Source organism: Rhizobium sp. N621 (assembly GCF_001664325.1).
Classification (GTDB): domain Bacteria; phylum Pseudomonadota; class Alphaproteobacteria; order Rhizobiales; family Rhizobiaceae; genus Rhizobium; species Rhizobium esperanzae.
Genome location: NZ_CP013495.1, coordinates 2815132 through 2869360, shown reverse-complemented (window position 1 = coordinate 2869360; position 54229 = coordinate 2815132). Strand labels below are relative to the sequence as shown.

General features: G+C 62.1%; 56 protein-coding genes, 1 tRNA gene, 1 pseudogene and 1 riboswitch (1 of these 59 cut by a window edge). Of the genes and pseudogenes, 32 read left to right on the top strand and 26 right to left on the bottom strand.

Annotation, left to right across the window (positions count from 1 at the left end):
• Window positions 1–91: 91 nt before the first annotated feature.
• The 3 genes from AMK00_RS14030 to AMK00_RS14020 are packed head-to-tail and all read right to left on the bottom strand — an operon-like array spanning window position 92 to window position 1239.
• Entirely contained in the window at window positions 92–679 is a 588-nt protein-coding gene (locus tag AMK00_RS14030) for a class I SAM-dependent DNA methyltransferase (protein ID WP_064810750.1), read from the bottom strand.
• Window positions 669–1004 carry a type II toxin-antitoxin system RelE/ParE family toxin gene (locus AMK00_RS14025; RefSeq protein ID WP_064810749.1) on the bottom strand — a complete coding sequence of 112 codons (336 nt, stop codon included), beginning with the start codon at window positions 1002–1004 and terminating at the stop codon, window positions 669–671. Before AMK00_RS14025 ends, AMK00_RS14030 begins: the two co-directional genes overlap by 11 nt.
• The gene (locus AMK00_RS14020) at window positions 988–1239 is read right to left on the bottom strand and encodes a ribbon-helix-helix domain-containing protein (RefSeq protein WP_064810748.1); all 252 of its coding nucleotides are present in this window, start codon (window positions 1237–1239) and stop codon (window positions 988–990) included. Before AMK00_RS14020 ends, AMK00_RS14025 begins: the two co-directional genes overlap by 17 nt.
• 111 nt (window positions 1240–1350) lie before the next feature.
• On the opposite strand from AMK00_RS14020, the gene AMK00_RS32580 reads away from it, so the two are divergent.
• Complete coding sequence (locus AMK00_RS32580) at window positions 1351–1566, top strand: hypothetical protein (RefSeq protein ID WP_064816676.1); 216 nt, start codon at window positions 1351–1353, stop codon at window positions 1564–1566.
• A 3-nt stretch (window positions 1567–1569) separates the two neighbouring features.
• Here the strand turns inward: AMK00_RS32580 and AMK00_RS14010 are convergent, their stop codons facing one another.
• A complete protein-coding gene (locus AMK00_RS14010) occupies window positions 1570–2670 on the bottom strand; it encodes a branched-chain amino acid aminotransferase (RefSeq protein ID WP_064810747.1) in 1101 nt (366 codons plus the stop codon).
• A gap of 329 nt (window positions 2671–2999) precedes the next feature.
• Here AMK00_RS14010 and AMK00_RS14005 point away from each other — a divergent pair, with 329 nt between their 5' ends.
• Window positions 3000–4220, top strand: coding sequence for an aminotransferase-like domain-containing protein (locus AMK00_RS14005; RefSeq protein WP_064810746.1), 1221 nt, complete (start codon window positions 3000–3002; stop codon window positions 4218–4220).
• Window positions 4221–4552: 332 nt separating this feature from the next.
• Here AMK00_RS14005 and AMK00_RS14000 read toward each other — a convergent pair whose 3' ends face one another.
• The 3 genes from AMK00_RS14000 to AMK00_RS13990 all read right to left on the bottom strand — a co-directional run bounded on the left by AMK00_RS14000 (window position 4553) and on the right by AMK00_RS13990 (window position 7433).
• Window positions 4553–5596 (bottom strand): DUF2278 family protein, encoded by a 1044-nt coding sequence (locus AMK00_RS14000; protein WP_064810745.1) that lies wholly within the window; start codon window positions 5594–5596, stop codon window positions 4553–4555.
• Window positions 5597–5688: 92 nt separating this feature from the next.
• Window positions 5689–6747 (bottom strand): aldo/keto reductase, encoded by a 1059-nt coding sequence (locus AMK00_RS13995; RefSeq protein ID WP_064810744.1) that lies wholly within the window; start codon window positions 6745–6747, stop codon window positions 5689–5691.
• A gap of 215 nt (window positions 6748–6962) precedes the next feature.
• Entirely contained in the window at window positions 6963–7433 is a 471-nt protein-coding gene (locus AMK00_RS13990; RefSeq protein WP_064810743.1) for a MarR family winged helix-turn-helix transcriptional regulator, read from the bottom strand.
• A 188-nt stretch (window positions 7434–7621) separates the two neighbouring features.
• On the opposite strand from AMK00_RS13990, the gene AMK00_RS13985 reads away from it, so the two are divergent.
• From AMK00_RS13985 to AMK00_RS13970, 4 genes are all read left to right on the top strand, one after another.
• Window positions 7622–8389: an alpha/beta fold hydrolase gene (locus AMK00_RS13985; protein WP_064810742.1), complete on the top strand. Its 768-nt coding sequence runs from the start codon at window positions 7622–7624 to the stop codon at window positions 8387–8389.
• Window positions 8390–8512: 123 nt separating this feature from the next.
• Window positions 8513–9490: an ABC transporter substrate-binding protein gene (locus tag AMK00_RS13980; RefSeq protein WP_064810741.1), complete on the top strand. Its 978-nt coding sequence runs from the start codon at window positions 8513–8515 to the stop codon at window positions 9488–9490.
• Window positions 9491–9497: 7 nt separating this feature from the next.
• On the top strand, window positions 9498–11192 hold the full coding sequence (locus tag AMK00_RS13975) for an ABC transporter permease (protein ID WP_064810740.1): 1695 nt from the start codon (window positions 9498–9500) through the stop codon (window positions 11190–11192).
• Window positions 11180–12199, top strand: a complete 1020-nt coding sequence (locus AMK00_RS13970) for an ABC transporter ATP-binding protein (protein ID WP_064810739.1) — start codon at window positions 11180–11182, stop codon at window positions 12197–12199. Before AMK00_RS13975 ends, AMK00_RS13970 begins: the two co-directional genes overlap by 13 nt.
• Before the next feature lie 696 nt (window positions 12200–12895).
• Here AMK00_RS13970 and AMK00_RS13965 read toward each other — a convergent pair.
• A complete protein-coding gene (locus tag AMK00_RS13965; protein ID WP_237350403.1) occupies window positions 12896–13318 on the bottom strand; it encodes a DUF4189 domain-containing protein in 423 nt (140 codons plus the stop codon).
• A gap of 196 nt (window positions 13319–13514) precedes the next feature.
• Here AMK00_RS13965 and AMK00_RS13960 point away from each other — a divergent pair, with 196 nt between their 5' ends.
• The 6 genes and pseudogenes from AMK00_RS13960 (at window position 13515) to AMK00_RS13940 (ending at window position 17758) form a co-directional block, all read left to right on the top strand.
• Window positions 13515–14624 carry an endonuclease/exonuclease/phosphatase family protein gene (locus AMK00_RS13960; RefSeq protein WP_064803605.1) on the top strand — a complete coding sequence of 370 codons (1110 nt, stop codon included), beginning with the start codon at window positions 13515–13517 and terminating at the stop codon, window positions 14622–14624.
• An 8-nt stretch (window positions 14625–14632) separates the two neighbouring features.
• The gene (locus AMK00_RS13955; protein ID WP_064810738.1) at window positions 14633–15403 is read left to right on the top strand and encodes an NUDIX hydrolase; all 771 of its coding nucleotides are present in this window, start codon (window positions 14633–14635) and stop codon (window positions 15401–15403) included.
• A 280-nt stretch (window positions 15404–15683) separates the two neighbouring features.
• Window positions 15684–16595, top strand: coding sequence for a PhzF family phenazine biosynthesis protein (locus AMK00_RS13950; protein ID WP_064803601.1), 912 nt, complete (start codon window positions 15684–15686; stop codon window positions 16593–16595).
• A 217-nt stretch (window positions 16596–16812) separates the two neighbouring features.
• Window positions 16813–16888, top strand: a tRNA-Lys gene (locus AMK00_RS13945).
• 179 nt (window positions 16889–17067) lie between these two features.
• Window positions 17068–17361: pseudogene (locus AMK00_RS30840) on the top strand (hypothetical protein); the annotation flags it as partial.
• 94 nt (window positions 17362–17455) lie between these two features.
• Window positions 17456–17758: a hypothetical protein gene (locus AMK00_RS13940; RefSeq protein ID WP_064810737.1), complete on the top strand. Its 303-nt coding sequence runs from the start codon at window positions 17456–17458 to the stop codon at window positions 17756–17758.
• A gap of 344 nt (window positions 17759–18102) precedes the next feature.
• Here the strand turns inward: AMK00_RS13940 and AMK00_RS13935 are convergent, their stop codons facing one another.
• Complete coding sequence (locus AMK00_RS13935) at window positions 18103–18417, bottom strand: hypothetical protein (RefSeq protein ID WP_064810736.1); 315 nt, start codon at window positions 18415–18417, stop codon at window positions 18103–18105.
• A 335-nt stretch (window positions 18418–18752) separates the two neighbouring features.
• On the opposite strand from AMK00_RS13935, the gene AMK00_RS13930 reads away from it, so the two are divergent.
• Entirely contained in the window at window positions 18753–19568 is an 816-nt protein-coding gene (locus tag AMK00_RS13930; RefSeq protein WP_064810735.1) for a chromate resistance protein ChrB domain-containing protein, read from the top strand.
• 1 nt (window position 19569) lies between these two features.
• Window positions 19570–20991, top strand: a complete 1422-nt coding sequence (chrA, locus tag AMK00_RS13925) for a chromate efflux transporter (RefSeq protein WP_064810734.1) — start codon at window positions 19570–19572, stop codon at window positions 20989–20991.
• Here chrA and AMK00_RS13920 read toward each other — a convergent pair whose 3' ends face one another.
• Window positions 20992–22323 carry a hemolysin family protein gene (locus AMK00_RS13920; protein WP_064803590.1) on the bottom strand — a complete coding sequence of 444 codons (1332 nt, stop codon included), beginning with the start codon at window positions 22321–22323 and terminating at the stop codon, window positions 20992–20994.
• A gap of 93 nt (window positions 22324–22416) precedes the next feature.
• Entirely contained in the window at window positions 22417–22800 is a 384-nt protein-coding gene (locus tag AMK00_RS13915) for a VOC family protein (RefSeq protein WP_064803589.1), read from the bottom strand.
• A 323-nt stretch (window positions 22801–23123) separates the two neighbouring features.
• Here AMK00_RS13915 and AMK00_RS13910 point away from each other — a divergent pair, with 323 nt between their 5' ends.
• Window positions 23124–23450: an RcnB family protein gene (locus AMK00_RS13910; RefSeq protein WP_064810733.1), complete on the top strand. Its 327-nt coding sequence runs from the start codon at window positions 23124–23126 to the stop codon at window positions 23448–23450.
• A 187-nt stretch (window positions 23451–23637) separates the two neighbouring features.
• Here AMK00_RS13910 and AMK00_RS13905 read toward each other — a convergent pair whose 3' ends face one another.
• The gene (locus AMK00_RS13905; RefSeq protein ID WP_064810732.1) at window positions 23638–24843 is read right to left on the bottom strand and encodes a GTP-binding protein; all 1206 of its coding nucleotides are present in this window, start codon (window positions 24841–24843) and stop codon (window positions 23638–23640) included.
• A gap of 113 nt (window positions 24844–24956) precedes the next feature.
• Complete coding sequence (gene znuA, locus AMK00_RS13900) at window positions 24957–26021, bottom strand: zinc ABC transporter substrate-binding protein ZnuA (RefSeq protein ID WP_064810731.1); 1065 nt, start codon at window positions 26019–26021, stop codon at window positions 24957–24959.
• A gap of 101 nt (window positions 26022–26122) precedes the next feature.
• On the opposite strand from znuA, the gene AMK00_RS13895 reads away from it, so the two are divergent.
• From AMK00_RS13895 to AMK00_RS13885, 3 genes are read left to right on the top strand one after another with little or no spacing between them, the layout of a single operon-like run.
• Complete coding sequence (locus AMK00_RS13895; RefSeq protein WP_064810730.1) at window positions 26123–27073, top strand: ATP-binding cassette domain-containing protein; 951 nt, start codon at window positions 26123–26125, stop codon at window positions 27071–27073.
• Window positions 27066–27878: a zinc ABC transporter permease subunit ZnuB gene (gene znuB, locus AMK00_RS13890; protein ID WP_064810729.1), complete on the top strand. Its 813-nt coding sequence runs from the start codon at window positions 27066–27068 to the stop codon at window positions 27876–27878. The genes AMK00_RS13895 and znuB overlap by 8 nt, the downstream gene beginning before the upstream one ends.
• The gene (locus tag AMK00_RS13885) at window positions 27875–28273 is read left to right on the top strand and encodes a Fur family transcriptional regulator (protein WP_064803581.1); all 399 of its coding nucleotides are present in this window, start codon (window positions 27875–27877) and stop codon (window positions 28271–28273) included. The genes znuB and AMK00_RS13885 overlap by 4 nt, the downstream gene beginning before the upstream one ends.
• A 245-nt stretch (window positions 28274–28518) precedes the next feature.
• Here the strand turns inward: AMK00_RS13885 and AMK00_RS33035 are convergent, their stop codons facing one another.
• Window positions 28519–29763 (bottom strand): hypothetical protein, encoded by a 1245-nt coding sequence (locus AMK00_RS33035; protein WP_335720554.1) that lies wholly within the window; start codon window positions 29761–29763, stop codon window positions 28519–28521.
• A gap of 323 nt (window positions 29764–30086) precedes the next feature.
• On the opposite strand from AMK00_RS33035, the gene AMK00_RS13875 reads away from it, so the two are divergent.
• Both AMK00_RS13875 and AMK00_RS13870 read left to right on the top strand, forming a co-directional pair.
• Complete coding sequence (locus AMK00_RS13875) at window positions 30087–30662, top strand: transglutaminase-like cysteine peptidase (RefSeq protein ID WP_064810727.1); 576 nt, start codon at window positions 30087–30089, stop codon at window positions 30660–30662.
• A 68-nt stretch (window positions 30663–30730) separates the two neighbouring features.
• The gene (locus AMK00_RS13870; protein ID WP_064810726.1) at window positions 30731–31129 is read left to right on the top strand and encodes an ester cyclase; all 399 of its coding nucleotides are present in this window, start codon (window positions 30731–30733) and stop codon (window positions 31127–31129) included.
• Window positions 31130–31149: 20 nt separating this feature from the next.
• On the opposite strand, the gene AMK00_RS13865 is transcribed toward AMK00_RS13870, so the two are convergent.
• Window positions 31150–31518: a hypothetical protein gene (locus tag AMK00_RS13865; protein ID WP_064810725.1), complete on the bottom strand. Its 369-nt coding sequence runs from the start codon at window positions 31516–31518 to the stop codon at window positions 31150–31152.
• A gap of 311 nt (window positions 31519–31829) precedes the next feature.
• Between AMK00_RS13865 and AMK00_RS13860 the strand changes: the two genes are divergently transcribed.
• Together AMK00_RS13860 and AMK00_RS13855 are read left to right on the top strand one after the other, a co-directional pair.
• Complete coding sequence (locus AMK00_RS13860; protein WP_064810724.1) at window positions 31830–32231, top strand: hypothetical protein; 402 nt, start codon at window positions 31830–31832, stop codon at window positions 32229–32231.
• A 214-nt stretch (window positions 32232–32445) separates the two neighbouring features.
• Complete coding sequence (locus AMK00_RS13855; protein WP_064810723.1) at window positions 32446–33153, top strand: methyltransferase family protein; 708 nt, start codon at window positions 32446–32448, stop codon at window positions 33151–33153.
• Window positions 33154–33300: 147 nt separating this feature from the next.
• Here AMK00_RS13855 and AMK00_RS13850 read toward each other — a convergent pair whose 3' ends face one another.
• On the bottom strand, window positions 33301–33831 hold the full coding sequence (locus AMK00_RS13850; RefSeq protein WP_064810722.1) for a gamma carbonic anhydrase family protein: 531 nt from the start codon (window positions 33829–33831) through the stop codon (window positions 33301–33303).
• Between the two features lie 10 nt (window positions 33832–33841).
• A complete protein-coding gene (locus AMK00_RS13845; RefSeq protein WP_064810721.1) occupies window positions 33842–34537 on the bottom strand; it encodes a fumarylacetoacetate hydrolase family protein in 696 nt (231 codons plus the stop codon).
• Between the two features lie 273 nt (window positions 34538–34810).
• Here AMK00_RS13845 and AMK00_RS13840 point away from each other — a divergent pair, with 273 nt between their 5' ends.
• Window positions 34811–35563, top strand: coding sequence for a nucleotidyltransferase domain-containing protein (locus AMK00_RS13840; RefSeq protein WP_064810720.1), 753 nt, complete (start codon window positions 34811–34813; stop codon window positions 35561–35563).
• 274 nt (window positions 35564–35837) lie between these two features.
• Here AMK00_RS13840 and AMK00_RS13835 read toward each other — a convergent pair whose 3' ends face one another.
• On the bottom strand, window positions 35838–36818 hold the full coding sequence (locus AMK00_RS13835) for an SDR family oxidoreductase (protein WP_064810719.1): 981 nt from the start codon (window positions 36816–36818) through the stop codon (window positions 35838–35840).
• A gap of 161 nt (window positions 36819–36979) precedes the next feature.
• Window positions 36980–37537, bottom strand: a complete 558-nt coding sequence (locus tag AMK00_RS13830; RefSeq protein ID WP_064810718.1) for a DUF308 domain-containing protein — start codon at window positions 37535–37537, stop codon at window positions 36980–36982.
• 136 nt (window positions 37538–37673) lie between these two features.
• Between AMK00_RS13830 and AMK00_RS13825 the strand changes: the two genes are divergently transcribed.
• Together AMK00_RS13825 and AMK00_RS13820 are read left to right on the top strand one after the other, a co-directional pair.
• Entirely contained in the window at window positions 37674–38258 is a 585-nt protein-coding gene (locus AMK00_RS13825) for a TetR/AcrR family transcriptional regulator (RefSeq protein ID WP_064810717.1), read from the top strand.
• 68 nt (window positions 38259–38326) lie between these two features.
• Window positions 38327–38701 carry a SecDF P1 head subdomain-containing protein gene (locus AMK00_RS13820; RefSeq protein WP_237350401.1) on the top strand — a complete coding sequence of 125 codons (375 nt, stop codon included), beginning with the start codon at window positions 38327–38329 and terminating at the stop codon, window positions 38699–38701.
• A 135-nt stretch (window positions 38702–38836) separates the two neighbouring features.
• Here the strand turns inward: AMK00_RS13820 and AMK00_RS13815 are convergent, their stop codons facing one another.
• Together AMK00_RS13815 and AMK00_RS13810 are read right to left on the bottom strand one after the other, a co-directional pair.
• Window positions 38837–40807 (bottom strand): adenylate/guanylate cyclase domain-containing protein, encoded by a 1971-nt coding sequence (locus AMK00_RS13815; protein ID WP_064810715.1) that lies wholly within the window; start codon window positions 40805–40807, stop codon window positions 38837–38839.
• Window positions 40807–44526 (bottom strand): FecR domain-containing protein, encoded by a 3720-nt coding sequence (locus AMK00_RS13810; protein WP_064810714.1) that lies wholly within the window; start codon window positions 44524–44526, stop codon window positions 40807–40809. The genes AMK00_RS13815 and AMK00_RS13810 overlap by 1 nt, the downstream gene beginning before the upstream one ends.
• Before the next feature lie 130 nt (window positions 44527–44656).
• On the opposite strand from AMK00_RS13810, the gene AMK00_RS13805 reads away from it, so the two are divergent.
• Window positions 44657–45196 (top strand): Pycsar system effector family protein, encoded by a 540-nt coding sequence (locus AMK00_RS13805; RefSeq protein ID WP_064810713.1) that lies wholly within the window; start codon window positions 44657–44659, stop codon window positions 45194–45196.
• A 66-nt stretch (window positions 45197–45262) separates the two neighbouring features.
• On the opposite strand, the gene AMK00_RS13800 is transcribed toward AMK00_RS13805, so the two are convergent.
• Together AMK00_RS13800 and AMK00_RS13795 are read right to left on the bottom strand one after the other, a co-directional pair.
• Window positions 45263–45751, bottom strand: coding sequence for a RidA family protein (locus AMK00_RS13800; RefSeq protein ID WP_064810712.1), 489 nt, complete (start codon window positions 45749–45751; stop codon window positions 45263–45265).
• Complete coding sequence (locus AMK00_RS13795) at window positions 45745–46470, bottom strand: SDR family NAD(P)-dependent oxidoreductase (RefSeq protein WP_064811723.1); 726 nt, start codon at window positions 46468–46470, stop codon at window positions 45745–45747. The genes AMK00_RS13800 and AMK00_RS13795 overlap by 7 nt, the downstream gene beginning before the upstream one ends.
• Before the next feature lie 188 nt (window positions 46471–46658).
• Between AMK00_RS13795 and AMK00_RS13790 the strand changes: the two genes are divergently transcribed.
• Window positions 46659–47561, top strand: coding sequence for a LysR family transcriptional regulator (locus AMK00_RS13790; RefSeq protein WP_064810711.1), 903 nt, complete (start codon window positions 46659–46661; stop codon window positions 47559–47561).
• 136 nt (window positions 47562–47697) lie between these two features.
• Complete coding sequence (locus AMK00_RS13785; RefSeq protein ID WP_064810710.1) at window positions 47698–48474, top strand: DUF1194 domain-containing protein; 777 nt, start codon at window positions 47698–47700, stop codon at window positions 48472–48474.
• 303 nt (window positions 48475–48777) lie between these two features.
• On the opposite strand, the gene AMK00_RS13780 is transcribed toward AMK00_RS13785, so the two are convergent.
• Window positions 48778–49467, bottom strand: a complete 690-nt coding sequence (locus tag AMK00_RS13780) for a VOC family protein (protein WP_064803542.1) — start codon at window positions 49465–49467, stop codon at window positions 48778–48780.
• Between the two features lie 249 nt (window positions 49468–49716).
• Window positions 49717–50151 carry a 6,7-dimethyl-8-ribityllumazine synthase gene (locus AMK00_RS13775; RefSeq protein ID WP_011425937.1) on the bottom strand — a complete coding sequence of 145 codons (435 nt, stop codon included), beginning with the start codon at window positions 50149–50151 and terminating at the stop codon, window positions 49717–49719.
• 79 nt (window positions 50152–50230) lie between these two features.
• Window positions 50231–50373, bottom strand: a riboswitch (FMN riboswitch).
• A 384-nt stretch (window positions 50374–50757) separates the two neighbouring features.
• Between AMK00_RS13775 and AMK00_RS13770 the strand changes: the two genes are divergently transcribed.
• Window positions 50758–51204 (top strand): SRPBCC family protein, encoded by a 447-nt coding sequence (locus AMK00_RS13770; RefSeq protein ID WP_064803540.1) that lies wholly within the window; start codon window positions 50758–50760, stop codon window positions 51202–51204.
• Between the two features lie 173 nt (window positions 51205–51377).
• On the top strand, window positions 51378–51686 hold the full coding sequence (locus AMK00_RS13765) for a GCG_CRPN prefix-to-repeats domain-containing protein (RefSeq protein WP_064811722.1): 309 nt from the start codon (window positions 51378–51380) through the stop codon (window positions 51684–51686).
• A gap of 79 nt (window positions 51687–51765) precedes the next feature.
• Here AMK00_RS13765 and AMK00_RS13760 read toward each other — a convergent pair whose 3' ends face one another.
• The gene (locus AMK00_RS13760) at window positions 51766–51990 is read right to left on the bottom strand and encodes a hypothetical protein (RefSeq protein ID WP_064803538.1); all 225 of its coding nucleotides are present in this window, start codon (window positions 51988–51990) and stop codon (window positions 51766–51768) included.
• A gap of 454 nt (window positions 51991–52444) precedes the next feature.
• Here AMK00_RS13760 and AMK00_RS13755 point away from each other — a divergent pair, with 454 nt between their 5' ends.
• On the top strand, window positions 52445–53542 hold the full coding sequence (locus AMK00_RS13755; RefSeq protein WP_064810709.1) for an adenylate/guanylate cyclase domain-containing protein: 1098 nt from the start codon (window positions 52445–52447) through the stop codon (window positions 53540–53542).
• Window positions 53543–53732: 190 nt separating this feature from the next.
• Window positions 53733–54229, top strand: the 5' portion of a protein-coding gene (locus AMK00_RS13750; protein ID WP_064810708.1) for an ArsR/SmtB family transcription factor. Its footprint extends 154 nt past the window's final position; only the first 497 of its 651 coding nucleotides appear in the window; its start codon is at window positions 53733–53735; the stop codon falls past the right edge of the window.

Here is a 54229-nt window from a genome sequence, read left to right as displayed (position 1 = left end):
ACAGCCAGAGGAATGACGAAGGGGGTGGCGTTTCACCTGAAAGTGCGACGGTGCCAGATCGCCGGCGAACACGGGGGCGAAGCGCCGACCTTTATCGTTGCGCACTCACGATGAGCCAGCGGGTCGGCTTGCCGTCATATCCGCCACCATCGCTTTCCTCGACGGCGAGATTGAGCCAGCCGCCTGCGGTCAGAAGCGCCGACAGCCAATCGGCAGATGGATAGTTGTAATAGCGCCCGAAGCCATCATGCCCTTCGGCTTCTCCCGACTTGAAGCTTGCGTGAAGGATGCCGCCGGTTCTGAGCGCGCGGTGGATACGGGCGAAGATGTCGGGCAGGGTCGATCTCGGGACATGAAGGAGGCTCGCTTCGGCCCAGACGCCGTCGAACGCGGCCTCAGCGTTGAGATCCTCAAACAGCATGACACTGACCTTCCTGCCGATTCGCGCCTCGGCCTGTGCCGCGAGTTCGGGTGAGCCGTCGGTTGGCGTCACGTCGAAACCTTGAGCGAGCATGTAGGCGCTGTCCTGGCCGCCGCCGCAGCCAAGTTCGAGGATCGCGGCCCCCGGCGCAAGTCGGGCAAGGAAAGTGTCGAGCTTCTGTTTCGGCAGGCTGCGTGCGCGGTTGGCGTATATCTCTGCGTTATTGTCGTAGAAGGCGGAGGTGCTGTCATGGGGCATGGGGGGCTGCCGGTCCGGGTCGTCGGTTGGATTGGAGATGTCTTTCGGCAAGCCGGTCGGCGCCGATGATGTCGATGACCAGGATGCCGTCGGGTATTTCCCGATAGAAGGCGACATGGCGCATATGGAGGAGGCGGCGCAGGCCGGTGCCGAGCGCGTCGCACTCGTCGCCCATGGAGGGCACGCGCGAAAGAAGTATGAAAATCCGGTCCCAGTCGAGAAGGTAGGCATCCGCCTGCGCCTCGCCGAAATGCAGATTGGCATATTCGTCGATGTCTGACAGTACGGCGTCGGCCGTTCGGGTCAGCCTATAGGTTGATGTCACGCAGCTTCACCTTCGTTTCCAGCAGGATATCGGGAATGCGCCGGTCGCTGATACCGCTCTCCTCGGCCTGCCTCAGGATCTCGCGCAGTTCGTCGTCGTCGAGCTTACGATGGTCCTGGTCCTTCACGATCAGCTCCGCCATGAATGCGTCGGCGCTGTCGTATCTGCCGCTTGCGATACGGCGCGCGATGTAATCCGCCAGATTATCCGGAAGCGAGATCGTCATTTTCGCCATTGAATTCGCTGCCGTCCGCGCGTGCCGGTTCAGCTGTCCCTGATGCCCGTTACCATTCCCCACCCTGTGATAGAAGCGTTGCCCCCCGCAGTCGAGCGCTTGGGTCACACGATGGTCGGTCTTCTTATCGATGTGGACGGCACGTTCGAGATTCTTGAAACGTGTCGCAAGTCAGGATGTCGGCGTCGTGGCGCTCGCGATCGCGTAAATGATCGCATCGGCGGCGGCGAGTTTGAGAACTGCGGCCAGCCCGATGGCTTTGCGGGCGAGACCGAGAGCGGCGCCACCATGTCGGTGTTGGCGCCGCCGTTCGCGTGGAAGGTCTGAAGTTCAGGCCGGGATGAGGCGCGTCCAGCCGTGCTCATCGTTCGTTACGCCCTTCTGTAGACTGACGAGCTGCTGGCGCAGTTCGCTGGTCAGCTTGCCGGTCTGTCCGTCTCCGACCAGAAACTCGCCGCCGGCATGTCGAACCAGGCCGATCCCCGCCAGGACTGCGGCAGTGCCGCAAGCGAAGGCTTCGACGAGCCTGCCGCTGGCGGCATCCTCTTGCCATTCCGCGAAGGAGTAGGGACGCTGCTCCACGCGTAAGCCCTTTTCTTCTGCGAGCACGATGACGGAAGCCCGGGTGATGCCCGGCAGGATCGTACCGCCAAGGGGCGGGGTCACCATCGATCCATCGTTCATCACAAAGAAGACGTTCATGCCGCCGAGTTCTTCGACCCAGCGATGCTCCGCGGCGTCGAGGAAGACGACCTGATCGCAACCCCTCTTCGACGCCTCGGCTTGCGCCACGAGACTGGCTGCGTAGTTTCCGCCGCATTTTGCAGCGCCGGTGCCGCCGTTGGCTGCACGGGTGTATTCGGTTTCGACCCAAAGAGAGACGGCCTTCGCGCCGCCCTTGAAGTAGGCGCCGACCGGTGAGGCGATGATGCAGAAGACATATTCCTGAGCCGGACGAACGCCGAGAAACGCCTCGTTGGCGAACATGAAGGGGCGAAGGTAGAGGCTGGCGTCACCGGACGGAATCCAGGCCTTGTCGACGCGGACCAGTGCTTCGACCGCCTTCAGGAAGAGTTCTTCGGGCACAGGAGGCATGGCCATGCGGGCCGCCGACTGCGCGAAGCGGCGTGCGTTCTCTTCAGGCCGAAAGAGCAGAATCCGGCCATCGTCTGCCTTGTAGGCTTTCATGCCCTCGAAGATTTCCTGAGCGTAGTGCAGCACGGCGCTTGCAGGATCGAGCTCCAAGGGCCGCCTGGGCGTAACCTTCGCATCGTGCCAGCCCTTGTCGGCCGTCCATCGTGCCAGGATCATGTGATCCGTGAAAATCTTGCCGAAGCCGGGTGCCTCCAGTGCCTGGATGCGGTCGGCGTCAGAGACGGGGGACTTGTGGAATTCGATTTTGATTTCAGGAGAGGCCGACGTTACGGTCATTGCTGGCACCTTGATAGTACATTGAATAGTGGGGCGACACTACCGCCGCCGAGCCGGTCTTGGAAAGGTCTGAAGCAGCCGGTTTCGGCTTGATCAGAGGAATAATCGCTCGATGTGGCCGACGTCGAGCAGCAAATTCGGAATCGAGCGCCGTCGATCGTCTACAGCGTTACCATCAAGTGAATCCGCGACATCAGCGCGAATTTTGCACCAAGGCCTTGGAAATAAGATCTCCGACTTGTCACCATCACAAGAAAATAGGTCAGCATTGTTGACATAATTTCCGCCGCATGGTTTGTCGGCGATATAGAAAATACGAGGAAACCTCCATGCTGAACTGGGACACCATGTTTGCGTCGCGCTCGTCGCGCATGCGCGCATCCGAAATCCGCGAGCTCCTGAAGCTTCTCGACCAGCCCGACATCATTTCCTTTGCCGGCGGCATTCCGGATCCGGCGCTGTTTCCGGCCGAGGAATTCCAGCGGGCCTATGCCGATATTTTCTCGGGTGCGGCCGTCAACTCGGCGCTGCAATATTCGGTCAGCGAAGGCTATAAGCCGCTGCGCGAATGGCTGGTCGAGCAGATGGATGCGCTCGGTATTCCCTGCGGACTCGACAACGTCTTCATTGTCTCGGGCTCGCAGCAGGGGCTCGATTATCTCGGCAAGCTCTTCCTGTCGCCGAATGATACGGCGCTGGTGACATGGCCGACCTATCTCGGCGCGCTGCACGCCTTCAACGCCTATGAACCGGCCTATGACCAGCTGACGCCGAGCGGCAACCGGACGCCCGAGTCCTATCGCGTTGCCGCGGCCGCTGCCGGCGGCAAGGTGAAATTCGCCTATCTCTCCGCAGATTTCTCCAATCCGACCGGCGAAACCGTCGATCTCGATGGCCGCAAGAAAGTGCTGGCGCTTGCCGAAGAGCTCGATATCGCCGTCATCGAGGATGCGGCCTACCAGTCGCTGCGTTATGACGGCGAGCCGATCCCGCCGATCCTGGCGCTGGAGATCGCCGACAAGGGCCATATCAACGATACGCGCACGATCTATTGCGGCAGCTTCTCCAAGACGCTGGCGCCCGGCCTTCGCGTCGGCTTCATCGTTGCCAATGCGCCCGTCATCCGCAAGCTGGTGCTGATGAAGCAGGCGGCCGACCTGCATTCCTCGACGATCAACCAGATGGCGATATCGGATGTCGCCGTGCGCGGTTTCGACAAACAGGTCGCCAAGATCAAAGCGGTCTACAGCCATCGCCGCGACTGCATGCTGGCGGCGCTCGAGAAATACATGCCCAAGGGCACCAGCTGGACGAAGCCGGAAGGCGGCATGTTCATCTGGATCACGCTGCCGGAAGGCATGGACGGCGCCAAGCTGCTGGCGAAATCGCTCGAAACCGGCAAGGTCGCCTTCGTGCCCGGCAAAGCCTTCTTCGCCGACGGCTCCGGCGCCAACACATTCCGCGTCAGCTTCTCCTGCGCCAATGAGCGGATGATCGAGGATGGAATCGGCCGGTTGGGCAAGCTGATTTCGGATGAGATTGGCGGGTGACTGTTTGAGAGGCGCTCTGCCGTGCAGCCCCCTCATCCGACCCTTCGGGCCACCTTCTCCCCGCTGGGGAGAAGGGAGGGAGCAAGCCGCTCGCTCCTCTTTTCGATAGCGGGGATGAGCGCGAGACGGTGCCACAACACCTTCTCCCCGGCGGGGAGAAGGGGGCGGCAGCCGGATGAGGGGGCTGCACGGCACGTCCTCTCATCCTCATTCCTGTGACGAGCACAGGAATGAGGATGAGAGGAGTACTTCCGCCATCCTCTCTCAGAGAGAGGGTAAGCGTTATCCTTCCATCACCACCGTCTTGGGAAATCAACCAAGCAGAACGCCAATCAAAAAATCGTGGTCCACCCCTCGTTCGCGGTCTCGCTCTTGCCGTAGCCGACGCGGTCGGCGACTGCTCCGTCGGTGTTGCGCAGGATGATGTCACCGCCGCGGTTGGCGAGCTGCGGGCCGCCGGCGGCAGCGTTGAGTGCTATGGTGCGCAGTTCGCCTGCGGCAAGCGTTCCCGACAGGGTCTGCATCCGGCCGTTTTCGTCCTCCAGCTTCCAGCCATCGAGCGAGACGGATATGTCGGAGCGGTTGATGATCGTCACCGTCTCATTCTCGATGCCGCCTTCGCCGTTCACCGGGTTGATCAGCGCCGCGATGATGCGCAGCGACGAGGCGACGACCGGCTGCGGCCGGCGGGTGCCTTCGCCACGGCCCTGGCCGCCGCGATCCTCGGCCACCGGATAGCCGGTCGCCGCATCAGTGTTCCAGTTCTGTGACTGGAAGCAAAGGAAGATCGCCGCCCATTCGTCGGTGTCGGTGAAATGGACGAGCAGCGCGCCGTCCTGGTTCGGCCCGTTGGTGGCCTTGAAGCCGCCATTGTCGCCCTGGTTCATGTGGATGTCATGGATGCCGTTGCCCGGCTCGAAGTGGAAATATTCGTCAGGCTTGTTGTTCTCAGGCCCCCAGGCCTCGCCGAAGGCATAGAAGTGGATATCGGGATCGGCAATGCCTTCCTCGACGATCGGCTCGATGAACTCGCGCAGATCGTTCTTCGGGCCGGAGAGCTGGAAGGGCGCGACATCCATATCCTCTCGCTCGACCAGCCCGCCGCGGACGTAATCGATCGCAAGCTCCGGGCGGTCCTTGCGAATGTCGGTCAGGCCCATCGGCAGGGCTTCGAGCGCCTCCGTCAGCGCCTGGTGCTTGAAATCGACGATATTGGCGTAGAGCAGGTCGTGCGGCGACGTCTTCGAGCGGACATTGAGCGCGATGCGGTAGCTGACGCCTGCCGCCTCGATGCGGATTTCGATATGGGGATCGTTGTCGTCATCGAGGGCAAGCGCGCTCGCCGTACCCTTCAGGACCTTGTAATTCTTCAGCATGAGAACCTCCCTGGCGGTGGCGGGATCTCATGCTAGCACTGATAAAGTGCATCTTTTGTGACGCGTATCCTCCGCCGTGCAATGCCTCGGGGCTATGGCTGGAGATGCGGGCCGAAAAGCTCGAGGTCGGCTTCGCCGAGCCTGTCGCTCGCCGTGTTCAACTGGTGCCAATAAGGGTAGAGCATCGCCGGCAGGCTGACGGCGTCGAGGCGCTTGCGTTCCTCCTCCGTCAGCTTCAGCTCGGCGGCGGCGATGTTGTCGCGGAACTGGGCTTCGGTGCGCCCACCGATGATGACCGAGGTGACCGCCTTGCGGCCGATCAGCCAGGCGAGCGCAATTTGCGCGGCCGAGACGCCGCGCTCCTCACCGATCGCGACGAGCGTCTCGACGATGTTCCAGAGACGGTTTTCATCGCGGATCGGCGGCTCGGTCCAGCCGGCGAACTGGCGCGTGCCTTCGGGTGCAGCCTGGTTGCGGCGGTGCTTGCCGGAGAGCAGGCCGCCGGCCAGCGGGCTCCAGACCAGCACGCCGAGGCCCTGGTCGATCGAGATCGGCAGCAGCTCGTATTCGGCGTCGCGGGCTTCGAGCGTATAGTGGATCTGCTGGCTGATGAAGCGCTGGTATTTGTGTTCGTTGGCGATGCCGAGCGCCTTCATGATGTGCCAGCCAGAATAGTTCGAGCAGCCGACATAACGCACCTTGCCCTGCCGGATCAGCGTGTCGAGTGCTTCCATCGTCTCTTCGAGCGGTGTCTGGCCGTCCCATTCATGCACCTGGTAGAGATCGATGACATCGGTCTTCAGGCGCTTCAGGCTTGCCTCGCATTCGCGGATCAGGTGGTAGCGCGAGAGACCGCGGTCGTTCGGGCCTTCGCCCATGCCGAAGCGGGCCTTGGTGGCGAGCAGCACGCCCTGCGGCCGCTTGCCGGCGAGCGCCTCGCCGATGATGTTTTCGCATTCGCCTGATGAATAGACATTGGCGGTGTCGATCAGGTTGATGCCGGCGTCGATGCACATGTCGATCATCTTTTTCGCCTCGGAGACGCCGAGATCGCCGACCATCTTCGCCCAGCCGACGCCGCCGAAGGTCATCGAGCCCATGGTCAATGTCGAGATTTTTAGGCCGGAGCGGCCGAGCAGACGATATTCCATGAAATTCCTCCTTCATCGAAACAGGATTGACGTACCTCAGTGCGGCCGAATGGCAATGGCGGCGTGGTCACGCCTGCTTGAGGCTTAGGCAAGAGTGCGGGCGCCGGCAGTTCGGGCCGCGTTGCGGTGTTGACCAATGGCGCGTGCCGGCAGCAGACGGATCGTACAATATGCTATCGGCTTGTCGACGGAAATCGTCCTGGCGCAGCCTTGCGTCAGGCCTCGTCCTTGTCCTTGCCGTGAATGTTGTCGCGAATCGAAGCGATCGTGTCCCGGATCTTGCCGACGGTCTCGGCGTCGAGACCGACGGCTTTGCCGATGCAGTCGAACACGTGGGCGGCGCGGCTCTTCAGGGCCAGGCCCTTGCTTGTTAAGCGCAATAGCACCTGGCGTTCATCGGCGGGATTTCGGTTGCGGGTGACGAGGCCGACATTTTCCAGCCGTTTCAGCAGCGGGGTGAGGGTGCTGGAATCGAGGAAAAGCGCTTCGCCGAGATCCTTCACCGTGCGGTCGTCACGCGCCCACAAGGCCGTCATGACGAGGAACTGCGGATAGGTGAGTTCCATTTCGTCGAGCAGGGGGCGGTAAAGCTGGTTGAAGGCGTGGCCGGCCGAATAGATTGAAAAGCACAGCATTTCATCGATTTGGGGCACGCCGGCGAGATCATTCGATGGAGTATTTTTCATCACGCTCTCCTATGGCTCCAATATAATTTGTGCGCGATCTGTTTGCAAGCTATTGACGCCGCGGGCAAGGCGGACTAATTAGATCGTGTACAAAGAAATCTCCTACAAATTATATACCTACACGAGAGCTCTTGAACGCGAACCCGGTTCGGCTCCTGTGACACTCAACCGACGAAAGGAAATGACCAATGTTCAAACTTGCTGCTGCCGTCGCCCTGGCGGGCGCTCTGTTCTCCGGTGCTGCCTTTGCGCAGCCGGCCAAACCGACCGTCGTCCTCGTTCACGGCGCCTTTGCCGATTCCTCAAGCTGGAACGGCGTCGTCGAGATCCTGCGTAAGGACGGCTTCCCGGTCGTTGCTGCCGCCAATCCGCTGCGCAGCGTATCGGGCGACGCCGCCTATGTGTCCGATGTCGTCGGCAGCATTGCCGGCCCCGTCGTCTTGGTCGGCCATTCCTATGGAGGGCAGGTGATCTCGACCGCCGCGAACGGCCATGACAACGTCAAGTCCCTGGTCTATGTCGCCGCCTTCGCGCCGGATGCCGGGGAATCGGTTGCCGATCTCGCCGGCAAGTTTCCCGGCGGCACTCTGAGCGGAGCGCTTGCGGCTCCGGTAAAACTCAGCGCAGGCGGCGTCGATCTCTCTATCGATCAAGCCAAGTTCCATGACCAGTTCGCCAGCGACGTGCCGGCCGAACAGGCTGCCCTGATGGCGGCGGCCCAGCGACCGGTTACGGAAGCAGCCCTGACCGAAAAATCCGGTGAGCCCGCCTGGAAGAAGCTGCCGTCATGGTTTGTCTATGGCACCGGCGACAAGAACATTCCGGCCGCAGCCCTTGACTTCATGGCCGAGAGAGCAGGGTCGAAGCGGACCGTCGTGGTCGAGGGCGCGTCCCACGTCGTGATGGTTTCACAGCCCCAGAAGGTGGCGGAGCTCATCGAAGAGGCCGCGAAGTAACGTCTCTCGGAAAGGCGACGGCAATGCAGTGGTTTCAGGCGTAGCGCAGCCGCTGCGCCTTGTCACATCTCTGTCAACGACCCCTAATAAGGGAGGGTGACGCAATTCCCGAGGACTCCTCCCATGAAGACGATCGTTTCCGCCGCAGCTCTTCTCGCCGCGAGCTTCCTTGCCATTCCGGCTTCGGCCGCAAACCTCGTTCTCTACACCAGCCAGCCGAACGAAGACGCGCAGGCGACGGTCGATGGCTTCATGGCCGCAAATCCCGATATCAAGGTCGACTGGGTGCGCGACGGCACGCCGAAGATCATCGCCAAGCTGCAGGCCGAGATCCAGGCCGGCAATCCGGTCGCCGACATCCTCCTCATCGCCGACATGGTGACGCTGGAGCGCCTCAAGGAAGACGGCAAGCTCCTGGCCTATAAGTCGCCGGAAGCCGCAGGGTACGATGCCAGCCTCTATGACGCTGACGGCTACTATTATTCGACCAAGCTGATCACCACCGGCATCATGTACAACACCTCAGCCACGATGAAGCCGACGAGCTGGAAGGACCTGACCAAGCCGGAAGCCAAGGGCCTCGTCACCATGCCGAGCCCGCTCACTTCGGGTGCCGCGCTCATCCACACACAGACGCTGGCCGCCGTTCCCGGCCTCGGTTGGGACTTCTACAAGGCGCTTGCCGAAAACGGCGCAATCGCGGCCGGTGGCAACGGCGCCGTCCTGAAGTCGGTTGCTTCGGGCGAGAAGGCTTACGGCATGGTCGTCGATTACCTGCCGATCCGCGAGAAGACCAAGGGCGCGCCCGTCGAGTTCGTCTTCCCGAGCGAAGGCGTTTCGGCCGTAACCGAGCCGGTCGGCATTCTCGCCAGCACCAAGAATGCCGAGGCCGCCAAGAAGTTCGTCGATTACGTGCTCTCGGAAAAGGGCCAGGAAGGCTTCCTGAAGCTCGGCTACATCCCGGCCCGCAACGGCATGAAGCTGCCGGAAGGTTTCCCGGCGCGTGATGCCATCAAGGTCCTGCCGATCAAGGCTGCCGAAGCGCTCAAGAATACCGACCAGGATCTGAAGACCTTCTCGGGCATTTACGGCTCGAACTGATCCTTTCATGCAGGGATATGCAAGACCAGGAAACAGCCAGCCCACCTGGCTGTTTCCTTTTATCGTCAGCATCGTTCTTATCCTCAGCGTGCTGCCGCTCGCCCGTCTCGCCATGGTCGGGATAACCGCCTTCGCCAGCGGCGGTGTCGTCGATGTGCTGAGCGAGCCGTCGCTCTGGCAGGCCACCTGTTACACCCTCGTCGCCGCGGTTTTGGGCACGATCATCTCGCTTGCCATCGGCTGCCTCTTCGCCTTCCTGCTGACGCTGACCGATCTTCCCGGCAAGGGGCCGCTCAGCTTTTTCTTCGTGCTGCCGATGATGATCCCGCCGCAGGTGACCGCGCTCGCCTGGGTGCAGATGTCGGGACCGTCGAGCCCGCTGTTGAAGGCGCTCTCGCTTGCGCCGCCGCTGGGCTCGCCGCAGCCGCTTTATTCCGTGGGCGGCATCGTCCTGCTCTATGGCGTGCAGCATGCGCCGCTGGTCTATCTCGCGCTCAGGGCAGGGCTGATGACGCTGCCGCGTGACGGCGTGGAGGCCGCACGGCTTTCCGGCGCCTCAAGTCTCAGGGTATTCCGCGATATCATCCTGCCGCTTTCTCTGCCCGGCATTACCGCCGGGGCGGCGATCTCCTTCGTTTCCTGCACCGGCAATTTCGGCATCCCCGCCATTCTCGGCATCCCCGCCTCGATCTACACGCTGCCGACGCTCATCTTCACCAAATTCTCAGCTTTCACCAGCCGCACCTTCGGAGATGTCGCCGTGCTCTCGGGCGTCATTGCGATGATCTCGGTCGCAGGGCTGATGATCCAGGACCGCGCGCTCAGAGGCCGGGACTATCGTGTCATCGGCCTCTCAGGGGCAAGTGCCGCTTTCCAGCTCGGCGCCTGGCGCTTCCTTGCTACGCCGCTTCTCTGGGCCATCCTGTTCTTCATGCTCGCCGCACCCTTCTTCGCGCTCGTCGCCGGCGCGCTGGTGCCGGCCTATGGCGTGCCGCTCACCTTCAAGACCATGTCGCTGCATGCTTTTCAGGAGATCCTGTTCCGGCAGGCGGTGACGCGCACGGCCTTTATCAATTCACTGTCGCTTGCCGGCGCTACGGCGCTTGGTCTCCTTGTCGTGACGGTGCTTGCGGCCTATGCGCTGACGCGACGGAGAGATACCGTTTCCCGCGTCGTCGCTAGCCTGATCGAGATACCCTATTCGCTGCCAGGCATCGTCATGGCGGTGGCCTTCATCCTGGTTTTCGCCGCACCGATCCCGGTCCTCAACGTCTCGCTCTACGGCACGATCTGGATCATCCTGATCGCCTATTTCTCCTCCTTCTTCGCCGTTAGCCTGAAACCCCTCGTCAGCGCCTTCCACCAGCTCGATCCGACGCTGGAGGAGGCGGCACGGCTTTCCGGCGCCGGCTTCTTCCGCAGGCTTTGCGATATCGTCGTGCCGCTGATCTCGCCCGCCGCCGGCGCATCGGTCATCCTCGTCTTCCTCATCGCCTGTAACGAGCTGACGATCTCCGCACTGCTCTGGTCGGCCGGCACCCAGACGCTCGGGGTCGCCATCTACAATCTCGACGACAGCGGCAGTTCCGACCTTGCCTCGGCGCTCTCGGTGCTCGTCGTCCTCATGGTCGTCGTCCTGATGCTGCTCTTGGAATTCCTGGCGAAACGCCTGCCGAAAGGGGTGGTCCCATGGCGAAACTGATCCTCAATCGTGTCGCCAAGGATTTCGGCACCGGGCGCGCCGCTGTCAGCGGCTTTTCGCTCGATGTGCGCGAAGGCGGTTTCCTCGCCCTGCTCGGGCCTTCCGGCTGCGGCAAAACGACGGTGCTGCGGATGATCGCCGGTTTCGAGACGCCCTCGGACGGCTCGATCCACCTCGGGGAGCGGCTGCTGGCCGATGCCGCCCAGTCGCTGCCGCCCGAGAAGCGCAACATGGCGATGGTCTTCCAGTCCTATGCGCTCTGGCCGCATATGAGCGTTGCCGATAATGTCGGTTATCCCCTCAAGGTTCGCGGCATCTCGGGCGCGGCCTACCGGGCAAAGGTCAGCGAGGCGCTTTCCACCGTCCGGCTCGCCGACTATGCCGGGCGGCGGCCGGCCGATCTCTCCGGCGGCCAGCGCCAGCGCGTGGCGCTCGCCCGCTGCCTGGTGACTTCGCCCGACGTCGTGCTGCTCGACGAGCCGCTTGCCAATCTCGACCGGCACCTGAAGCAGGAGATGGAGGAAACCTTCCGCGAGTTCCATCAGCGCTCGGGTGCAACGATGATCTACGTCACCCACGACCAGAGCGAGGCGATGGCGCTCGCAACCGACGTCGCCGTCATGTCGGAAGGCCGCCTGCTGCAGGTGGCGCCGCCCGCCGAGATCTATGCCTGGCCGGAAGGGCGCATCGTCGGCGGGCTGATCGGGCGTGGGGCGATCCTGACGCTGCCTGTGATGGGCGGCGAACGCCATCTGGAGTGGGACGAGCTGCAGGATGCGCTGCAGGCGGCCAATACCGATGGCGCCGATATTCTGGTGCGGCCGGAGGATGTGATCATCGGCGGCGAGGGCGCTCGCGCGACCGTCGAAACCGTGCTTTTCGAGGGCGAGCGCTACGCCGTCAAACTCACGCTCGGCAACGGCCAGACGCTGCGCGCCTATAGCCGCGTCGCCGTCGAGACCGGCGAGACGGTGCGCATCGTCATCCGCGCCGGCTGGCGGCTGTGATGGAGGAAGGCTTTGCTTCTGCGGTGATACGGTCGAAGCTCGACAATATAGGGTTGAAAGTTCCTAGGATTTTCTTTCGAATCGCCAAGTGGTTGAATATTTCCCGGCTTCGAACTAGAGCAGATCCTGCGATCGATGAATCGATTGCGAAGTAACGGCGCAGGTCGAAGCTGATTCAAGATCCACCTTGGAGCTGCGGATGATGGCACGGTCTTGAGCGATGGCCTTCGATCGCGGGTGTTGAAACATAGGCTCCAGTGGCAGCGAGGCAACGCTGAGACTCAATTTCAATGTGAGCGGGGGATAGGATTGCGATATACGGGCATTATTCTGAGTGTTGTAACGGCTCTAGCGTCGTGTGCTACTTCACCCTATGACACCCCGGAGATACGTCGCGTCGGGTCAGCGGCGGGGGCATTGGGCAAGTGCTTGGAGCGGTCCACAAAATCGTATCTTGTTTCAAACAAAGATCCGGAAAAAGTCGCTTCAATGCTCGATAACTCATGCATGGCGGAACGAAAGGCCGAGGCGGATGCTAAGCTCGCGGCTGGTCTACCGGTGGATTATTTCGATTACGGAAAAGGGCGACACGAAGTCTCATTATGGTGGGTGCGATTTACAGTAGAGTCAGAACAAGCGGTTAAGACCCCCCCGAAGCACGGGCCATATTAAAGACTGCTGCACATGACATTGCTGCTACCCGCCACGGTGCGCGGACCGATGGCCGCGGTCGTTTTCAGGCCACGTCGGCTTATTCTCTGCCCGAGCACTGCCAGCGGATGATGCGGCAGCCGCCGGTCTGCCTGCTGCAGCTGCCGATCGCTTGGCGCTCGGCTTCGCGGCGGTCGTAACCCCAGCGGAGCCCCAGCCGCCGCGATAGCCGACGGCGGCCACGCCGCAACCGTAGCGGAACCAGATGACGATGCGGCAGTCATTTGCGCTGTCGTCGCAATTGCGCCTCGCGACGGTTTCGGCGGCGCCTCTGTTGCCATAGGCATGGGAGCAGCCGGTGGTGCCTGATGACGGCGAATAGGCGATGGCGCCATAGGTGTCGGCGAGCGCCGGGCCGGCGTCGGCAAGGAGCGCCAGAACTGCAAGTGATGCCAGAATTCGTTTCATGAAATGCCCCGCGTGCGAATTGGCAATAGCCGTCCGCGGCAAACGATCAGAGGCCAGTGGGAGAATGTCAGCCATCCAAGTCGCAGTTGGTCGCTTTCGGCTTCAAAAGCCTCGGCTGTCCGCACTTTTCTTGACCTCGCCATCTTTTCCTGCCGCTGCTGCTGGTTAAGGTAGCGCCTTCAACCGGACTCATTCCATGCCGCTTCGCCTCGCCACCTTCAACGTCGAAAACCTGCTGACCCGTTTCGATTTCACCGGCTTCCGCAACCAGCTGCGCCAGGACCGCGTCATCAAGCTTTTCGAGGTGAACAGCGAGGGCGTTTATCAGCAGCTCGAGCAGGCGCGGGTGATCGCCGCCACCGATGATACGAGGCAGATGACGGCGCTGGCGATCGCGGATGCCGACGCCGATATTCTCTGCCTGCAGGAAATCGACAACATGGCCGCTCTTCAGGCGTTCGAATACGGCTATCTCTTCCGCATGGTCGGAAACGGCTATCGGCAGAAATTCCTGGTTGAGGGCAATGACAGCCGCGGCATCGATGTCGCCGTCTTGATGCGCGAGGAAACGCGCGACGGCCAAAAAATCGAGCTCAAGGATATCAGAAGCCATGCGATGACGACCTATCGAGATTTCGATCTCTTCGACGAGGAACTGGCGCTTACCAACCGTATCGACGACAAGATCTTCAAGCGCGACTGCCTGGAGCTCGACCTCCTGATCGGCGGCAGGCCTTTCTCGCTCTATGTCGTGCATTTCAAGTCAATGGGCAATCCGCGCGATGGGCTGGACGGGCGGCAATCGACACTGCCGCTCCGTCGCGCCGAGGCGCGCGCCGTGCGTCGCATCATCGAGGACCGCTTCGGCGCCGGCCATACAGCTTCGAAGAGCTTTGCCATCAGCGGCGACATGAACGACTATCAGGAGCGCGTCGACGTCGTTGGGCGGCGTGGCGCCGGTTATCATTTCGAGCATCAGGTGGAGACCGAAAGCGCGCTCGACGTCTTCAGCCATGACAGCTTTGCTGAAAATGTCGTACGCCGTCGTCAGCCCCTCGACCGCTGGACGCTCTATCATGCGCGCGGGCCGCAGGAGCAGCACCTTTGCCAGCTCGATTATATCTGGCTTTCGCCCGCACTTGCCGCCCATAATGCCGGCCGCGTGCCTGAGATCATCCGCAGCGGCCAACCCTACCGCACCATCTTTCCGCCGGGGCAGGAGGTGGAGCGTTATCCCCGTACCGGCTGGGACCGGCCGAAGGCCTCCGACCATTGCCCCGTCGTCATGACACTGGATCTCCCCTGAAAGCGAACATGAAAACGAATTTGAGCAGAAGTTTTCCGAACACTGATTTTCCCGGTGATTTCGCCGGCTGGCCGCCCGAGAGCACGGTCTTCCCCATCGCCGGCGTTGATCTCCGCATCCTGCCCGGCACGCATCCTTTCGTCGCCGCCGAGGAAACGGCGATCCGCGAAAACTGGGTGAGGGAGATCGCCGCCAATCCGGCGCTCTTCGACGGGCGCCTGATCTTCCAGCAGCGGCTGTCGCTTGGCGAGGAGGGAATTTCAGGTGAGGGCTACGTCACGCCTTTTTCCGCCTTCATGTACTGGCGCCGTCAGCCGCAGCGCCAAGGCGGGCTGCACATCTTCGCCTATCCCGTGCTCGAAAGCTCCGACGGCGCGCTGGTGGCGATTCGCATGGGGGCGCACACCGCCAATCCCGGCCAGGTCTATTTCGCCGCCGGCTCGCTTGAACCGGAGGATATTTTCGACGGGCGCTGTGACATCGAGGCCAACATGCGCCGCGAGGTCTACGAGGAAACCGGCCTCGATCTTTCCGATTCGGTGGCGGGGCAGGGTCTCTTCGCCAGCCACGCCAGGCGTACGGTGACGTTGCTGAGGCTGTTCCGCTTCGACCTGACGGCCGACGAGATGGTCGAGCGGATCGAGGCCCACATGCTGGTCGCCGAAGACAAGGAGATCGCGGGTGCGGTGGCGATCCGTTCGGCTGACCGGAACGCGTATCCGTATAATATCGCCATGCTGCCGGTGATTGACTGGTATTTCGGGAAGGGGGGCGCATAGGGCGCGGCAATCGGAGGCCGACGTCGTCCTATTGTTTGAGGAAACCAGTGCGCCCAGCCAATCTCCCCACCTGTGGGGGAGATGCCCGGCAGGGCAGAGGGGGTACCACACTCGTCAAGCGCTTCCGAGAAAAATCGATTTTCATTAACGATCCCGTGCAAATTGCCGAGTGCCGACGTCTCGTGCCGGAGACGGGTTGTTCTTACCCGAGTTAGCGCCTTGCACTCGGTCGCATGGTCGGGCAGGTTGGCGGCGCGACGATCGATTCAAGGAGGCCGATGTGGCGCGAAGCTACAGCGTCTATGACGTGTTCACCGATCGAAAGCTTGCGGGCAACCCGCTGGCGGTGGTTTTCGATGGCGACAATCTCAGCGACGAAGCGATGCAGGCGATCACCCGGGAGATCAATCTCTCCGAAACGGTTTTCGTGCAGCCTTCGACCAATCCTGCCTACGCGGCGAAGCTCAGAATCTTTACGCCGGGCCGCGAGCTGCCCTTTGCCGGTCATCCCACTGTCGGCACGGCGGTGGCGCTGGCCGAGCGGGCTCACGGCGCAGCGGCGCTCGATCTCGTTACGGTGCTCGAGGAAAATGTCGGGCCGGTGCGGTGCGCGGTGCGGCTGCGAGAAGGTGAGGCGAGTTTTGCCGAATTTGACCTGCCGCGAAAATCGCAGCAGGCGGTCATGCCGCTCGACAAGCTCGGTATTGCCGATGCGCTGTCGTTGAAGGTCACCGAAATCGGCTTCGAAAATCACGTCCCCTCGGTCTGGAGCGCCGGTGTTCCGTTTCTGCTCATTCCGGTGCACGATGTCGGCACGGCGCAACGGGTGGAATTCGATCCGCAGCTTTGGGAAAAGATCGTGCCCTTCGCCGATGGCGCGCTGGCCTCGGCCTATGTCTATTGCCGCGGCGGCGTGAACCACGTGGCGAAGTTCCATGCGCGCATGTTTGCCAGCGGTATGGGCATCGTCGAGGATCCGGCCACCGGCGCGGCGGCGGCCGCGCTCTCCGGCGCAATCCGCCATTTTGACCGGCTGACGGACGGGCACCACCCGATCATGATCGAGCAGGGCGTCGAGATGGGCCGTCCATCCTTCATCCACCTGCATATCGATGTCGAAGGCGGAACGATTTCCAACGCACGGATCGGCGGCCAAGCGGTGCGGCTGGCGAGTGGCACACTCGATCTTTGAGTTATGCGAGCGCCGCGCTCCGGCAGGTGGGACGCTCTATCATCTTGAATTGGCGCGTCATCCCTCTCGAAGATCGCTTCCGATTTCCAGGATTTGCGCCGCATTTCGGCGCTGCGGAAAAATCTTTGAGATTAATCAAAGAATTTTCGTTGATGCGCTGGACAAGCCTGCCGATCCTGTTTATACGCCCCGTCACACCGCGCAGCCAAGCGCGAACGGGTGATTAGCTCAGTTGGTAGAGCAGCTGACTCTTAATCAGCGGGTCGTAGGTTCGAGCCCTACATCACCCACCAAATCTCTTGATAAGATTGATTGAATTGCGTCAGCGCATGGTCTCGTTTCGAGGCCAGCGGGCAAGTCTCGGCATGACTGGCTGCGTCGACCTGCGCATCCTATCTCTCTCTCTCTCTCTCTCTCTCTCTCTCTCTCTCTCTCTCTCTCTCTCTCTCTCTCTCTTTAACGGGAGGGGTCGATGAGAACCGTCATATTCGTCGTGGCTTTATCCTTGCCGCTGCCGGTCTTTGCCGCCAGCGCAATGGAGGTCAGAGCGGGGGACCACAGCTGCAGCGAGCTCGCGCAGATTATCCGGCAGAACAGGAAGGTCTTTGTGCGTGTCGGCCTCGGCGGCCGTAGCTTCCACTATCCGCCGGCGCAGTGCGGCATGGGCGACAAGCGCAGCACCACAAGCGTTCGCGATGCCAAAGGGAGGGATTGCGTTCTAGACTATGCCTGCGTGTTCGACCCGGCGTCGCCCTATAATTTTCCCCTGAAATCAGAATTCGTTTTCAGTTGCGTGGGATATCATCCGAAACCGCTCTCGTTTTTTTGCCGCCATCACGCTCTCGCATCCAGGAGTTCCCATGAAAAGCGTCCTTTTGGCCTTCGCCCTGTTGTTTCCGTCCGCAGCCCTTGCCGTCGAGGCGGTAGAGGTCAATGCCAGGGATCACAGCTGCAAGGAGCTTGCGCAAATCATCCGTAAGGACAAAGCCGTTTTCGTGCGTATGGGCATCGGCGGTCGCAGCTTCCGTTATCCGCCGGCCCGATGCAATCTGGGTGACAAGTACGACACTGCAACGGTGAGGGATGGGGACGGGAAGATGTGCGTTCTCGACTATGAGTGCGTGTACGATCCGCCGTCCTTCTACAACAGGATTCCCAATTAATATCGGGCTGCAGGTTACGCTTCACGCGGGGACCGTGAAATCGCTCGGTCTTCCCTAAGAAAAAAGGCCGGGCGAAACTCGCACCGACCTTCCTCGATCTGTCTCAATGACGGCTGCCAGTACATCCGTGGTCAGCCGTCAGAGACAAATTTCATAATCTCTAAATAAGTGCCGATTGCGGTTATTCAAGGGCTGGCCGTAGAAAAGAAGCTGGTGCCGGCCGCGTGACCCTGAGGTTGGGGTCGCCCCAGGATCATACGCTATTCGATGCATAGATCCTCCTTGGCGTGTCCAGCCGGATACGCCAAGGAGGCATCTAGCGCGGCTTCTTACGACCGGAGCGGTTACTGCTGGGCAGGAGCGGCCGGCGGGGTGGCCGGTGCAGGTGCGGGAGCAGGCGTTGCGCTGTTGTCGGTCGGAGCGATCGGTTTAGCCGGGGCCGGCTCGGACTGCGTCGTGGAGGCTGTCGTATCCGGCGAAGTGCCGGGAGATGTGCTGCTCCACTGCGAATAGGCGAATGCAGCAACAGCGATCACGGCCAATGCAGCAACCCAAACAACCCACGTATTGCTGCTGCGCGCCGTCGGCGTCGTGCGCAGGTCCAGGTTCGGGTTCAGCGGGCGGTTCGGATCGTTGGCATTATTGGGGTCGTACGTCATGGTACTTTCTCCTCTTTCGGTGAGGAAGAAATGGATGAGTGGGACTTTTGTTCCATTCTGGGGCCGAAGCGTTTGTATTGGCGGGGTTTTTGGGCTGGAGCGGCTTCTTGAGCGGCAGGCGAAAGGCAATTGCGGGGGGTGAAGCCTGAGGAGATCGCTGGCTGTCATACGCACGGCACAGCCGCCGTATAGACGGACATAACCGCAGCGTAAGTCTCGTCCTTGACAGGACGGGGTGTCTTTGCCAATGCTTTGGGTCTGGGGTTGCGATCACCCCACGAGGCGACATGCCGAAGAATCGCGTCCGGTAAAACCGATCAACGGAGGGACGCGTCATGCCGTCATTTCTCGAAATATCTCCCGATAAGCTCAGCCGCCTCATCGGAACTCCCGGGGCGCCCTGCATCATCGACGTCCGCACGGACGAGGATTTCGCGCTCGATCCACGCCTGGTGCCGGGCTCGATCCGGCGCGATCACGCCGAGGTTGCGTCCTGGGCCGATAGCTTCGATGCCGATGCCGTCGTCGTGGTCTGCCACAGGGGAGCCAAGCTCAGCCATGGTGTCGCCGCCTATCTCAGGCATGCGGGAATTGAGGCGGAAACCCTCGCAGGCGGCTTCCAAGCCTGGGCCGCGGCCGGACCAGCGGTGCCCGAGGCGAAGCTGCCGCGCCGTGACGCGCAGGGGCGCACCGTCTGGGTGACCAGGGCGCGGCCGAAAATCGACCGCATCGCCTGTCCCTGGCTGATCCGGCGCTTCATCGATCCGAATGCCGTCTTCCTGTTCGTGCCGGCCCCTGAGGTTGTTGCTGTCGGCGAGCGCTTCGGGGCTGCGCCCTTCGACATCGAGGACGTGTTCTGGAGCCATCGCGGCGAGCTCTGCACCTTCGACGTGATGGTCGAGGAGTTCGGGTTGGCATCCGAACCCCTCTTGCGCCTGGCGCAGATCGTCAGGGCGGCGGATACGGCCAGGCTCGATCTCGCGCCCGAGGCGTCCGGTCTGCTTGCCGCCTCGCTCGGCCTCTCCAGAATGTATTCCGACGATCTGGAGCAGCTCGAGGCCGGAATGCTTCTCTACGATGCCTTCTTCCGCTGGTGCCGCGATGCGACCGAAGAGACCCACAACTGGCCCGCACCGAAAAAGAGGGCATGAGATGGTCGACATGACGGAAAATGCGCCCGCCGGACAGGCGGGCAACAAGGACGCGGGCGAGGGGCATCACCACGGCGTTTCGTTTGGGGAGGCGTTCCGGGTGTGGCTGCGGGTCGCCGCCTTGAGCTTCGGCGGCCCGGCCGGCCAGATCGCGGTCATGCACCGGATCATCGTTGACGAGAAACGATGGATCGGCGAGCGCCGCTTTCTGCATGCCCTGAATTATTGCATGCTGCTACCCGGGCCCGAGGCGCAGCAGCTCGCCGTCTATATCGGCTGGCTGATGCATCGCACATTGGGCGGTCTCGTCGCCGGCGTGCTCTTCGTGCTGCCGGGCTTCCTGTCGATCCTCGGCCTCAGCTATATCTACGCGGCCTATGGTAGCATCGGCATCGTCGCCGGCCTGTTCTTCGGCCTGAAGGCGGCCGTCCTTGCCGTCGTCGTGCAGGCCGTCATCCGCATCGGCAGCCGGGCGCTGAGGAACCGCGTCATGCTTGCCATCGCGGCCGCCGCCTTCATCGCCATCTTCTTCTTCCACATGCCGTTCCCGCTGATCGTGCTGGCCGCGGGAATCATCGGTTTCTTCGGCGGCAGGCTCGGTCTCGACGCTTTCATGGCGGGCAGCGGCCACAAGGCCACAAGCGGCGCGGTGCTGTCGGATGCCGAATCGGCGCTGGGCGAGGGTATTCCGGCGCATGCGCGCGCCAACCTCGCCTGGTCGCTGCGCATATCGGCTATACTGCTTGCCCTCTGGCTGGTGCCGGTCGCCGTCCTTTACACGTTCTTCGGACCAGGTGACGTCTTCAGCCAGATCGGCCTCTTCTTCAGCAAGATGGCGGTCGTCACCTTCGGCGGCGCCTATGCCGCGCTCGCCTACGTCGCGCAGCAGGCCGTGCAGCATTTCGGCTGGCTGAAACCCGGCGAGATGCTGGACGGTCTCGGAATGGCCGAGACCACGCCGGGGCCGCTGATCATGGTGCTCCAGTTCGTCGGCTTCATGGCCGCCTTTCGAAATCCCGGCTCGCTCGATCCGATGCTTGCCGCCACCCTTGCCGCGATCCTGACGACATGGGTAACCTTCGTGCCCTGTTTCCTCTGGATATTCCTCGGTGCGCCCTTCATCGAAAAGCTGCGCGGCAATGTGGCGCTTGCCGGGGCAATGTCGGCGATCACGGCGGCGGTGGTCGGGGTCATTCTCAACCTCGCCATCTGGTTCGGGCTGCACACGCTGTTTGCCGAAGTCGCGCAGGTCAGTTTCGGAAACCTGCGGCTCGATATTCCCGAGCTGCAATCTGCCGTACCGGCGGCAATCGTGCTCTCCGCCACCGCCGCCATCGCACTTTTCCGCTTCAAGACCTCAGTTATTACGACGCTCTTCGGCTGTGCGATCGCAGGCATGCTCTGGACGCTGGCGATGAATTGATCAAGCCTCTGCTCCTCCGGCGGGAATGCGGGTCGCGAGCATCTTGTCGATGCGCATGCCGTCCATATCTAGCACCTCGAAGCGCCAGTCTTCGAAGAGGAAGGTTTCGCCGGCTTCCGGGATATGCTGAAGCTGATGCAGCGCGAAGCCCGCCAGCGTATGGAAATCAGCGTCGGGGCGATCCTTGAGGCCCAGCCGTTCGAAGGCGTCGAAGGCCGGCATCATTGCGTCGATCAGCAGCGAACCGTCTTCCCGCACGACGATGTCGGGCTCCTCGTCGGCGCCCGGCAGATCGCCGGCGATGGCTTCGAGCAGGTCTGTCTGGGTGACGATGCCCTCGAGACTGCCATATTCGTCGACGACGATGGCAAGGCGCACGGGCGACGCCTTGAAGCTGTCGATCACGCGCACGACCTTGCTACCCTCGTGCAGCACCAGGGGCTGCTTGATCACCTCCAAGGGCCTGATCTTGCCGCCGTCGAGGACCTGATCGAGAAGATCCTTCTTCAGCACCATGCCGATCGGTTCGTCGATTGAGCCGCGGGCGACCAGCAACTGCTCATGGCTGCACTCTCGGATCGTTTTCAGAATCTCCGCCTCGCTGTCGTCGGCATCGAACCATTCGATGTCGAGACGCGGGGTCATGATGTCGGAGATCGGCCGGTCGCCGATGTTGAATACCCGCTCGACGAGCTGCTGCTGCACCTGGTTCAGAAGACCTGCCTCCTGGCTCTCGGCGACCAGCAACTTCAACTCCTGCGGCGAGTGGAACGAGGATTCTCCGGTTCCGGCGCGAAGGCCGACCGCCCGCAGCACGAGGTTGCCCATACCGTTCAAGGTGAAGATCGCCGGCTTGAACAATAGCAGGAAGAGGCCGAGGGGACGCACGACCGCAAGCGACGTGGCCTCGCTGCGCTGCAGCGCCAGGCTTTTAGGCGCGAGCTCGCCGAGAACGATGTGCAGCGCCGTGATGATGACGAAAGCGATGACGATGGCGACGGTATGGGCGCCGGTCGTTACCCATGGCTCAGGCAGCCACGAGAGCAGCGGTTCGATCAGATGGGCGAGTGCCGGCTCGCCAACCCAGCCCAGAGCCAGCGACGAGATGGTGATGCCGAGCTGGGTGGCGGCGAGATTGGCGTCGAGATTGTCGATGGCGCGCTGGAGAGCGGAGGCATTCATGTGACCGGTCGCGACAAGCTCGGCAACACGGCTGCGCCTCATCGAAACCAGTGCGAATTCGGCGGCGACGAAGAAGCCATTGGCAGCGACGAGAAAGAACACGGCTAGTATCCCGACAAAGTCGAAGAGCCCGCCCGCGGATTCGGACATATTTTGCTTACCCCTGAATTGATGCGAGTCCGAAACTACACGCTCGCACAAAGCTGGCAAGGCGCGGCCGCCATTCTTGCGATGCCGCGGCGCTTATCGCTTCGGCGCTTCGAAAAGCTCGACAGGGTTTCCGGCCGGGTCTTCCAGCAGGATCTGCTTGCCGCCGATGCCTTGGACTATGTCGTTGCGAAAATGCGCCCCCGCCTGGCGCAGCTTGGTGACTTCGGCTTCGAGGTCGGCGACTTCGATCTGGATGCGGTTCCATCCGCCGGGCTCCGGCTTTCGTCCGTCGGGCATTGCCTGGGAGGCGCCGCCCGGTCCGGTCGTGCCGCTGACGAGCAGACGAAAACCGTCCCTTGTCAGAATGGCGAAGCTCGGGGCCGGGTGAAGCGCGACCGAAAAGCCGAGATGCCGCGTGTAGAATTCCAATGCGGCGTCGACGTCGTCAACAATATAACGCATACTGATGCCGGGCATGATTTCCTCCATCATCTCTTAAGTCGAGCGATCCCGTGCGGCGGTCCAACGGCGCCAGGCGCTCGATCGAAGGCGCGAAGCAACGCTCCGTTATTTGAATCTGCGCCCAATTCCGCAGAAAATCGAATCCGATCTTCCAGACTATGCGTCGATTGCGTCCTGTCGCGAACAACGGCTGTTCACCGGGATATACAAGATTAAACTAAAATATTAGTTTCACCCCGCAGGCATCGGATTCCATTACCAAAGTTTAATTTCAGTTTCAGTTTCGGTTCATCTTTTCGGGCCTAGTTTGCTCCTGTGCCCAACATGAGGAACCCCACATGAAAAAGCTCTTCGCAGCCCTTCTTTCCGCTTCCTTCCTTCTCTCGCCGATCATCGCCCCCCAAGCCAGCGCGGATGATTTGCGTCGCCCGCCTGTCGTCGTCCAGAAGAAGATGATCGTCAAGAAGACCGTCGTGCGGCCGCATTGGAAGAAGGGATATCGTGTCAACGCCCGCGAACGTCGCCAGTTTCGCGACGTCAACGACTACCGCCGCTACCGCCTGGCGCCCCCGCCCCGCGGCTATCGCTGGGTCCGCGCCGACAACGATTTCCTGCTGATCGGCGTTACCAGCGGGGTGATCTCCAGTATTGTCGTCGGACGCTGATTGGCGCGGCTTCGGCCGCCTTTTCGGCGCAACGGCACTATCTGTTCCGCGATGACCCTGAGCAATCCCCTGGCTTTTCGCGGCGTCTCATCGACAACGTCATGCGTCAACGGATGCAGCCCCTCGATCGGCGGCAATGGATCGCATTCCTCGCAGACGCAGCGATAGCGTTTGATCGCTGTCGCCTTCATGCCGCCTGCCGGCTCCAGCTGGTGAAGGGGTCGGGCAGGTTGCGCCAGTGTTCGGGTGTGAAGGCATCGCTTTGCACCAGACAGGCGTCGAGTTCGCTCCTGATCCAAGCCTCGTCTATCGGGTCGGCGCCGATGAAGACGATTTCCTGGCGGCGGTCGCCCCAGACGGGGTCGAGATAGGGGCCGATGGCACGGAGGAAGCCGGGTTCCTCGGGCCATTGTTCGCGCGGCACGGAAGCCCACCACAGGCCCATCATGGAGGTGCGGACGATCGCGCCCGCCTGGCTGACCTCGCCGACATGGTGCGGCCGCGTCGCCAGCCAGAAGAAGCCTTTGGCGCGCACCACGCCCGGCCATGTCCTGTCGAGAAAGGCCTGCAATTTTGCCGGATGGAAGGGCCGCTTCTCGCGATAGACGAAGGAGCGAATGCCGTATTCTTCGGTTTCCGGCACGTGATCCCTGAAGCCGTGCAGTTCCTTGTACCAGAGCGGATGGGTCTCGGCCCTCCCGATGTCGAAACGGCCGGTGCCGAGCACCTCCTTCAGCGCAACCTTGCCGAAATCCGCCTCGATCAGTTTGGCATCCGGATTGAGGCCGACGATGATCTTGCGCGCGGCGTCGCGGGCTTCTTCGCTTGCCGTACCGATCTTGTTCAGCACCACGACATCGGCAAATTCGATCTGTTCGACCAGCAGGTCGACTATGGTTCTGTTGTCGCCGTCGCCTGCGGATTCGCCGCGGTCAGCCAGGAAATCGGCCGAGGCGTAATTGGCGAGCAGATTGGCGGCGTCGACCACGGTCACCATCGTGTCCAGCCTTGCGATGTCGGAAAGGCTCCGACCATTCTCGTCGCGGAATTCGAAGGTGGTGGCGACGGGCAGGGGCTCGGCGATGCCTGTGGATTCGATCAGCAGGTAATCGAAGCGGCCCTGATCGGCGAGATCGCGCACCGCCTTCAACAGGTCCTTGCGCAGCGTGCAGCAGATGCAGCCATTGGTCATCTCGACCAACTCTTCCTCGGTGCGCGAGAGATTGGCGCCGCCATCGCGCACCAGTGCGGCGTCGATGTTGACCTCGCTCATGTCGTTGACGATGACGGCGACGCACAGGCCCTCGCGATTGGCGAGCACATGGTTGAGCAGCGTCGTCTTGCCGGCGCCGAGAAAGCCGGAGAGCACCGTGACCGGAAGTCTGTTGTCCATGGGAACCTCATTAATATTAATGTTATATCATTACATAGTTGATGCCGAAAAAAGGCGGAACGGGGTCATCCGCCTCTTTCCGCCTCAGCTCTTTCCAGGGCGTCGCATGACGATCATGCGCTGGAAAGGCAGCCCTTCATGCTATCGGCAATGCCGCGCATGAGGGTGAAGTAGAGATCGGGGCCGGCCTTGAGCGTCGCCGCTTCCGGGTCGAGCACGCCTGATTTGGCGCTCGTGCCCTCGATGACGATCTTGACGAGGCGCGGCTCGAATTGCGGCTCGGCAAAGACGCAGGTTGCGCCGAGTTCGCCGACCTTGCGGTGGATTTCCGAGACGCGCTCGGCGCCGGGAATGGTTTCCGGGCTGACGGTGATCGAACCGGCGACGCGGATGCCGTAGCGGTGCTCGAAATACTGGTAGGCGTCGTGGAAGACGACGAAGGGCTTGTCCTTGATGGGCGCGACGGTGTTAGCGATCTCCTTGTCCAGCGCCGTCAGCTTGTCATCAAGCGCCTTAGAATTGGCCTGATAGGTCAGCGCATTGGCGGGATCGGCGGCGACCAGCGTGGTAGTGATGACAGTGGCCATCGCCTTCGCATTCATGGGATCGAGCCAGAGATGCGTATCGAAGGCGCCATGGCCGTGTTCATGTTCTTCGTGATCCTCATCATGCGCGTGGCCATCGTCATGTCCGGGCTCAGCCGCATGATCGTGACCATGGTCATCTCCGGAGGCATTTTCATGATCCCCGTCGTCATGTGGCTCGAAGGCGCCGCCTTCGCGGAAGGACAGCTTGGTCAGGCCTGGCGCATTATCGAGTTCGACGACGCTGGCGTTCGAGCCCAAAGCTTCGAGCGGCTTTTCGAGAAAAGCCTCCAGGTTCGGGCCGACCCAAAAGATGACCTTGGCCTCCTGCAGCGACCGCGCGTTCGAAGGCTTCATGCTGTAGGTGTGCGGAGAGGAGGCGCCATCGACGATCAGCTCCGGCTCGCCCACGCCCTCCATAATTGCCGCAACCAGCGAATGGATCGGCTTGATCGAGGTGACGACGACGGGCGCATCGGCTGCCTGCATCGTGCCGGCAAAGAGCAAGGCGGGTATCGCAAGGGCCGGGATGGCGAGGGTAGCCGGAATTCTGAGGGCCAGGCTGTGCAGGGTAGGCCCCAAGGCGCGTTTCATCATATGCTCCGCTTGAATTGTAAGTGTTATGTTATTACATCAATTGCGTTATGCTATAACGTGTGCAATAGCAGGATGCAACAGCGCTTTCGGAAAATTTGATGCTCTCTCCCGCAAATACCAAGGGCGAACGGCTGGTTTCGCTCGAAGATGTCGGCGTTCTGCGCGGCGGCCGCTGGCTGGTGCGCGGCGTCGAATTTTCCGTTTCGCGCGGCGAGATCGTCACGCTGATCGGTCCGAACGGCTCGGGCAAATCGACGAGCGCCAAGGCGGCGATCGGCGTGCTGAAGCCCGACGAGGGAAGGGTCGAGCGTCTTTCCGGCCTCAAGGTCGGCTATGTCCCGCAGAAGCTTTCGATCGACTGGACACTGCCGCTGACGGTGCGCCGGCTGATGACGCTGACCGGGCCGCTGCCGGAGCGCGATATGCAGGCGGCGCTCGAAGCCGCCGGCATTGCCCATATGATCGGCGCCGAGGTGCAGCATCTTTCCGGCGGAGAGTTCCAGCGGGCGCTGATGGCCCGGGCAATTGCTCGCAAGCCTGACCTGCTGGTGCTTGACGAGCCGGTGCAGGGAGTGGATTTCTCGGGCGAGATCGCGCTTTACGATCTGATCAAATCGATCCGCAATGCCAGCGGTTGTGGCATCCTGCTCATCTCGCACGATCTCCATGTCGTCATGGCCGAGACCGATACGGTGATCTGCCTCAACGGCCATGTCTGCTGCCGCGGCACGCCCGAGGCCGTCAGCCGCAGCCCGGAATATGTACGCCTGTTCGGCAGCCGGGCGGCCCAGACGCTCGCCGTCTACAGCCATCACCACGATCATACGCACCTGCCGGATGGGCGCGTGCTGCATGCGGACGGCTCCGTGACGGATCATTGCCATCCCGGAGATGGACATCACCCGCATGAGCACGCTCATGATTCCCATGAGCATGCACATGGCCAAGATCATGGGCATACGCATGCGCACGCTCATGACGATCATCATGGGCACGATCATGCTCATGAACACGCCCATTCCCGCAGCGGGGAGGGCCGCCATGTTTGACGATTTCTTCGTGCGCGCCATCCTTGCCGGCGTCGGGCTGGCGCTGACGACCGGGCCGCTCGGCTGCTTCATCATCTGGCGGCGTATGGCCTATTTCGGCGATACGATCGCCCATTCGGCGCTGCTCGGCGTCGCATTGTCGCTGCTGTTCGAACTCAACCTGACGCTGGCGGTCTTCGCCGTCGCCGCGCTCGTCTCGGTGCTGCTGCTCTTCCTGCAGAAGCGCCAGGCGCTGTCGGCCGATGCGCTGCTCGGCATCCTCTCGCATGCGACGCTCGCGATCGGCCTCGTCATGGTCGCCTTCATGAGCTGGGTCAGGATTGATCTCATCGCATTCCTGTTCGGCGATATCCTGGCCGTGTCCACCACCGATATTGCGCTGATCTGGGGCGGCGGGCTGTTCGTGCTGGCGGCGATCGCCTGGCTGTGGCGCCCGCTCTTGGCTGCCACCGTCAATGCCGAGCTTGCCGAGGCCGAGGGGCTGAGACCCGAGCGGGCGCGGCTGTTCTTCATGCTGCTGATGGCCGTCGTCATTGCCATTGCCATGAAGATCGTCGGCATCATGCTGATCACTTCGCTGCTGATCATTCCGGCGGCGGCCGCACGGCGCTTCTCGGTCACGCCGGAAATCATGGCTGTGCTCGCCTCGCTGATCGGAGCGGCCGCCGTCGTCGGCGGGCTGTTCGGCTCGCTGACCTACGACACGCCGTCCGGCCCCTCAATCGTCGTCGCGGCGCTGATCCTCTTCATTCTCAGCCTGCTTCCCGTCAGGCGCCGCGCGCTTGCGCAAGGACAAGGCTCATGACAACACCGCAACTCACCAAGAACCAGTCGCTGGTCTTCGAGGTGCTTGAGAAGGCCGAGGGGCCGCTCAGCGCCTATACCATCCTCGACAAGCTGCGCGACCATGGTTTTCGCGCGCCGCTGCAGGTCTACCGGGCGCTGGAGAAACTGCTCGAATATGGCGTCGTGCACCGGCTCGAAAGCATCAATTCCTTCGTCGCCTGCGCCCATCCGGGCGACAATTGCCACAGCCACGGCATCGTCGCCTTTGCCATCTGCGAAAGCTGCGGCCAGGTGATGGAATTCCATGACCACGAGGTCGACCACCGGCTGATGAGCTGGGTGCGTGGGCAGAAGTTCAAGCCGGAGAAGACCACGATCGAGATCCGCGGATTGTGCGAGGCCTGCGCGGCGTAAGACGGGAAACCGTTCCGTTGCCGACGATAGGGCGATCAAAAAGATAAGGCCGGCAAACCGGCCCTCCACTTGTTGACCACCTTTTTCCGTCCGAGTCATCCTCGCGCTAGCTTTCGCTAGCTTCGAGGATCTGCCTCGTGTCGACCGTACGGAGATGCTCGCGACAAGCGCGAGCATCAGGAAAAAAGGGTTCGCCCGCTCTGCCGGCCAGCCGAGTGGCGGGCAAACCGCCTCAATCGTTCCGATCAGTTTTTGCCGGAACCGCCCTTGCCGGCGCCGTCATTGCCGCTGCTGCCCGCGCCGTCGTTGCTGCCCTTGCCGGCACCATCATTGCCGCTGCTGCCCGCGCCGTCGTTGCCGCTCTTGCCGGCATCGCCATTGCCGCTGCTGCTCGCGCCGTCGTTGCCGCTCTTGCCGGCATCGCCGTTGCCGCCGCTGCTCGCGCCGTCGTTGCCGCTCTTGCCGGCGTCGCCATTGCCGCTGCTGCTCGCGCCGTCGTTGCCGCTCTTGCCGGCATCGCCGTTGCCGCCGCTGCTCGCGCCGTCGTTGCCGCCCTTGCCGGCATCGCCATTGCCGCTGCTGCCCGTGCCGTCGTTGCCGCCCTTGCCATGGCCGTGATCTTCCTCGCCCTTGCCGCCCTTGTCGCCCTTGCCGCCCTTGTCGCCCTTGCCGCCCTTGTCGCCCTTGTCGCCCTTGTCGCCCTTGCCGCCCTTGCCGCCCTTGTCGCCCTTGTCGCCCTTGTCGCCCTTGTCGCCCTTGTCGCCCTTGTCGCCCTTGTCGCCCTTGCCGCCCTTGTCGCCCTTGTCGCCCTTGTCGTCCTTGCCGCCCTTGCCGCCCTTGTCGCCCTTGTCGCCCTTGTCGTCCTTGCCGCCCTTGTCGCCCTTGTCGCCCTTGTCACCCTTGCCGCCGCTGCCGCCCTGGTCACCGCTGCCGCCCTGGTCACCGCTGCCGCCCTGGTCACCGCTGCCGCCCTGGTCACCGCTGCCGCCCTGGTCACCGCTGCCGCCCTGGTCACCGCTGCCGCCCTGGTCACCGCTGCCGCCCTGGTCACCGCTGCCGCCTTGATCGCCGCTGCCGCCCTGGTCACCGCTGCCGCCTTGATCGCCGCTGCCGCCCTGGTCGCCGCTGCCGCCTTGATCGCCGCTGCCGCCCTGGTCGCCGCTGCCGCCCTGGTCGCCGCCGCCGCCCTGGTCACCGCTGCCGCCTTGATCGCCGCTGCCACCCTGGTCACCGCTGCCGCCTTGATCGCCGCTGCCACCCTGGTCACCGCTGCCGCCCTGGTCGCCGCTGCCGCCCTGGTCGCCGCTGCCGCCCTGATCACCGCTGCCGCCATTTTGGCCGACGTCTTTGCTGTCCCCGTCATCGCCACCGTTGCCATTGCTGGCGTGCGAGCTGGCGCTGGATGTCTTCTTGCCACCCGCGTCGTGACTGCTGCGATCCTTATCGTTCGGACCGAACTTGCTGTCGGTCTGTATTGCCCGCGTGGGCATGCACAGCCTGTATTCGAGGGTGCCGCGGACTGCGGCCTTGCAATTAACAACTGTGGGGGCTGCCGTTGCCAAGCTGCTGCTTGCCAGAAGGGACGCCACAGCGAGGCTGAATTTTGCTGCTCTGCCGATCATTTCATTCGTCTCCCAAGGTTAATTAACCGTTAATTGGAAGAACGTTTATACTAACAAGGGATTAATATGAAGAATAAACAATGGTTAATCTGTTCCAATCATTAAATACAGTTAAATTCACAAGTATAAAATTTTAATAAATTTTTATACTGGCTGTGTTATTCTCCCGTGACGAACAGAGGGAATCGGCCATGAAGCGTCTCCTTTCTCTTGCGGTATTTTTGGTGATTGTTCCGCATTTTCAGGCAGTTGCGGGATCGTCGCTGCCCGTGACGCGAAGCATCGGCGCACCGGTGGGATTCGCTGCGGCCTGCGCCAAGTACAAGTGGCTGTGCGGCAGTACGGTGGCGCAACAGTTGGACGAGCAGGCGGGAATAGCGCTTCTTCAAAAGGTCAATCGTGCCGTAAACGGACGTATCGTTTCGGCGGAAGATCGCTCGTCATCCGGAAATGGGGATGTCTGGTCACTGCCGGTTGCCGGCCGTGGCGACTGCGAGGATTATGCGCTGCAGAAGATGAAGGACTTGATCGAGGCGGGTTTTCCATCGAACAGGCTGGCGCTTTCCGTGGTGATCGGACCGCATGATCAGAACCACGTCGTTCTGATTGCCCGCACGGCCGGCGGCGATTATGTGCTCGACAATCTGACCAGCGCCGTGAAGCCCTGGCGCACGACGGGTTACACGTTTCTGGCCACCCAGGATTTCCAGTCGCGCACCGGCTGGCGCGTGACGCTTGCCGGTCCCCGCGCCGGCGAGTTCTCCTGAGCTGAAAGCCGCAGCGCGGCGCGCTCGCTGCCGCTGCCGAATGCTTCAGCCGCGCAAGGAATTCGTCTGTGACCAAAACCGAACTTGCCGATCTCTACCGAGGCTACATCGCCTGCCTGAATCGGCAGGACTGGCCCGATCTCGGCCAGTTCGTCGACGAGGATGCGGTCCATAATGGCCGGCGGCTTGGGCTTGCGGGCTACGTCGCCATGCTGGTGCGGGATTTCGATCTGATTCCCGATCTTTCTTTCAATGTGCGGATGCTTCTTATCGATCCGCCTTACGTTGCCTGCCGGCTTGGCTTCGACTGTTCGCCGAAAGGAAAATTTCTCGGGCTCGATGTGAACGGCAGGCGCCTTTCCTTCACCGAAAACGTGATCTACGAATTTCGCGGCGGAAAAATCATCGAGGTCTGGTCGGTCATCGACAAGGCGGCGATCGAGGCTCAGCTTGTGGACGGGCTGTGACACGGCGGAGCGGGACTTCGTCAGAGGATGGCGACGCGCTCGCCGAAAGGCGTATCCTTGTCGAAATTGCGGGTGCCGATCCGCTCGCTTTCACCGGACAGGAGCGGCTGTTCCGCTGCTTCCCCGGCCTCTTCTCCTTCGCCCGATCGCGCATGCCCATGCCGCTTTCCATGCTGCTCCTCGTCGACGAGCAGATCCGGATGCGGAATGAGAGTGCCCGCACCATTCGTCTCCGCAGCTCCCTTCGATGCCTGCTGATCGGCCAAGATCTGCGACTGGCGGGCGGCAACCCAGGCATTGTCTGATTCCGAGCCGATCGAGGTGCTGATGCCGACCTTGGTGGGCTCGGACGCAGCTGTGGAGGAGATGCTGTTGACGGCTTCGACCATGGGGCACTCCTGCTGGTGTGAACCGGCGGACCAGTTGAGCCGTCATCCGACGGCTGATTGCCGATCCAGGATTTCAAATATTGGGCGTCAGCGGGAAAACGCAAGGCGGCATGGCTGCCCTCTGGAAAAGGCGGAATCAGGTGCAAAGGCGGGAAATTCGACGATGGATTGCATGGCCGGCAAGCTGCCTGGCGCATGCAAGATGTAAGAATCAGAAACACTTTGTGACTAAGCTACTACAAAAGCTGCACTTTTCGACTTGCGAGGCAAGTAGAGATGACGGATATTGCTCTCATGTTGAGGACGCTCTCATGATCCGAATGATAGAAGACCCTGCCGAACTGGCTGGCGAAGACATCACTGGCAAATATATTCTCCGGAAGCTGAACTATCATTGGTTCGCTTACGGCAAGGCGGCCATCGTGACCGCCTGTAAAGGCACGATCCTCCATCTCGATCGGGAGGAAACGGTCTATTCCGAGCGCTGGGGCCGTCGCGCCTATACAGGGACCGGTAAGCGTTATCCCGGCGGCATCTGTCCCATTTCGGCGGTCGCCTGTGTTTGCGATACCCCCGATGACGTCAATGCCGTCATTCAGCTGGATGTCGAAGCGCAGGACGAGTTCTATCAGCTGATCGCCAAGACCGAAGCCAGGGTTCGAGCGCTTGCCGCTTCGTCCGGAGAGAACCAGTTTCTGGAAGCGGCCGAATAGGCGTTTTTCAACAATATCCAACACTGCCGCAACGGCAGTCTCCGGCCACGCAACTGCGGAAACAATGACGTCTGTTATCGGAGGCGGTTTCATTTGCCGCCTTGCCACGGGTTGTCGCGCGCGTTTCACTTCCTAAATCAGGCGTAGGACTGTCGGATTTTTGCCGCCGCTGCAGACAGCAGAAGGCGCTTGCCCGGTGGAGCGGAAAACGGTCATGACGCAGGAACACAGCCAGCTGCGTCGCTCGTTTGCGGCGGCGCCGTCGCTCGGATCGCTCGCGATAACCGTCGCGGTGATGGTTGCCGCACTGTTCTGGCCCGCCGGCACGTTCGCCTGGCCGCGCGGCTGGATCTTTCTCGGCCTCTTCCTGGCGCTGACAGCAATCGCGCTCGTCTCGATCTCGCGGACGAATTCGGAGTTGTTCGCGGCGCGCAGCCGATATCAGAAGGGAACCAAGCGCTGGGATGCCGTGGTCGCGACGCTGACGATCATTCTCTTTGCTGCCATTCTTCCGATCGGCGCGTTCGACGACGGCCGTTTCCACTGGGCGCCGCAACCCTGGTGGGTCGTTGTCCTCGGTTATCTCTTGATGGGCGCGGGCTATCTCGGCCTCACCTGGGCACAATCGGTCAACCGGCATTTCGAGCCGACGGTGCGCATCCAGACCGACCGCGACCACAAGGTGATCGACAGTGGGCCCTATGCCGTGATCCGCCACCCCGGCTATGCAACCGCCATTTTGCTCGCCGCCGGGACAGCGCTGTCACTCGGGTCGCTCTATGCGTTGATCCCCGTGGGGCTGCTCGTCGTCGTGCTCTTTGGCCGGACGCTCGGAGAGGAGGCGGAGTTGCGCAAAGGGCTTAAAGGATATGCGGAGTATATGGAACGGGTGCGCTGGCGCTGGATTCCGGGTGTTTGGTAAGCGATTGGAAGCGCCTGTCACCCGCCTCGGCCTTCGAAGCTCCGGCCCTTAGTCTGCGCATCCTAGGATGAGGGTTGTATGCCGTGTGGCTGGGCCGAGGTTGCCAGCCGGCGCTTCGAAGGACGAGGGCGCCACGGCCACCGCCAATCACCCAATCGCCCTGAGATCTCGCGCAAACCGCTGCCAATTCGCTACATAATTTTCCGCCGAACGGCGGATACCCTCGACAGCCTTCTCATCCAACACCCGCACCACACGGGCCGGCGTGCCGACGATCAGGGAATTGTCGGGGAATTCCTTGCCCTCCGTCACCAGCGCACTGGCGCCGACGAGGCAGTTGTTGCCGATCCTGGCGCCGTTAAGAATGGTCGCGCCCATGCCGATCAGCACGTTGTCGCCGAGCGTGCAGCCGTGGAGGATGGCGTGGTGGCCGATGGTGCAGCCCTTGCCCGTCGTCAGCGGAAAGCCCATGTCGGTATGGGCCATGACGCCTTCCTGGATGTTGGTGCCGGCGCCGATCGTGATCCTCTCATTGTCGCCGCGCAGCACCGATCCGAACCAGATGCCGACATTCTCGCCCAGCTCGATATCGCCGATCACATGCGCATCCGGCGCGATCCAGTGAAGGCCGGCGGGCGGCAGTTTCGGCGTCAGGCCGCCAAGCGCGTAGACGGGCATGGACCTCTCCTCAGACGATGTCGACCGACAGCTTTGCGACGCCGTCGATGCCGCAGGTGATCCGGTCCCCTCTGGCAACCGCGCCGACGCCGGCCGGCGTGCCGGTCATGATCACGTCTCCGGCCGCCAGCACGAAGAGCTTCGACAGTTCGGCGATGATCTCCGGCACCTTCCAGATCATCTGGTTGAGGTCGCCGTCCTGCACGCGCCTGCCGTTCTGCTCCAGCCAGATCCGGCCGTCGGCGGAATGGCCGAGACGGCTTGCCGGAACGATCGCCGAGACAGGGGCGGAATGTTCGAAGGCTTTGGCGAGCTCCCAGGGGCGGCCGAGCTTCTTGGCCTCGCCCTGCAGGTCGCGGCGGGTGAAATCGATGCCGACGGCATAGCCGTAGACGCAGTCAAGTGCATTCTCGGCCTGGATGTTCGCGCCGCCCGATTTCAGCGCCAGCACGCATTCCACCTCGTAATGCACGTCGTTCGACAGCGGCGGATAGGGAAAGGCATTGCCGGGCGGCAGCAGATTATCGGCGTTCTTCTGGAAGAAGAAGGGCGGTTCGCGGCTGGGATCATGACCCATCTCGATCGCATGGTCGGCATAATTGCGCCCGACGCAATAGACACGGCGCACCGGGAAACGCTCGTCGCTGCCTTCGACCGGCAGCAAAACCGATGCGGGACGCGGAATGACGGTGGCGGGATGGGGCATGGCGGGCCTTCCTGTTCAACGAGTCTTTGGGCGCATCTTAGACGGAAAACAGTGCGGCGGGGAAGCGTGCTTGGCGGATTGACGCTGTTGCCGGCGGGCGATAACTTGCGTCCATGAGCAGGATTTTCGCAGTCTCCACGATGTCTACGACCACCGTTTGGCGGTGGGTGGCAGACGCGTGAACTGAATTCCGTTCATTGCAGAAGACACCAACCCGCCGGAAACGAGCGGGTTTTTTGTTGCCGCTCGTCTCCCGCATTCGAGGACGAGAACGTGGACGATATCCAGAAACAGATTCTTGCCGAGCGGGCGCGCGCCGCCGCCCGCCGCTCTCTCGCCAGCCGCTATGCCGGGGCCGCCTTCGCCTATGTTTCCGGATCCATCATGCGCGGCGAGGGGGCTGCCTTTTCGGACATTGATCTCGTCGTCGTGTTTTCGTCGCTCGGCAGAGCCTGGCGGGAATCCTTCACTGAAGACGGTTTTCCGGTCGAAGCCTTCGTCCATGATCCGCAGACGCTGGCGCATTATCTCCATCAGGACGCGGAGAGCGGCTGTCCTGTCATGGTCAATATGGTTGCGACAGGCAGCATTATCGGACCCGATGTCGAGCGTGGGCGCCTCATCCAGGCGAAGGCGGCGGGCGTTCTCGCCGCGGGGCCGAAGCCTCTCGATAGCCCGAGCTATGATATGCTGCGCTATCAAGTCACTGATCTCGCCGACGACCTGCGCGGCGACCGACCGCCTGAAGAAATCGCTGCCATCGCGGCGGCTCTCTACCAGAAGCTCGCCGATCTGATGTTGCTTGGGCGCGGCGCATGGACCGGCCGCGGCAAGTGGGCGCCGCGGCTCATGATGAAGCTTGATGCGGAACTGGCCGCGGAATTCGATGCCGCGTTCAGGCTGGCGGTGCAGGGTGACGGCGCCTGGCTCCTGGCTCTCGCCGATCGGGAACTTGCCCTGCATGGCGGGCGCTTCTTCGACGGCTTCAAGCAGGAAGCTCCGGTGGAGGCGCGGCGGCTGGAATAGGTGCGGGTGGTCGATAGAGCCTCACCCTGATGTGCCCCGTGAGTGGCCTCGAAGGGCAAGGCGGGTGCGCCGGCTTCGGATGTAGGCAAGGAGCAGCGGTGGAGCGCGTCCTTCGAGGCTCCGGCCTTTGGCCTGCGCGCCCAGGATGAGGGATGTTGGAGGATGCCGCGTTCCAACGAGAGGGGAGGAGCATGGGCGAGAACGTCGCTCCAAACTCCCTGTGCCTGTCCCACGGGCGAGTGCGCTGTCGCCACCACTCGCTGCCTGCCGTATCCTAACCAAGCCCACCTTGCTCCGCGCAAATCCTGTCAATCAGCCCATCGAGTTCATCCCTCGGCGGCCGGCCCTTAGCAAGGCGCTGCCTGAGGTGCATGATCGAGTCTGCCAGGATTTCATCCAGGCTCTCGGCGCAGGCGAAATCGCCCGCCACGCGCTTGACCTTGGAATTATCGAAAATGGCCGTCCAGGCCTTGTCGCCGAGGAGCGGGCCGATCCATTCCGGATTGTACTTGATCAGCGTGTCCGTTGGGACGTGGACGATCTTGGCTTCCACGCCCAGCAATCTTGCGATGGTCTTCTGGATATCGTTCCAGAGGTGCGCACGATCGGAGGTGATGTGAAAAATCTCTTTTAGCGCCGCCTCTTTGCCGAAAAGGCCGACGAAAGGCACGGCGAAATCGATCGAGCGGGTGAGCGTCCAGGGCGTGTGGCCGTCGCCGGCCACGATGATGGGGTCGCCGTCCAGCATGCGTCTTGCCATGATATCGCTGTCGCCCATCATGATCGGCAGGCCGGTGCGGACGGTGTGGCTGGGGCGGACGATCGTCCAGGCGAGGTTATCGGACTTCTTGAGCAGTTCCTCGCAGGCGATCTTGGCCTGGCTGTATGGCCAGTACGGATTGATCGCCGGCGTCTCCTCGGTGATCACGTAGTGGCGCGGGGGTTTTTCGTAGACCGAAGCCGAGGAGATGAAGATGTACTGGCTGCAATTGCCCGAGAAGACCTCGATATCGCGCGCGACCTGATCCGGCGTGAAGGCGATGAACTGGCAGACGACATCATAATTGGTCCTGGCGAGATCGGCGTAAGCGCTCGACCCCAATTCGTCGACGATCGAGGTGACACCGGCGGGCAGGGCGGCGTCTCTCAAGCCGCGATTGTAGACGCCGACATGGTGGCCTGCGGCAACGGCGCGTTCGACGCAAGGATAGGAAATCTGGCCGGTGCCGCCAATGAAGAGAACTTTCAAAGCCATAGGAGTGACCTCGGAGGCTGGGCGCGGGGACTGTGATTGCCCTTCATAGCGCGAAAGGATGTCATCGTCTTCCGCAAATCTCTTGCATCGCCGAGATCATGAGTGCGTCGTGCCCGGCTTCCAGCGGCGGCAAGCCTACCGCCGCAAGAGCCGGATAGTGCCTATGCGTCCGCCCTGCGATAGGCCGCGACGGCAAGCCAGATCGAGGAGAGCAGGAAGTAGAACGCGCCGAAACCCGTGTAAGGCACGATATCGAGGATCGTCGGCGGGACCGTGCCGAGCGATCGGCCGATCATGAAGCCGCCGGCCAGGGCGGATTGCGCGCCACTCAGGATCATCACCGATTGGGCGCCTTCAGTGCGCCAGCGCCTCACACCAGTATAGAGCTGCAATAGGCCTGAGAGGATCGCCCAGGCCCCGAAAACGGCGAGGACGGCATGGGTGCTCTTACCAAGCGCAATACTGACGGCGAGCGCGGTGACCGTGCTGACCACGACATTCAGCGTCTGCGACGAATTGGTCCGCAGGCCGCCATTGACCCGGGCGTCGACCAGATTGGCGAGCGCATCCCACAGGGGATAGATCACCAGCAGAAAGGCCGCCGCGCCAGGCTGGCCGGCAAAGACAATGGCGGCGGCAATCCAGAGGACCGAGAATGCGGCGCGGAAGAAATAGTAGGATCGCAACCAGTCGGACTGGTTCGAAGATTCGGTTTGCATGAGCAGACTCCGTTTTTGTCTACCTACTAGTAGGAAGGCCGCAAAGTGGAGTCAATGCGGTTTCCATACACCTTGTTGTGAAGGGAAACGGAGCACCAGGGCTTGACAATCTCCCTACCAGAAGGTAGGCGACTACATGAAATCAATGGCTTCGACATCGGATAAGATCCTCGATATTGCCCAGTCGCTCATCGTGGCGGGCGGCTATAACGGCTTCAGCTATGCTGACATTGCGGATGCGATCGGCATTCGTAAGGCGAGCATCCACCATCATTTTCCGACAAAGGCCGAGCTGGTCTCTGTGCTGGTGGATCGTTACACCAGGCAGGCGGCGGCGGGCTTGCAGTCGCTGCGCGAGCAGGCGGCAAGCCCTGCCGATCAGCTGCAGTTCTACATCGACTATTGGCGTTCCTGCATCGAGAACGCCGCGCAGCCCTTCTGCGTCTGCGCCATGCTTGCCGGCGAAATGCAGATGCTGCCCGACGAGGTGGCATCACGCGTGCGCGCCCACTTCCGAAATCTGGCGGCATGGCTGACCTCGGTGCTGGAGGCCGGCGTCGAGCAGGGGCTGTTCCGGCTGGACAGGCCGGAACAGCAGGCCCAGATGCTGATGGCTTCCGTTCATGGGGCGATGCTATCGGCGCGGGCTCTCGGCGACCCCGGATTGTTCATCGCGGTGGTTGGACCTGAGGTCGCAAAGTTGCGGGTAGTTACTCCTTAAGGCACCGCCGTCAACGAGGCATGCGACCAGAACGAGGCCGGGATCGGAGTGATCGAATGAGAACAAAAATGGCTGCGTTTGTCTTTTCTTGCTCAGTCTCATGGGCGGTTCCCGCAATAGCAGAAACTGTTCAATTGCAGGTCGCGAGCGGAGAAGTGATTGCGCGGTCAAGCCAAAAGAATCGAATCCGGCTAACCCTTACTTCCGACGGCTCCCGAAATTTGTCCGAATTTACCGCGCGTCATGTCGGCATGGACATAGATGTGTTGATTGACCATAATGTCGTTTCATCGCCGCACCTAGATGACCCGCTTCTGTTTTCTGGACGGCAGCTTCAGATCGAAATCCCAGCAAAAACATCGGGTGCCGAAAACACGCTGGCCATCAAAAAGCTGGTTTCCGGAAAGGCGATCCTTGAGCTCCGGTCTGGTGGCTCCGAATAGCTAGCCGTCCCCCCGCGACCTGCCAATGCTAACGAGGACGGATTTGAAGCGATTTGTAGGACGCCATCATTACCGTTAGATCGAATAAGTGCTGCTCATCCATCTAGCCGCCCGCCGGTGGAATTAGTCCCCGACTTACTCCCCACCATCGCTAACCAGTGCATCCTGCACGATCGCGTAATAGGCGGCAAGCTCGGGGATATCGCCGGCCAGTTTTTCGAAGATGACATCCGATGGTGCAAGCGTCCCGGCATATTTTGCGTCGATGAAGGCCTGATGAGCCGCCAGCGCTTTGGCGTCCGCTTTGTGCACGACGGTGAAGACGGGCGAGGGGACCGTGCGGCCCTTGACGATGATGCGGTCGAGTTCGACGATGATGTAAGTATCGGCGACCAGCCTTGCGGTTTCCTCGCCGAGTAGCAGCGCCACGCCGTAATTCTTCGAGGCGCCTTCGAGGCGGGAGGCGAGGTTGACGCTGTCGCCGAGGCAGGAATAGTCGAAGCGGCGGGTCGAGCCCATGTTGCCGACGATGCATTCGCCGGTATTGATGCCGACGCCCATCTTCAGGACGTGCGGCTTGCTGCCGAGTGCGGCCGCTTCCCGCTCCAGCTGGCCATTCAGCCTCGATATGGCCGCCTGCATGGCGAGCGAGGCCCGCACGGCGTGAAGCGCATGGTCGGGATCGTCGAGCGGCGCGTTCCAGAAGGCCATGATGCAGTCGCCCATATATTTGTCGATCGTGCCGCCGTGATCCATCACCACATCGGAGAGCGGCGTCAGCAGCCGGTTGATCAGGCCGGTCAGCTGTTCCGGATCGTCCTTCAGCGTCTCGGCGATGGTGGTGAAGCCGCGTACGTCTGAGAACAGCACCGAGAGCGTGCGCCGCTCGCCCCCGAGCTTCAGCTGCGTGGGATCGCTCGACAGGCGCTTGACCAGATCGGGCGAGATATATTGGGCGAAGGCGCGGGTGATCTGGCGCTTGTTGCGGCGCTCCTCGGCAAAATCGAAAGCGGCCTGGCCGAAGACGACGGAGATATAGGCGACCGTAGGCCCAAGCGGCGAGACGAAGACATGGGCCAGCCGGATACAGGCGGCACTGACGGCCGCGAAGGCGAGGAGGGCGGCCGCACTGTTCACGACCGTCAACCATCCCGTCGAGCGCCAGACGGTGGCGGCGGCAAGCAGCACCGATATCAGAATGCAGGCGGCAACCGTCGGCAGCCGGGCCTCGGCGATCGACAGGTCACGCCGGATATTGTCGTAGATCGTCGCCTGGATCTCGACGCCGGAGACGAGCTTGCCGGTGTGAACGGTATAGGGGGTCGCGAAGGCGTCGACGCCGCCCTTATCGATAGCAGGCGCATTCTGCAGGCTGAGGCCGACGAGCACGACCCGATCCTTGAAATAATCGGGAGGCAGCAGGTTCTTCGGGTCGAGCGCCTGATAATAGGAGACGGTGGGATAGCTGCGGGCCGGGCCGAAGGATTGGATAAGCCGACCAGCCGGCAGGGCTTCGGGCGCCACTCCCGAGGCCTTTGCAAGCATGGCGGCAAAGCCATCCTCGTAGCCCGGAATGCGGCGGAAGATGCCGTCGCCGCTGAGATCGATCGAGGCGATGCCGGTGACGGCGCCTGCGTCGGTCAGCTGCGGCAGGGGTGTGGCGCGGATCAGTTGCGAGGCCTGTGGCGTCTCGATCAGCGTCTCGTCGCCAGCCAGCACGACATCGGGTCCGACGGCCCTGGTGATCGCGGCGTCATTATCCGGGTTCGAGGGCTCGGCCATGATGATGTCGAGGCCGATGACGCGGGCGCCCGCGGCGCGCAACTGGCTGATGAGATCGGCATGCAGGCCGCGCGGCCAGGGCCATTGCGCATTGATATCGGCAAGCGAGGGTTCGTCGATCGCGACGATGACGGGTCCGCCAGGTGGCGGACGGGGATCGTCGACGGTCGAGAGATAATCGAAACTTCTGAGCTCCAGCAGCGACCAGGCGGGCAGGCGCGACAGCAGCGAGATGGCGATCAGCGTGGTGAGCGACAGCACCAGCAGCCTCAGATGACGGCCTCTGATCTGCCTGGCCTGCCGATGCTTGTCCCGCACCCGCATCAGAAGCGGACTTTGAGCGTGCCCTTGAAGGCGCGGCCCCAGCCGGGCACGCCGGGCGTGACCTCGAAATCCTCGTCGAGCAGGTTATAGGCGGCCGCTTCCAGCTCGATGCGCTTGTCGAACGGTTCCCAGACCAGGTGGGCGTCGAGGCTCCAGTAATCGTCGAGCTTGGTGCCGAACCGATCGCCGTCGCGCTCGCCGATATAGTTCGCGGCAACCGTCGCCTTGACCTTGGCCTCGTTCACCCAGGTCAGGGCAATCTGCCCGGAATTCTGCGGTATGAAGGGAAGAGGGCCGCCATAGATCGGTTCGAGCGGATCCCTGTTCTCCGAATCCATATAGGCATAGGTGGCTGAAAGACCGAAACCGTTGCCGAGCGCGACGTTGGCAGTGACGGAAGCGCGATCGATGCTGCCGCGCGAAATCGGCAGGCTGGTATCGGAGGGAAGCGAGATCAGCGGAAAATCGACCGAGAAATCGTGCAGTTCCTGATGCTGGTATTCGACCGACGTGAAGAAGCGGTCGGTCCATTCGGCATCCCATTGCAGGGCGACCGTATCCGTATAGCCCTGCGGATCGGCGGAAAACTGATTGGCCTGCAGGCCGAGGATGCCGATCGGGGCAAGCGTCGGAATTCCAGTATCAAAGCTTTGACGCATGAAGGCGGCCCGCAGCCAGTGGTTTTGAACCGGCGCCCAGGCGAGGCCGAAGCGCGGCTCCAGCCGGGTGATGTCGGTGCCGTCGCCCTCGAGGTGCGTGGCGAACAAGGCGTATTCGCCCTTGAGATCCGGGGTGATCTCGTGCAGCACATCGACGTAGGCGCGGCCGATATCGATGGTGCTCTCGGTGTGATCGGGAGGCGCTGTCAAGCCCAGGAGCGTCTTATCGACCGTGCTGTTGATATCCATCCAGCCGCCCTCGATGCCGTAGCGGAATGTCAAAGGTCCGGCGCCTATGGAATGGCTCAGAGCGCCGATATAGGTTTTGGATTCGGTCTCCTGAGTGACATCGGTGAAGGGAATGATGAAGGGAACCCCTGCACGGATAAACAGCGGATCCAGGTCGACATCAAGCGCGTCGCTCGTCTTCGACTTGCTTCCGGAATAAAGCAGCGCTCCATTCACCACGTTTTCATATGCAAACGTGTGGCTCCAGCCGAGGCCGGCATATGTGCCTTCGCGTGCCGTTTCCTCTGTTGTGTAGAGAGGCAGCGGCAAAGGGACACCGAACAGGAGTTCCATGAACCCGGTATTTGAGGATAGTGCGCTCAGCGCTCCATCATTCTTGGCATGGTTGACGAAGGCTACCACGCGATCATCAGGCGTGACCGTCGCGGTTAGATAACCGTCGGCGCTCAGCAACTTGTTACCGGTTTGAACGTTGCCGAAATCCCGATAGTCGCGATCGAGCGCCAACTCTTGCCACGTCATATCGGCGCGGAAGCTTATTGGAATGGTTTCGTTCGAATAGCCTTGGATCTCGGCTTCGCCGATGCGGCGGGTGTGGCCGTCGACACTGTTGATGCCGCCGCCGAGCGAGCCTTCGATGAAGGGCACATCGAAAAGCGTTACCGAACGCGAACGGCCGGACAGCATGTGCGGAGAGAGCAGCAGGCCCTGAATGAAGGATGAATAGGTCGACGTGTTGATGCTATATTGGCTGACGCTGTCGTCGCTGAAGCTCGTCGCGTTGACGAAAGGAAAGATGCTGCCCTTGATCGACTGGTCGATATAACCGGTGCCTTTGAAAGGATCGAAGACGGCATCGCCATAAAAGCGGCCCCAGGCATCCAGTCCCTGCAGGCGGAAGGCGTCGTTCAGGGTCGAGCCGGCGCTCGCATTGGCGCCGAGGGCACTATAATCGCCGCCGCGGGCGCGCGAGCGGCGCAGATATTCCTGCGCATTCCGGATCGCGCCATCGGCATCGTAGTCGTCGATATCGACGGCCGTGCGGAAGGCGGAGATATCGGGGTCGTTCTTGTCGATCCGGTCGGCATTGTCGACCGCTTGGTTGAAGGGAATGCGATCGCCCTTTTCCAGATGGGCGATGGCGAGTCCCAGCTGAGCGGATGAAAGGCCGGGATTTGCGGTCGCGGCGGCCAGCAGATCGTCGAGCGCTTTGTCGGTCTCGCCGTTCTGGATGTAGTAGCGGCCGCGCGCAAGCAGGGCGAGGTCGAAGGAGGGGTCGACGGCAAGGGCGGTGTCGATCTCGCGCTTGGCTTCCTTCATCCTGGATTGGTCGAGATAGAGGATGGCGAGATTGGCGTGTGCGACCGGATCCTCGGGATCGAGCTCGATCGCCTTCTTGTAGGCTGCCTCGGCTTCGCGATCGGCGCCGCGGTCAGACTGGAGCAAACCGAGATCGTTCCAATTCATCGACGAGCCCGGCATGTCGGCAAGCGATTGGTTGAGATCGGCAAGCGCCCCTTGGATGTCGCTTTCATAACCTTGGCGATAGCGCGCCCGCGCCTGCAGGCCGTCGGGATCATGAGGATCGATCGAAAGCGATCGATCGACCGCTTCCTTCATCTGAACGCGGTCGTCGATGAGCTGGGCCAACAGCGCGCGCCGCGCCGGCAATGTCGGATCATTGGGATATTGCTTTTCGGCCTGTTTCAGCACCTCGATGGCGGCGGGGATATCTTGCAGGAAACCGGCAGTATAGGCCTTGGCGATAGCGCCGTTCGGGCCGATGGCTGCATCGGCCGGCGGATTTTCCACCCGTTGCGGATCAGCGAGCGAGCGCGAATAATAGCCGCCATAGGCTGCAACGGCGCGGCGTTGCGGATCGAGATGCGGCAGCGCTTTCTCGAAAAGCTTGGCGGCCTCGGCATAACGCATCTGCTCACCCGCGATCAGGGCTTCGAGCAGCTCGCCGCGGGCGCGTTGGGCGGCCGAAAGCGGCAGGGCGCGGGCGCGGGCGAGGGAAGCCAGCGCATCCTTGGCGCTTTCGAACGTCAGCTGTACTTCGGCAAGCGTCAGCCAGTCTGCAGCGCTGCGGTTTTGCGCCGGCACGGCGGCGATGCGCCCACGCTCGCTGCGCATGGTCGCCGTCGACAGCGGCGAGGCAGGCATCATGGTAAAGCCGCTGCGGAGGGTGAGATAGAAGAGCATCTGTTCGCGATCGTCGGGATTGACGCTGACGATCTTGCGCGGCGCCTGACCGATGGTGGCGACCGCCCCTTCGCCCTGGTTCACCTCGACGCTGCCCTGCGGGTTGGAGAGCGCCACCCGGCCTTCGAGCACGATCATCGAGGTCTGGTCGCCCTTGACGGTCATCGTCCAGTCGGTGCCGCGGATGGCGGCTGCGGCGGCCGGTGTTTCCACAGTCAGGGCCTGGCCGCCGCGCTGGGCGCGGGCCCAGATCGTGCCGGCCTGAAGCTCGAGCACCGTGTCGCCGCTCGCGGCCATCTTCTTGACCTGCAGCGACGAATTGCGGCCGAGGCGGACCTGGGTGTGATCGGAAAAGACGATGGCGAGCTGGCCGTTGGCGTTAGTGCGCAGTACGTCTCCAGTCAGGAGATCCTGGTTGATGTCGACGACGCGCCAGTCCGACACGTCGATGAATCGCACTTCCTCGCCGGTCTTTCGGGCAATGACCGAGCCGGCGACCGGCGTGGCACGCGGCACGGGATCGGCCATCGCCGGCAGCCCGAAACCGGGTACGACAAACGCAAGCGCCACCCCGATGCGACAGATGTTATTGGAGTAACCCCGCATGATCTCGACCCCATCCCCGCTTTCCCCTTTGTCGGTGTAGAGTGAAAAAGTCAAGCGTGTTGCACACGTGTTCTTGCTTTCGTTTCAAAGTGTAATATCAGGGGAACACTTTAGGGGATGGAGTATTCAGGTGAGCGAATTCGAGAGTGCTACGGAGGTTATGCTGAGCAGGCCGTCGAGCGGGGACGTCAGTGCCGAGTATTTCGACCACATCAAGAAAATCAACGACATATTCTATGATCAGGTCAAGATATCCGACCAAAAGGCTGCCTACATCTTTACTTTCATGCTCGCCTTTTTAGTGAGTTCCAGCGAGGTGAGGGCGGTTTTCAGCCTGGCACGTTATACGGGCGGTACGCTGGGAAGTATGCTTTTCTCCGGCCTGCTTGCCGCAGCCTCGGTCTTCTCCATTCTCTCAGCTATTCTGGTTGTGCTGCCGCGTCATTTAGGCACCTCGACCTCGCTCTTCTGGGGCGCCTGGCCGAAGCACCGCGATCTGTTTTTCGATGCCGCCGTGCGGCGAGACGAGCGCTATCTTTTCGACCAATATCTGGAAAATGCCAACACCCTCTCGACGATCGCGCGCAGCAAATATCGCTGTGTAACCTTCGCCTTTCGCGGGTTGATGGTCAGCGTCGTTGCCTATGTGCTGTTGTTGGCGGCAGGGTGAGGTTGCGCTGCCACTCTCCGACGTAGCCATGGGGACGGGGGCGCGCTGAGGCGCCCCCGTCCCTCGTCAATCCACAACCTCGAGAACGAGCTCGATCTCGATCGGCATGCCGAGTGGCAGGCTGGCAACGCCAAGGACCACCCGGCCGGACAGTTTGTCTACACCGAAGACCTGGAGCAGCAGTTCGGATGCGCCATCGGCGACCTTGGGGTGGTCGCGGAAGTCGCCTTCCGTCGCGATGTAGACGCCGAGCTTGACGACCTTCGCCACCCTGTCCAACGAACCGAGATAGTCCCTGACGGCCGCAAGCCCGCTGAGGGTCGCCGTCTCGGCAGCCTTGCGGCCCTCATTCACCGTCAGCACCCCGCCGACGCGGCCGATATAGCGGGGCTCATGGCCGACAACCGGCAACATCCCGCTGAAGAAGACGAGGTTGCCGGAATTCGTCGCCTCAACATAGGCGCCGAAGGGTGTGGGCGGCGGCGGCAGGACGATGCCGAGCTTCTGCAGCCGCTGTTCCGCGCCGGCTGCCGGCGCTTTCGTTCCGGTCACCATTTGCCCAGATGTGCGCCGCCGTCGACGTGCAGCACCTCCCCGGTGACACGCGGAGCCTCGGTCAGGAAGACCACCGCATCGACGATTTCGGCGACGTCGGAAATGCCTGACATCGGCGAGAGCGTCTTCAGGAACTCCTTCGGATTATCCTTATGCAAGGGCGTGTCGACGACGCCCGGAGCGACCGTGTTGACGCGGATTCCATCGCTCGCATATTCCATCGCCAGGTTCTTGGAGATCGCATCGATGCCGCCCTTGGTCATCATCGAAACCGAGGCGGAGAAGCCGGCGATCGGATGGTCGATCAGCGGTGTGGTAATGCTGACGATGCTGCCGCCTGTCTTCTGGGCTAGCATCTGCCTGATGACAAGCTGAGTGAGGTGGATGAAGCCTTCGAGATTGGTAGAGGAGAGCTTACGGAAATCCGTCATCGTGTAATCGATGAAGGGCTTGGTGAGGAAAATGCCGGCATTGTTGACGAGGGCGTCAATCGAGCCAAAGCGGTCAATCGCCGCTTTGGCTACACGCGCCGCGGTCTCGGGATCGCCGATGTCGCCGTCGACCATTGCCAGCCTGTCGGAAGCCTTGAGAGCATCCGAAGCGCTGACTTGGCGCGAGGTGGCGACAACGTTGTAGCCGCGCTCGACGAAGGCGTTGACGAGGCCTGCTCCGATACCTTGGGAGGCGCCCGTAACGATGACAGTTTTATGCGTAGTCATGTTGAACTCCATTGATCTGGTTCGGGCAACGCGGGCCTTGCGAAGGCGAGGTCGCTCGAGATGGGGCCGCCGCGATCGCGACGCCATCAGCTGTTGCTTGTTTTCGCAGAGTGAATATGGCGAAAACCCGATTGCGCGATTAGATGGAAATATCTGGATTCTCTTTTGCATTGATGCAAAAGTGGGGCATGGCGGACCTTAATGACATTGCAGTCTTCGTGAAGGTGGCGCAGTACGGGAGCTTCAGCCGTGCGGCCCATTCGCTCGGCATGCCTGTTTCAACCGTCAGCCGTAAAGTGACCTCGCTCGAGGAACAGCTCGGCGTTACGCTGATACAGCGTACGACCCGCAAACTCAGCCTTACCGCGCAGGGGCGGGCTTATTACGACAGGTGCAGCGAGCCGCTGTCCCACCTCCTCGATGCTGAGCAGGCGGTGAGCGAAACGCAGAGAAAGCCGGCAGGCTTCTTGAAGATCTCGGTGCCAGTCATCTTGGGGCAGGAGGTCTTCTATGAGTTCATATCCGCCTTCCTGAAGACCTATCCCGATATCCAGGTTGATCTCTTCGTCACCAATCTATTCCTCGACCTGGTTGCGGAGAATATCGATGTCGGAATCCGTTTCGGCGACCTGAAGGATTCGTCCATGGTCGCGCAGCGGCTCGGCAAGAGCGTGCGCTATCTGGTCGCGGCCCCGGAATATCTGAAGGGCAGGGCGCTTCCCGCCAAACCGGAAGACCTGAAGGAGCATCGCTGCGTACTCCTGAACGGCCGCAACGGCGAAGCGGAATGGCATCTCGTCAGCGGCCGCAAATCGCTGGACCTGCGTGTGTCGGGGCCGGTCTCGAGCCGAGACTTCGATGCGGTCAGCGCCTTCACTTATCGCGGCCACGGTATCGGTCTCCTGCCTTCGACCTATTGCGACGAGCAGATTCGAAGAGGCGAACTCATCCGCCTTCTTCCGGAGTGGTCGTCGCCGGAAATTTTCGTGCATGCCGTCTATCCTACCCGCCGCTTCCTGCCCTTGCGCCTGCAGGTCTTCCTCGAAGCGCTTAAGGCATGGAACACCCCGCTGTGGCTGCCATTGCATTGAGAGTTTCGGAATCGGTGCCGTTGAGACGCGACGCATTTTCATCACCGAAAATTGAAGCCCAGCGCCTCACCGTGCATCCTGCCCCGGCCAAGCTGTGGTAAAGTCTGTCGGCTTGGGGTGGCGCGGGGATTTGCCGATGCTGACAACGCTTGCGGTGCTCATGGGTGTTTCAGGAGTCGTGCCGGCCGCTGAAACCGTGCCAGCTGAGGTTGATGTGACGCTGGTGCTTGCCGTCGACACCTCGCGGTCAATGGATTTCGAAGAGATTGGCATTCAGCGCGATGGATACGTCGAGGCGCTCAAGCACAAGGAATTCATCGATGCGGTCAAGGGCGGGCTCACCGGCCGCATCGCCATCAGCTACTTCGAATGGGCGGGCTATGTCGTCCAGGACTCGATGATCGACTGGCAGGTCATCGAGACGGAGGCGGATGCGATCGCCTTTGCAGGCAAGCTCGACGCCCGGCCGATTGCCACGCAACGGCGCACCTCGATCTCCACCGCCATCGATCAGGGCGCCAGCATGATCGCCACCGGTCCCTTTCGCGGCAGGCGCGAGGTGATCGACGTTTCCGGCGACGGCCCTAACAATTCCGGCGATCCCGTCATACCCGCGCGCGACAAGGCGGTGGCGTCAGGCATGATCATCAACGGCCTGACCATCATGCTGCGTCCTTCCGATGCCCCCGGCGGGCTCGACAAATATTACGCCGATTGCGTGATCGGCGGCCCCGGCAGCTTCGTGCTGCCGGTCCACAAGATCGAGGATTTCGCCATCGCGGTGCGCCGCAAGCTGGTGCTCGAGATCAGCGGCATTTCTCCGTCGCCTGGGGTGGAGAGGATCGCTGCGGACGCGCCGACGACGGATTGTCTGATCGGCGAGAAGCAGTGGCGGGATATATTCGATCGGTGAGGCGTGGCTGCGGCGCGACTTGGAATGAGAGGACACCGTGTCGCACCCCCCTCTGTCCTGCCGGACATCTCCCCCACAAGGAGGGAGATCGGCTGGGCGTAACGGCTTCCCCAAACAACTAAAGCATCGTGATTGTCGCTGCCGGCTGGGAGGGAGCGACGGTCAGGCCACTTGCCAATCTCCACCCTTGTGGGGGAGATGTCCGGCAGGACAGAGGGGGAACACGGCACGCTTAAAAGGAAAGAAGCCCGCCATGAGGGGTTTGAAGGCGAGCCGGGTGCTCCCAACGTCTGCCGCCGCCACCTACAACGGCAATTGCCTGCCGGCCTGTTCGCTGACCATGTATTCGGCGTACCAGTCCGGCCAGTTCTCATCATACTTGCCGCCGTTGCGTTTCTCGTGTTCGCCGTGGGCCTGGGCGGCGCGGCGGAGTGCCGCCGCAAGGTCGCTCGATGTCGAGAAGGCCGTCTCATCGGCGTCGATGCGGCCGGGGAGGCGGGTGGTGACTTCCTGGAACAGCCAGCCATTGCCGTCGGGATCCTTGAACGAGGCAAAGGAACGGTAGCTGCGGTGCTCGGGGTCGTGGCCGGCGATGCGCAGGCGCCCGAAGAGATAGGGCTCGTCCTTGCCGGCATAGACGCCCGATGCGTCGTGGAAGACCTCGCTCACCTCGACGCTGCGGGCGATGAGATCGCGCCGCGCGGCCTCGATGTCGGAGACGATGAGGTAGAGCCCTTGCGCGGAGCCGGGGGCGGCGGCCGTGACGTTCCTGCCGAAGATGATGGCGCAGCCGGAGCCCGGCGGGGTGAACTGGATCACCCGAAAATCGGCATCATTGGCAAAGTCGGCGTCGAGCCTCCAGCCCAGGCCGTCATAGAAACGTTTGGCGCGGTCGACGTCGGAAACGGGGATGACGACCACCTCGAGCTTGGTGTCGACCGGTCGTGTTCTCGCGGATTCGGTGGGGGGTTCACTGCGCACTGCATTGCTCATCTTCAGCTCCTCAGGGTTTGGACGCATTAAGAATGGCGATACATGTCGGGGTCGAGTGGACCACAGCGCGTTAGGGGCGTCGAATCAATTATTCTATCGGTGCAGAAGAGACGGCGGGCCGATCCCGCCGCCTGTCGCGCGGCTGCTAAAGCGCGTCGCGATCTTTCAGATTCGCTTTTTGCGCTTTAGGTTTTTGTTTTCACGCATGTCGTTGGCGCAAAACCGCTGCACACTTTTGCGCGACCTGCTTCACGCCGCAAGAGCGGCGCGTGTCTTGCCGATCATCAGGGCGGCGCGTGCCGCCTCGCGGCCCTTCTCTACGAAATGGGCGCGGTAGATCTGCGTATGATGCTCGGTTTCCTGATAGTGGTGCGGCGTCAGCGAAACGGATAGCACCGGCACGCCCGTATCCATGCCTGCACGCATCAGGCCATCGACGACGGCCTGGGCGACGAATTCGTGGCGGTAGATCCCGCCGTCGACGACGAAGGCGGCGGCGATGACGGCGGCATAACGTCCGGTCGCGGCAAGATCGCGCGACAGCAGCGGCATTTCGAAAGCGCCGGGGACGTCGAATACGTCGATTTGTTCGGCGGGAACAAGCTGTTGGAAGCCTTCAAGCGCACGGTCGACGATATCGGCGTGCCAGCCGGCTTTGACGAAGGCATAACGGGTGGGTGTCATGGTAATCTCCTTTGGCGTACAGACACGTCACCCAAGGCGATCACGAGCATCCGCCGCCAGCCTGGAGGGCAGCAGCAGCGCACGTTCTCTTTCATCCGGACTATGACCGTCGGCTCAGGCATCTCACCTGATCTGCTGACCCTTCCGAGGAAGGCGCTCGCGGGCTCGCAACTGAAACTGCATACCGCCGGTAGGGACTTTCACCCCGCCCTGAGAACGGCGCGGACAATAGGGGCAAGGCGGCGAGCTGGCAATAGGGAAGATATTTTCGGGTGGGTGCGGTTTTCAACCTCAAGAGAGCCTCATCCTGTGAGGTGCCCGTAGGGGCCCCGAAGGACGACGCGGGCGCGCTGACATTGGATGGAAGCAAGGAGCGGCGTTGGAGCGCGTCCTTTGAGGCTCCGCCCTGCGGGCTGCGCGCCTCAGGCTGAGGGAGCTCGGAGGTTGCCGCGCCGAGGCCGGTGAGGGTCTCACCTAAGGGTGCTGCAGGATGCCCGCCCTTGCTCAGCGCACGCTTCCGCCTACATGCTCCCATTGAGGACACCCACGTCAATACAGCATGATACGTCGTTCCCCGAGACCGAGCGGCAACCATGGGAGAGAGACATGCCAGAATCTTTCGTCGTGCGCCGCGAGGCGCATCTTGCGGCGCCGCCGGCGGCGGTGTTTGCGCTGATGACCGATCCGGAGAAGATCCTGCGCTGGATGGGGACGGAGGCCGAGGTCGAGCCGGAGCCCGGTGGGCTCTATCTCGTCAACGTCACCGGCGCCCGCTTTGCGCGCGGCTCGTTTCGCGAGGTGGTGCCGGTGCATCGGCTTGCCTACAGCTTCGGCTGGGACGGCAGCGAGGTGGTGCCGCCGGGATCGAGTCTGGTCGAGATCGACCTGATCGAGCAGGGAGGCGGGACGCTTTTGCGGCTCACCCACAGCGGCCTGCCGAGTGCGGAGCAATGCGCTGGCCATGAGGAAGGCTGGGCGCATTACCTCGGGCGGCTCACCGAGGTCGCCGCCGGGCGGAACCCTGGTCCAGATCCATTTTACGGCAGGAGATGAACGGTTTTCGGCAGGCGGCGGGATGTTCCTCAAGCGCTTGACGCTGCGGGAAGAACGATCCGCCGCGGTCAAAAAAGTGCTGCTTTTTCGTCGGTAAACATGAACGTGCAGTTCATCTCCAGTTCAATTTGGCGGTCCTAAGGTGATTGCGGCTGGATGAAATGGAGTTTTCGATGAAGGCACTTTCTATCGCGGCTGCCTTGCTCGCTGGCAGCCTCTCGATCGGCACAGCTCAGGCGATGCCGATCGGGTCAATCAAGGTTGAGAGCACTGTCACAAAGGTCGACTACGCCTGTGGTCGCGGCTGGCACCTGACCCGCTGGGGCGAATGCCGGCACAACTGGCGCCGCCCGCCGCCTGTAGCTTTCTATGGCGGTCCGCCCCGCTGGGGCTGGGAGCGGCGTCATCGCGATTGGGATGGCCCGCGTTGGCGCTATGAGCGGCGCTGGGACCGCGAACGCCGCTGGCGGGATGACTACTAAAAGCCTTTGACAGAAGCGGACGAACGAGGGCCGGTGCGATGTTTCGCCCGGCCTTTATCTGTTGAAATAACGACCGCGCTCAGATGCGGCTGACGAGCCAGTGCTTTCCGTCGATCAGCTCTTCGAGCTCGGCCGGATCTTTGACGCCGAACTCGAACCATTCGACGAGTTCCTTCGCCTTCCGCTTGCTTTCCTCGGCCGTGAACTCGATCCCATAGCGCGCGCACCACCGCCGAAGGATCGACGTCAGCAGCGTCATGTCATTCCCGTCAAGCGGGTCTTTCGGCCAGTATGTCGTGCCCATCGCAACCCCTCAATCGCTGATGACAAGCTGGCACATAATCGAATCAATGTCGCGCAATTTAAACGTGTTTATTCGGTTGTTTTCAACCGTGGCGAATGGTTTTCCACAGAGTTGTCGGGCGGTGGGGTTGACAGGGTTGCGGAGGGACTCGGCGGGAGCAAGTGCCGATAGGAGATCCTCCGGACACCAGAGGTGTCCTCAGTTTGCCGACAAAATCTCCTCCGTCATGCTCGGCCTTGTGCCGAGTATCTGACCAGGGCAATTGTTTGGACGACCACCGTTCTTCATATGCATAATTGGATCATCTCAGATCCTCGGCACAAGGCCGAGGATGACGGAGGAGATTTTGGTTGCCAACAGGCGGAGACCGGAGACCTCCTCAGAAGTTGCAGGAGTGTCCGTGGGTTGATGTCCGGGGGTTGCCCAGGTCTTGTTGCAATGCCAATGTTAACCCATGGATCTGCCTTCCTCTCTTGCCTGGCTGATTGACGAGGCTGCGGCTTCGCCCGGTCCCGAACGGTTTCTGGCCGAGCTCGGGCGCCGGCTGCTGGCCGATGGCCTGGCGCTTTCCGGCGGCGCGCTGACACTTTCGGTGCCGCATCCGATCATCGCGCGGCGTACCTGGCTGTGGCGGGCCGAAACCGGAGCCGTCATCGAGGCGCTGGGTTTTGCCGCCGCACCTCAAAGCGATGCCGGGCGCGAATGGCTGGCCGGGCTCGGGCCGGTTTGGGAGGAGAGGATTGGAGCTTCACGGGACGGCGCCATGCTCGGCTGGGCGGGTGTCGGCAGGGGGACGGGGGCGGACGAATTTCCTCCTGATGAAGCCGCGCGGCTGCAGGAGATCGCGCGTTTTGCCGCCGCGCCGCTCGCAGCCCTTGCGGCGCGGGAGGCGCTGGCAGCACTGCTGGAAGCCTATCTCGGTCGGCGCAGTGCGGCCCGGGTTCAGTCGGGTGCGCTTGCCCGTGGCACCGGTGAGACCATTCGCGCCGCTCTTCTCTGCGCCGATTTGCGGGATTTCACCGCGCTTTCTCAGGTGACGGAGCCGCAGGCGATGATTTCAGCGCTCGATGCTTATTTCGACCGCGTTGCCGGCGCCGTGCACGCCTTCGGTGGCGAGGTGCTGAAATTCATCGGCGACGGCGTGCTGGCGATCTTTCCCGTCACCGCCGCTTCCGGCAACGAGGCCGGAGCTGATCGGGAGGCCTGCGAGGCGGCGCTTCGGGCTGTCGCCGCCTGCCGCGCCGGCATGGTCCATCTCGACCAGATGCGCCGGGCGCAGGGGCTGGCGCCGCTGCCCTTCGGTGCGGCGCTGCATTTCGGCGAAATCCTCTGGGGCAATATCGGCGCCGCCGACCGGCTAGATTTCACTGCCATCGGCCCGGCGGTCAATCTGGTCAGCCGGCTGGAAGGGCTCTGCAAGCCGCTCGGCCACAGCGTGCTGATCTCAGGCGCGGTGGCTGCGAATACCGAGGCCGCGCTGACGCGGCTCGGCGAGCACACCCTGCGCGGCATCGCCGAGCCCTGTGCCGTCTTCACTTTGGCCGAGGATTGAGCCCGAGATGGCGCTGCCCGAATGCGCCCGCCATGCCATGTTTGGCGCTCACAAGAATCATGATTGTTAATCACTCGTATGGCGCGTGATCATTCCAGCCACTGCCGGAGATCGTTTTCAAATATTCCTTAGGAAGAGAGTTTGCAAAGAAGCTTTTGCAAAGATATGTTTGCGATTATATGATGGGATCATGAAAGAGCAGAACTCCGAACCTGCCGCAGATGCTGTTGCCTCGCGCATAGTCAGCCGTGTCGTGCCCGAACCGACCGCACTGAAGGCGCTGGCCCACCCCGTCCGGCTGCGCATGCTCGGCATGCTGAGGATCGACGGCCCCGCCACGGCGACGCAGCTCGCCGTCCGGCTCGGCCTGAACAGCGGCGCGACGAGCTATCATCTGCGCCAGCTCGCCCAATATGGTTTCATCGAGGAAGCGCCGCATGCCTCCCGGCGCGACCGCTGGTGGCGCGCCAGCCATGAGCTGACCTCGGCTCCCCCGAGCGAAGCCGAAGGCGAGGCGCTCGATCTCGACATGGCCTTCAACCAGGCGGCCCTCTCGCTGCAGGTCGGCCAGATGCAGCAGGCGCTGGAGGAATATGCCGAGCTGCCAGCGGAATGGCGCAGGGCGACGGCGGCCGACGACATCATCATCCCGATGACGGCGGAACAGGCCGAGGCCCTGACGAAACG

Excerpts from the sequence above, each read along its gene's own strand:
- AMK00_RS14030 (WP_064810750.1), bottom strand. The coding sequence starts at position 679 with ATGCCCCATGACAGCACCTCCGCCTTCTACGACAATAACGCAGAGATA.
- AMK00_RS14020 (WP_064810748.1), bottom strand. The coding sequence starts at position 1,239 with ATGGCGAAAATGACGATCTCGCTTCCGGATAATCTGGCGGATTACATC.
- AMK00_RS32580 (WP_064816676.1), top strand. The coding sequence starts at position 1,351 with ATGGTCGGTCTTCTTATCGATGTGGACGGCACGTTCGAGATTCTTGAA.
- AMK00_RS14010 (WP_064810747.1), bottom strand. The coding sequence starts at position 2,670 with ATGACCGTAACGTCGGCCTCTCCTGAAATCAAAATCGAATTCCACAAG.
- AMK00_RS14005 (WP_064810746.1), top strand. The coding sequence starts at position 3,000 with ATGCTGAACTGGGACACCATGTTTGCGTCGCGCTCGTCGCGCATGCGC.
- AMK00_RS14000 (WP_064810745.1), bottom strand. The coding sequence starts at position 5,596 with ATGCTGAAGAATTACAAGGTCCTGAAGGGTACGGCGAGCGCGCTTGCC.
- AMK00_RS13995 (WP_064810744.1), bottom strand. The coding sequence starts at position 6,747 with ATGGAATATCGTCTGCTCGGCCGCTCCGGCCTAAAAATCTCGACATTG.
- AMK00_RS13990 (WP_064810743.1), bottom strand. The coding sequence starts at position 7,433 with ATGAAAAATACTCCATCGAATGATCTCGCCGGCGTGCCCCAAATCGAT.
- AMK00_RS13985 (WP_064810742.1), top strand. The coding sequence starts at position 7,622 with ATGTTCAAACTTGCTGCTGCCGTCGCCCTGGCGGGCGCTCTGTTCTCC.
- AMK00_RS13980 (WP_064810741.1), top strand. The coding sequence starts at position 8,513 with ATGAAGACGATCGTTTCCGCCGCAGCTCTTCTCGCCGCGAGCTTCCTT.
- AMK00_RS13975 (WP_064810740.1), top strand. The coding sequence starts at position 9,498 with ATGCAGGGATATGCAAGACCAGGAAACAGCCAGCCCACCTGGCTGTTT.
- AMK00_RS13970 (WP_064810739.1), top strand. The coding sequence starts at position 11,180 with ATGGCGAAACTGATCCTCAATCGTGTCGCCAAGGATTTCGGCACCGGG.
- AMK00_RS13965 (WP_237350403.1), bottom strand. The coding sequence starts at position 13,318 with ATGAAACGAATTCTGGCATCACTTGCAGTTCTGGCGCTCCTTGCCGAC.
- AMK00_RS13960 (WP_064803605.1), top strand. The coding sequence starts at position 13,515 with ATGCCGCTTCGCCTCGCCACCTTCAACGTCGAAAACCTGCTGACCCGT.
- AMK00_RS13955 (WP_064810738.1), top strand. The coding sequence starts at position 14,633 with ATGAAAACGAATTTGAGCAGAAGTTTTCCGAACACTGATTTTCCCGGT.
- AMK00_RS13940 (WP_064810737.1), top strand. The coding sequence starts at position 17,456 with ATGAAAAGCGTCCTTTTGGCCTTCGCCCTGTTGTTTCCGTCCGCAGCC.
- AMK00_RS13935 (WP_064810736.1), bottom strand. The coding sequence starts at position 18,417 with ATGACGTACGACCCCAATAATGCCAACGATCCGAACCGCCCGCTGAAC.
- AMK00_RS13930 (WP_064810735.1), top strand. The coding sequence starts at position 18,753 with ATGCCGTCATTTCTCGAAATATCTCCCGATAAGCTCAGCCGCCTCATC.
- chrA (WP_064810734.1), top strand. The coding sequence starts at position 19,570 with ATGGTCGACATGACGGAAAATGCGCCCGCCGGACAGGCGGGCAACAAG.
- AMK00_RS13920 (WP_064803590.1), bottom strand. The coding sequence starts at position 22,323 with ATGTCCGAATCCGCGGGCGGGCTCTTCGACTTTGTCGGGATACTAGCC.
- AMK00_RS13915 (WP_064803589.1), bottom strand. The coding sequence starts at position 22,800 with ATGCCCGGCATCAGTATGCGTTATATTGTTGACGACGTCGACGCCGCA.
- AMK00_RS13910 (WP_064810733.1), top strand. The coding sequence starts at position 23,124 with ATGAAAAAGCTCTTCGCAGCCCTTCTTTCCGCTTCCTTCCTTCTCTCG.
- AMK00_RS13905 (WP_064810732.1), bottom strand. The coding sequence starts at position 24,843 with ATGGACAACAGACTTCCGGTCACGGTGCTCTCCGGCTTTCTCGGCGCC.
- znuA (WP_064810731.1), bottom strand. The coding sequence starts at position 26,021 with ATGAAACGCGCCTTGGGGCCTACCCTGCACAGCCTGGCCCTCAGAATT.
- AMK00_RS13895 (WP_064810730.1), top strand. The coding sequence starts at position 26,123 with ATGCTCTCTCCCGCAAATACCAAGGGCGAACGGCTGGTTTCGCTCGAA.
- znuB (WP_064810729.1), top strand. The coding sequence starts at position 27,066 with ATGTTTGACGATTTCTTCGTGCGCGCCATCCTTGCCGGCGTCGGGCTG.
- AMK00_RS13885 (WP_064803581.1), top strand. The coding sequence starts at position 27,875 with ATGACAACACCGCAACTCACCAAGAACCAGTCGCTGGTCTTCGAGGTG.
- AMK00_RS33035 (WP_335720554.1), bottom strand. The coding sequence starts at position 29,763 with ATGCCCACGCGGGCAATACAGACCGACAGCAAGTTCGGTCCGAACGAT.
- AMK00_RS13875 (WP_064810727.1), top strand. The coding sequence starts at position 30,087 with ATGAAGCGTCTCCTTTCTCTTGCGGTATTTTTGGTGATTGTTCCGCAT.
- AMK00_RS13865 (WP_064810725.1), bottom strand. The coding sequence starts at position 31,518 with ATGGTCGAAGCCGTCAACAGCATCTCCTCCACAGCTGCGTCCGAGCCC.
- AMK00_RS13860 (WP_064810724.1), top strand. The coding sequence starts at position 31,830 with ATGATCCGAATGATAGAAGACCCTGCCGAACTGGCTGGCGAAGACATC.
- AMK00_RS13855 (WP_064810723.1), top strand. The coding sequence starts at position 32,446 with ATGACGCAGGAACACAGCCAGCTGCGTCGCTCGTTTGCGGCGGCGCCG.
- AMK00_RS13850 (WP_064810722.1), bottom strand. The coding sequence starts at position 33,831 with ATGCCCGTCTACGCGCTTGGCGGCCTGACGCCGAAACTGCCGCCCGCC.
- AMK00_RS13845 (WP_064810721.1), bottom strand. The coding sequence starts at position 34,537 with ATGCCCCATCCCGCCACCGTCATTCCGCGTCCCGCATCGGTTTTGCTG.
- AMK00_RS13835 (WP_064810719.1), bottom strand. The coding sequence starts at position 36,818 with ATGGCTTTGAAAGTTCTCTTCATTGGCGGCACCGGCCAGATTTCCTAT.
- AMK00_RS13830 (WP_064810718.1), bottom strand. The coding sequence starts at position 37,537 with ATGCAAACCGAATCTTCGAACCAGTCCGACTGGTTGCGATCCTACTAT.
- AMK00_RS13825 (WP_064810717.1), top strand. The coding sequence starts at position 37,674 with ATGAAATCAATGGCTTCGACATCGGATAAGATCCTCGATATTGCCCAG.
- AMK00_RS13820 (WP_237350401.1), top strand. The coding sequence starts at position 38,327 with ATGGCTGCGTTTGTCTTTTCTTGCTCAGTCTCATGGGCGGTTCCCGCA.
- AMK00_RS13815 (WP_064810715.1), bottom strand. The coding sequence starts at position 40,807 with ATGCGGGTGCGGGACAAGCATCGGCAGGCCAGGCAGATCAGAGGCCGT.
- AMK00_RS13810 (WP_064810714.1), bottom strand. The coding sequence starts at position 44,526 with ATGCGGGGTTACTCCAATAACATCTGTCGCATCGGGGTGGCGCTTGCG.
- AMK00_RS13800 (WP_064810712.1), bottom strand. The coding sequence starts at position 45,751 with ATGGTGACCGGAACGAAAGCGCCGGCAGCCGGCGCGGAACAGCGGCTG.
- AMK00_RS13795 (WP_064811723.1), bottom strand. The coding sequence starts at position 46,470 with ATGACTACGCATAAAACTGTCATCGTTACGGGCGCCTCCCAAGGTATC.
- AMK00_RS13790 (WP_064810711.1), top strand. The coding sequence starts at position 46,659 with ATGGCGGACCTTAATGACATTGCAGTCTTCGTGAAGGTGGCGCAGTAC.
- AMK00_RS13785 (WP_064810710.1), top strand. The coding sequence starts at position 47,698 with ATGCTGACAACGCTTGCGGTGCTCATGGGTGTTTCAGGAGTCGTGCCG.
- AMK00_RS13780 (WP_064803542.1), bottom strand. The coding sequence starts at position 49,467 with ATGAGCAATGCAGTGCGCAGTGAACCCCCCACCGAATCCGCGAGAACA.
- AMK00_RS13775 (WP_011425937.1), bottom strand. The coding sequence starts at position 50,151 with ATGACACCCACCCGTTATGCCTTCGTCAAAGCCGGCTGGCACGCCGAT.
- AMK00_RS13770 (WP_064803540.1), top strand. The coding sequence starts at position 50,758 with ATGCCAGAATCTTTCGTCGTGCGCCGCGAGGCGCATCTTGCGGCGCCG.
- AMK00_RS13765 (WP_064811722.1), top strand. The coding sequence starts at position 51,378 with ATGAAGGCACTTTCTATCGCGGCTGCCTTGCTCGCTGGCAGCCTCTCG.
- AMK00_RS13760 (WP_064803538.1), bottom strand. The coding sequence starts at position 51,990 with ATGGGCACGACATACTGGCCGAAAGACCCGCTTGACGGGAATGACATG.
- AMK00_RS13755 (WP_064810709.1), top strand. The coding sequence starts at position 52,445 with ATGGATCTGCCTTCCTCTCTTGCCTGGCTGATTGACGAGGCTGCGGCT.